The sequence below is a fragment of the Sedimenticola hydrogenitrophicus genome, assembly GCF_029017505.1.
Classification (GTDB): Bacteria; Pseudomonadota; Gammaproteobacteria; order Chromatiales; family Chromatiaceae; genus Sedimenticola; species Sedimenticola hydrogenitrophicus_A.
Genome location: NZ_JAQGEI010000007.1, coordinates 115,122 through 160,257, shown reverse-complemented (window position 1 = coordinate 160,257; position 45,136 = coordinate 115,122). Strand labels below are relative to the sequence as shown.

The following is a 45,136-nucleotide window of genomic DNA, read 5'->3' as shown; positions in this document are numbered from 1 at the left end:
TACTACAACAGTGAGGTAACGATCATGCAAGTCTCCAATGTTCGGATCAGGCGCACACATCCTCCTGTCGCTAGCAAACGCAGGTTCTTCCATAACAATCAAACTGGTGTTTTCACGATACGTCTGAAACACGCGGTATCTGTATTCATTTGTCTCATGATGCTCACCCTGGCTCTGCCACGACCAACTGTGGCGCAGCAGTTAACGATTGTTTCAGACCCTTACCCACCGCTGGGGTATGTCAAGGATGGAGAGATTGTCGGGTTTACGGTGGAGCTTCTCAAGGAACTCCTGTTGCGAACCGGTATTGATGGAACCTTTGCCATGTACCCTTGGGCTCGTGCCTACGAGATGGCCAAGCAGGAGAAGAATGTCCTTATCTATCAGTTGACCTGGACCGAGGAGAGAGACCGCCTGTTTCAGCTGGTTGGCCCTGTGGTTGGAGACACGGATACCCTTTGGAAGTTGAAAAAGAGAGAGGATATTGTCCTTGACAGCCTGGATGATGCAAAACAATACCGGGTGGGCGTCGTCAGGGACTACTTTGTTCACCAGTACCTGCTGGAACACGGCTTTGAAGAAGGCAAAAACCTGGAACCGATACACGATGACGATCTGAACATCAAAAAGCTGGTCTCCGGGCGTATTGATCTGATGTTTCTCGCGGAGTTCATTTTCCGGTATCGTATCAAGGAGTTGGGCTTGAGCAACGACGATTTTGAGAACGCTCTGCCAGTTATATCAAATGAAGGTTATCTGGGTTTCAGTCGGCAGACCTCTCCGAATATTGTGGCACGATTTGAACGCGCCCTGGAGGAGGTCAAGGCCGACGGCACCTATGATGCCATTCGAGAACGTTATGGCTTAAGTGCCACCAAATAAAAACAGAATTAGGGATGAGCGCAGTATTGGAAAGCAGGGCGGGTTCCAGGTCTATTACCAGACGACTAGTAGCGGTGTTGATAGCCGCCGTCGTACTTGTATTCCTTGCCACCATGTCGACGCTCTATATCGGAGCAATACATGAACAGGAAACTGATCTGGCGCGAAAGGCAGACGAATATGCAGAATATCTGATCGGAGCCCTGGCCGTTCCGCTATGGAACTACGACGACAGGACCACACAGGCGATTTCCCAAGCCTTCCTCCAGAACGAACTTGTTGTGGGCCTGATCGTCAGAAATGCCTCCGGGGTCGTGATATTCAATGAGTCTGGTGGTAGTCAGTCGCTGCTCAAGAGAAGCGGCAAGATCGTTTATCGAGGGGTGCAACTGGGAGAGGTTGAACTTGCTGTTACCAAGCGTTTGGCCAGCGAAGCCGGGCGCAAGCTGTTGACTACCTTTGCCACGATTATCCTCGTGGTCTGTATCTCTCTTTCCCTGCTCACCTACCTGTTGGTACGTCTTTTTCTTAGGAAGCCTGTCGTTCTCCTTGAGCAAATGGTACGCCGTTATTCCGCCGGTATTTATGATCAGCAGATACCGCCCCTTCCCTACCGAGAGTTTCAAACCTTCGGTCGCACCCTGGCGCAGATGGGTGAAACCATTCGCTCTCAGATGGAGGAGTTGAGGACACATCGGGATCATCTGGAAGAGATCGTTCGGCAACGAACGGAAGATATGACCATTGCCAAGGAACAGGCGGAAAGTGCGAACCATGCAAAAAGCATTTTCCTGGCTAATATGAGTCATGAACTGCGGACTCCGCTAAACGCTATCCTTGGATTCACTAACATAATGCGTAATGACACGCGGATCCCCGATGACCAGAAGCAAAACCTGCACATCATCAACCATAGCGGAGAACATCTGCTGATCCTGATCAACGACATACTGGATATGGCCAAGATCGAAGCCGGTCGGGTACAGCTGGAGAATGCGCCTTTTGATCTGGGCGCGATGGTACGTGACGTTACCGATATGATGCGCCAGCGCGCCGAAGACAAGGACCTGCAACTGGTGATCGATCAAACATCGCTGTTCCCACGCTACATCGTAGGTGACGAAGCCCGCTTGAGACAAGTGCTGACCAACCTGATAGGCAACGCCATCAAATGTACCGAACAGGGAGGTGTTACCCTGCGTCTTGGCACCAAGAACAACAAGACTACCCACCTGCTGATCGAGGTGGAAGATAGCGGTATCGGTATCATACCTGAAGATCAGCAACGCATTTTTGAGCCCTTCGTGCAATTGGACGCACGGGTTAGCAAGGGCACCGGACTCGGGTTGAGTATCACCCGCCAATTCGTACGGCTGATGGGTGGCAACATCAGCCTGAAGAGTGAGCCCGGCAAAGGCTCCCTGTTCAGGGTCGATCTGCCATTGAGTGAAGCTGAGGAAAGTGCCATCCGCAAACCGAAACAGGCAGAGGTGGGCGAAGTGAAAGGCTTGGAGCCGGGGCAGCCCGAGTACCGCATCCTGATCGTGGAAGACCAGCGAGATAACCAGTTGCTGTTAGGCCAGCTACTGGAGTCTGTCGGATTCCAGGTCAAGATAGCCGAGAACGGCGCGCAGGGGATCCAAACGTTCCAGAGCTGGCATCCGCACTTCATCTGGATGGATCAACGCATGCCAGTGATGGATGGCATGGAAGCGACAAAGTGCATCCGCGCACTACCTGAAGGCAAGGAGGTAAAGATCGTGGCGGTGACTGCCTCGGCATTTACCGACCAACGCAGCGATATGCTCGCAGTCGGGATGGACGACTACGTGCGTAAGCCCTTCCGTGCTGCCGAAATCTACGACTGTCTGACGAAGCACCTGGGTGTAAAATATATTCGTGAGAGTCCACCCGTTTCGCTAGAGCAGAATGGGGCCTTAACACCGGAGATGTTGGATACGCTGCCTGAGGAACTGCGTCGCGATCTCACCGATGCGCTGGAAAGTCTGGAAATTGAGCGTATAGAGTCGGTCATTCACCAGATCTCTTTGCACGATAAGGCGTTAGAGAACAAACTGAGGCAGTTCACCAGATACTTCGATTACCCCGCAATACTGAAAGTACTACGGAAGAACAGATGAGGCATCCAGCATCGACCTGACTGGGCGGCCGATCCGGCGCGGCTACGAAATAAAGGGGCGACCCATTAGCCGACTCCGGTCAATAGCACAATAAACAATTTGGCGTCTTGCGCCATAAGTTAATTGGGTCTACGCGGATTGGTGGGGGTGCCAAAATGGGATTTCATAGCAGTCCAGCCCTATAATCCCAGTGTTTTCTCATTTTTTGAGTGGCAAGAAACGTGTTTCGTCCAAGTAGCCGGGGGAGGGGGGAAGCTTATGGGCGCCCTTAAAAACAGAAATAAAATACTTTCCAGTTATTCCTGCTAACTAAATGCGTAGCTGCGCTATGCTTTTATCACGCAACTGATTATCGGCGTCGACCATGGCCGTTGTGGTTGCGAAAATGGAGCGGAATCTTCTCGGCAAGCATTCCGTTTGTATTCCATTACTGTATTCCGTTACCATGGGTCCTGTATTCATTGACCCAGCGCCTCAGTGTGGTCTCACACACATCCAGTAACCGGCAGGCCTCTGTAACCATGTATCCCTGGTTCAGCACCAGGGAGACGGGTTCATTTTTAAATTTCGGTCGGTAAGGACCGAGGTTATCTATTCATCGAACACCTAGCTTTGGGTGGTATTTTTGCTACCTATATTGCTGTCCGGTTTCATTGGGCAACTACATAATGTCAGCTCGGGAGGGGCTGCTTCGCTCTAAACTTCAGTCAATAGAATTGGGCGACCCTATTTAGGGCGACTTGGTTCGCCAGGCAATTATGCCTCATGCAGGGCACGCGGTATAAATGCAAAAAGGTTAGTCGCCAGCCAAGAATCAAACAAATGGAGGATTTGATGCAGAGACAACATAGAATTCAGTTCCCTCAGACGAAGGCTCATAGTCTGAGTCAAGACGAAGTCTTTTTTTACCTTCAGGAAGCCGAAAATCAGAGAAAAATAAGATTTCACGACTACGATAAAATTTATCAAGTACAAGGCTTGTATGAACAAATATTCTATGATCGTCTGAAATGTACATCTCCGGGCAAGGTGACATCCATACTGCAATCAGCAGTGAAGCAGTCGGATGATAATTTCACTGAACTTCGTGTGCTGGATTTTGGTGCCGGCAACGGCATGATGGGAGAGGAACTTAAGAAGCTTGGCGTCTCCAGGTTGATAGGGGTCGATATTATTCCAGAGGCCTACGATGCTACTGTTCGAGACAGGCCGGGTTTGTATGATGACTATTATGTTACGGATTTTACCAGGCTTGATGACGATTCAAGGGAGAAAATAACCGCGTGGCAATGTAACTGCATGGTAACTGTTGCAGCCCTCGGATTTGGCGACATTCCGCCAAAAGCCTTTATATCGGCATTTAACATCATTGAGAGCGAAGGGTGGATAGCATTCAATATCAAGGAAACATTCTTTGATACCAGTGACAAAACAGAGTTTTCAAAGATGATTCGGGAAATAATATTTTCCAAGTATGTAGATGTATATAACATTGAACGCTACCGACATAGGTTATCAATCGAGGGTGAGCCTCTCTATTATTTCGCGATTGCTGGCAGAAAGAAGGCAGATATCCCTGCAGAATATCTTGAATCAAAAGGCATTATTATGGCCTGACTATTCGTTAAAGGATCGTGAGTCAATCACAGATGATTCGAGGAAATATCATCAGCAATAACGGGTTGCACTCTGTGTTAATCGAAATGTCACCCCCGTTCTTCACGCCGCTTGTTGTATGTGGGGCCTCCTTGCTAGCCTATGCCGAGGATAGTTGACAGGGGAGTGATATGCCAAGCAGGTAAGAACGGGGCACCCATTAAAATAACAGACACCCGAGATGCAGTTGACAACGAATCAATGATGGGTGTTCTGTATTCAGCACAGTTACCGCCCGTATCGGTCGTCAGCCTTCGAGCGCCCGGCGGAGTAAAATTCAGCATCCATCAATTAAAAATGGCGCGGATCTCGCCCTCGTAGCGGTCAACTTCTTCCGTCAGGTCGGCGAATTTCTCGTTGATGCCGGCAATCAGCTGCTCGTCACAGGTTTTGTCCATGTATTGCCACTCGAAAGTACCGCCAGCCAACAGATTGGCGACATAGATAATATCCGTCAGGTTACGCAGGGTTGGCGGTACAGGGCGCGGTTCGTCATGTTCGCGGATGGCCTCGGTGATATTCTCCGGCATGCCCAGGGCATTCAGCAGGGTATACCCGATCTGTTCATGCCACTGGGTGATCAGGTACTTCACCGTCTCCGGACGGCTGCGCAGCTCATCGTACTGCGAGGCCCGATATAGCATATAGAAGCCGCCGATATCGTGGATCATGCCGGCCAGCATGGCTTCATCCGGATTGATGGTGGTGTGGTGTTTGCTGATGACCTGGGCGAAACTGGCGGTACGCAGGGAATGTTCCCAGAGTCGTTGTGAAAAATCCGCAAACACAGACATGGACTTGGCGCAGCGTATCTGACGGGTGGCGATCACCAGGGCGGTATTGCGCACCAGATTGATGCCCAGGCGCATGATGGCCATTTTGACATCAGTTACCGTCGCGCCGCCGGTGCTGTAGGCGGCTGAATTGGCCAGTGCCACCAGGCGTGAGGCGATCAGAGGTTCGGTGCTGAGTATGCCGGTGACCTGTTCGAGCGACCAGTCGGGATCACTGAGTGCCTCCCGCAGCCGTACCACTACATCGAAGCTGGTCGGAAAAATGATCTCCCCGGAGAGTTCCTCGGCAATGTCCTGCAGCATTTGAAAGCGCTGTGTCTTCAGCGCTTCTCCCGTTTTGTCATCCACGTCCATTCTTAATTCCACTCAATTTGCCGGTAGCGGACAGCCTGCAACGAATCGGCTGTGGTTTTACCCTGATAAACTAACGATAACATACTCCCTGTGTGCGGTAATATGTCGAGAAGAACGAGGCGATAAGAATGGGAGGCCTACGATTTAATCGCCGCAGACACGAGCGGCAATTATCCGGGCCGAGGCGACAATAACCGAGCTGAAATAAGTGGGTGACCCCACTATTACGGGAGAATCGATATATGGCACTCTGCAGCGAAGCGGTGATGGCTCTATTCTACGACATCGCCGGTGATCATGCCGACCATGACGATTGGCACACCTACGAACATATGCACGAAAGACTCTCCATTCCCGGCTTTATCCGTGCGACGCGGTGGGTTGCGAAATCGGCAGCGCCGAGATACATGGTGATTTACGAAGTGGCTGATACCGACGTGGCGACTTCTCCTGCATATCTGGAACGGTTGAACCATCCGACACCCTGGACTGCCTCCATGATGAACCGTTTTCGCGGCATGATCCGCGGGTTCTCCACTGTCGCCGCGAGTTCGGGATATGGTCTCGGCCATGCGGCCGTTTCTGTGCGGTTCACACCGGCCCCGGGAGAGGAGTCAAGATTGACCGATCGGCTCGCCCGAGAGGTCCTGCCGGCCATGGCGTCGCGACGCGGGATGGCGGGGGTTCACCTGTTGCGACCGGTTGCGCCGCCGCCGATGACCAACGAACAAGCGATTCGTGGCCCAGATGCGCCCGTGACCTGGCTTTTGCTCGCCACCGGATACGATGCCGAAGCATTGCGCCGGGCGACCGACCACCACCTCGATCCTGAAGCACTCGAACGGTATGGGGCATTGCCGGGAATGGAGTTAGCTCGGTACGCGCTGCATTACACCGTGACTGCGCAGGAAGTGGCGGCTACCGAGCCCAACCCGACACTACCTCCAGATGCACGCTCATCTGACGGCGTACGCCGGTGAGTATTGCATACCAAATCAAACAACGGGGCGCCAAAGATTCAGTTGTTCAATCGCTCTGTTCTCAACTTCCAGGTCACCTGTAAATTACACATGCTGATGAGCCCAGAGGGTTTACAAAAGGCTTGGCTGGAGAAGCTCGGCAAGAAGTGGGCATGATATTCGTCCAATACTGCATACATCTCGAAATAAGTGGGTCTGCTGGATACCCCAGCGATGCTGACCCGACCCGGGTTGGCACCTGAACACTATCTGGAGCATTTACCGGGACACGACATCTATTCTGACACCGGGGGTAGGTCTGCCCCATGAAGATGCTATGGTTACCGTTAGCGGATTGATTTTGGCTAACGGGTACTGACAGGAGCAAACAGATGAACGACGACAAGTTCAATATGGAAATGCGTAAATTCCTGAAAAAAGTGGGGGTCACCTCGCAACGGGAGATTGAGAACGCCGTGAACCAGGCCATGAGCTCGGGCGCAATTACGGGTAATGAAGTCATGAAGGTTAAGATGACCTTGGAAATTGCGGACCTGAAATTGACCTGGGTGGTCGATGGTGAGATTGCCCTGGAATAGTCGAATTAAGGTGGTGCCCGCTATTCAGGCCCGGCGCGGCAATTTGACCTACCTACCAGACCGGGCGAGCGAAATGCCAATAAAATAGGAACGGGACTCCATCGTTTAGGTGACAAACGGGGATAAATGTTTGGTGTCCTCTAATTCCTATCGATAATATTTATTCAATTTTGACAAGAGTGAAGGCTGGGATCGCTATGGAATTTTCCAAACTGGGCAGCAGTGGCCTGTTGGTATCGAGAGTGTGCCTGGGCACTATGACCTGGGGGACCCGGAACAATCAGCAGGAGGCAAATGAGCAGATTGAATACGCCCTGTCACATGGGGTGAATTTTATCGATACCGCGGAGATGTATGGTATCCCCCCCACCGCGCAGACCTATGGCTCCACAGAAACCGTGATAGGTAATTGGATCGCGGCCAATCCTTCCCGGCGCAATGAGTTTATTCTGGCCAGCAAGATTGCCGGTAACGGCCTGAGCTACATCCGCAAGGGCGGGGATATCACCGCCGAGGCGGTTATCTCTTCGGTCGATGGCTCGCTGCAGCGCCTGCAGACAGACCATATCGATCTATACCAGTTGCATTGGCCGAATCGCACTTCCCCCCATTTTGCCAAACATCATCCAGGTAAGCTGTGCTTTACGACGGTGGCTGCAAAGGCCCATTCCGAACAGATGCTGGAGATTCTCCAGGCGCTTGATGAGTGTGTCAAAGCAGGCAAGATCCGCCATTTTGGGCTCTCTGACGATACCCCTTGGGGAATCAACGAGTATATCCGCCTGAGTGAACAGCATGATCTTGTGCGTGTGACCTCAATCCAGAACGAATTCAATCTGCTGCATACCAAGGATTGGCCCTATCTGGTTGAGAATTGCGTACATGCCGATGTGGCATACCTGCCCTGGTCGCCACTGGCGGGCGGTGGGTTGACCGGCAAGTACATTGACGGGGCGCGCCCGGCGGGTTCCCGCTGGAGCCAATTGCAGCGCAACGGCCTGTTTCGTGATACCGAGTCGAGTAACGCGGCGACTAAAGCCTATGTCGAGGTAGCAAGAAAGCATGGCCTGAAACCCGCGCAGATGGCGCTGGCCTGGTGTAACCAGACAGACGGTGTTACCTCCACGATTATCGGCGCCACCTCCATGGATCAACTGCGGGAAGATATGGCCGCTTTCGAACTCTCGTTGAATGAAGCTGTGCTGAAAGATATCGCGTCAGTCCACAGGCAGTACCCGGTACCCTTTTGATCCCGCCAACTGAAATTCGCCTGACCTTGCCCGCCGAATTATCCGTCCTATACTTACGTCTTCCCAGACTGATGTCTCGAGTGGCAGCGGAAGGTGCAAGGAGGATCTATGTTCGTCAAGAGAAACAATCTGCCGACTATGGCCCGGCGAGCGCAGGCAGGTGAAGGTCGGCACATTGGTAATCGCCTCCGCGACAGCGCAGAAAGGTGCGGAGTGTGAAGGGATCAACTTCGATCCACTGGTGATGGCCGATGGTATCGAGCCGACGAATGATCCTATCCTTCGATTTCGTTCGCCAGCATATGCGGTGTCATTCGGTAAACGGATAAACCAAGAATAGGGATATGCGGCCCCATTTCCCATCAAGCCTCTAACCTTCTGATCCCGAGCTGATTTAAGGCACTCCTTCCGCAGGAGTGGGGGACCACTGGCGCTCGCTTTGGCAAGGCCAGTGGTCCGGTTTGGTGGTTCAGGGGTCCATAACCCTAACGGTATGGAGTGTTTTACGGCTGCGCGCAGTCAGTTCGATGGGCTCAGACTGGCAATCGGCTCTTCGTCGGTTGGGTCGTCGAAATCCAGGTCGGCCGTGACGGCTTCTCCCTTCTCCCGCCAGGAGCGTCGCTCCTCTTTGCTCGCCCGTGGGGAAAATAGACCGGTCTGTGCATAGATCAGGCCGATCACAGGTGACATCCAGCAGGCAAATGCGAGCGGAATGTAGAGCAGGTTCTCCACTTGGCCATCGGAGATGCCTAGCGCCAGGGCACTGATCACAAATGCGCCACCGGCATTCCACGGAATCAGGGGAGAGATGAGCGTTCCGCCCTCTTCAATCGCCCGTGACAGATTCAGCGTCGAATATCCCATCCCCCGGTAGACCGGTGCGTACATACGACCCGGAAGTGCAATTGAGAGGTACGGGTCGCCAGCGACCAGGTTGGTGGATATCGAGGTACAAACCGCCGCGGTTTGTACGCCCTTGAAGCTGCGCACCTTGGTCATGATTGCACGGATGATCGTTTCCAGGCAGCCGGTTTTTTCCAGGGCGCCACCGAAGCCGAGTGCGATGAGCACCAGCGAGATGGTCCACATCATCGACTGGATGCCCCCGCGGTTGAGCAGGCTGTCGATGGTGGCGATGCCGGTGTCAATGGAGTAACCGCTGTTGGCATAGGTGAGCAGTTCATGCACCCCGGCGCCTTGCACGATCATCGCGGTCACTGCTCCAGCCAGTACACCCGCGAACAGGGACGGAATCGGTGGCATGCGCTTGACCGCAAGCACGATAACAATAGCCGCCGGCAGTAACAGCCAGGCTGAGATGCTGAAGTTCGCCTCGAGCGCGGCGGTGATTGCATTGATCTTTTCGAACGATGCATTACCCCCATCGATCAGGTTAAAGCCCGCAAACAGATAGATGGCGAAGGCGATCAACATCGCCGGTATTGTCGTCGGCATCATGTTTTTGATATGGGAGAAGACGTCCGTACCGGTGACTGCCGGGGCGAGATTGGTCGTGTCCGACAGTGGCGAGACCTTGTCGCCAAAGAACGCGCCGGAAACGACGGCACCGGCGGTCCAGTAGACTGGAATGTCAAAACCCGCACCGATTCCCATCAGGGCAAGACCCACCGTGCCGACCGTACCCCAGGAGGTACCCAGCGATAGCGAGACGACCGAGCAGAGCAGCATGGCTGCGGCCAGAAAGAGCGTTGGTGATAAGAGTGTAAGTCCGTAGTAGATAAGGGTCGGCACGGTGCCGCTCGCAATCCACACCCCGATAATCATACCGACACATATCAGCACGGATACGGAGGGCAGAGAGACATGGATAACGTGAAAGATGCCCTCTTCGATAGCCTTCCACTTGAAACCCAGCTTGATTCCAACCAGCCCGGTAATCGCCAGGCCGATGGCAAGAGGAATGTGTGGCGTAAAGTCGCCGAAATAGAACAGCTGCACTCCCAGTACCAGTAATGTCAAAACGACGGGGGTGAGCGCTAGTAGTAGGCTTGGCTGTTTGCAGCTTGTCACCTTGGTTGCGTCTGTCATGTCAAACTCCTTCGGTTTGATGTGCGATTAGATACTTCCCGGTCGATTGCTAGAGGTGATTTGGGCAAGATGCAACGTGCCGCGCTTTGTTGATATGTTCTCGATCAGACTCAGATCGATCACACCCATTACTCGATATGCCAATATTCGGTACATAGTTGTCACTCATCCGTATTCTCCTTTGCTGCCGGATATCGCAATAACCCGACCAGAAGGCTGCAATGTCATCATGATCGTGCTCAAGGGGTCGGGATCACGCCTAGTGCTGGATCCGGCTATTATCTTCCAGCCTTCTAGACTTCAGTATCAGCCGTTTTGCCTAGGAAGTGGCTCCAAATAATGTTATTTTTATTGCCTAATATCCTTCAAATACGCTTTTAATAGGTAAAAAGGCTAATGAAGATCGACCGCATAGATCGACACATACTGCGCCAGCTTCAGGAGCACGGGCGTCTGCCCATTGTTGAGTTGGCCAACCGGGTGAATCTCACCAAGACCCCCTGTGCCCAGCGCGTGCGCCGCCTCGAACAAGCCGGCATCATCCGCGGTTATCGTGCCGATCTGGATCCGGAGCAACTCGGCGCCGGCCATGTTCTGGTTGTACTGGTGACACTGGACAAGACGAGTGACGACGCGCTTGAACGCTTTAATGAGGCGGTGCGTCTAATTCCCGAGGTGCAAAGCTGCTATATGGTGGCGGGAAATTTCGACTATTTGCTGAAGGTCAGAACCCACGATATTGCACATTATCGCGCCGTGTTGGGCCACCAGATCGGCAGGCTGCCGAATGTCCATCAAACGCACTCCTTCGTCGCCATGGAAGTTGTGAAAGACGAGGTGACGGTGCCGGTCCCGGCCGACGGCATCATCTAGCCGCGTTTTTTCCTGCTAGGTGTTCCGATTCAGAAAGAATGATGCCCTGTATTTGTTTCCCTGTATTCGATCCTGGATCATATGATCGGCCGCGGTTTCAGCGTCATGCTGGTGAACGAATGTTTGAACGGTGATTCACCGACCTTGGTCAACGCGGCGCGGCCGAGCTTGTAACGATAGTTGTTGGTCACCGGATCGGGGACGGCGTGGGCGACGGAATTGGCCGGGGCTCCGGGGTAGTTAAAGTTGGCCATGGCGACGCCGGGACGCATCTCGTCGCTCACGATGGCCACTGCGGTGAACTGCCCGGTGGTGGTGTTGATGTGACCGTTGCACATGAGCGAAGTGAAAGTGAGATCATTGGCGAGCACACCGACCGGCTGGCCGGTCTGCACGTACACGGTGTCATTGTAGGCCTCGACGAAATCGCCGCTCTCGATGTCCTTGGCGCGTGCATCTTCTGGATTAACGAAGATAAAGGGATAGGGCCAGCGCTGATTGAGATAGGGCTTGCGCAAATCGTCGAAACCGGACTGCCAGGTCTCGTTGACGCGCCCGGTGGTGACCCAGATTTCGCCCTTCTCCTTGCGTGGCTTGACCGCCTCGTAAAAGTCGATCCAGCCCTCGAACCGCCAGGGTGTCTTGAGCAGCATTGCCTTGCCGTTGTGGCTGTCGAAGGCATAAAGCCATTTTCCATGAACGGTATCGCTTTCAAGTGCCTCGATCTTGTTGGCGGGATCGTGCAGGCGTTGGGTGCCGGTGAGTTTGCCATTCACGACGCGGATGGGCGTCTGGATGCCGGTGGTGCCGTATTCGCGCAGCAGATCGTGGGCCTTCCTGCCGCCCCGCCGTGCCTCGGTGACGAGCGGATGATAATTGAGCACGCCCTTGCGGCCGAAGCGCGCGGCCTCCTCAAACACATCATTACCGTCCGCCCACTGGTAACTGCCGTCCTCGCCAAAACCCATGCGCAGGGCGAATTCCTTGATCGCCCACCAGTCGGGATGGGCCTCTCCCGGGGCATCGTAAAGTTTGCTGTAGAGGCGCAAGCGACGTTCCGAGTTGCAACGGGCGACATCGTGTTCACCCCAGGCGGCGGCGGGCAGAACGATATCGGCGAGTTGGGTGTTGAGCGGCTCCACCGGATAAATATCGGAGTCCACCAGCACCATACCGCCGGAGAGTATGCGTTTTTTGAAGGTTTCGACAATGGCCTGGCGTTCCAGCCGGTGGATGTGATGGGCGTTGCCGCGGGTCATACGGTGCAGCCTGTCGCCCAGTTCCTGCGAGGCGAGCATAGCGGGGATCCAGGTGGTGCCAATGACCCAGCAGAATTTGGCCTGGCCGTCGATGACCCAGCGGTCGAGATTGATCGGCTTCTTGCGCCGGCCGGGATATTTTTCGGGACTGAGCCAGCCGGAAGCGCCGTCGGACTTCATCATTCCGCGCTGGTGCCCGCCGCCGCGACTGATGACGCGACCGGGCCGGTTGCCCGAGCCGCAGATCAGGGCCAATGACGCCAACGAGGCGGTATTCATGTAATTATTCGACCAGTAATTGCCCTTTTCCAGCATGAACGAGGTCCGGGGCCGGGTACCGTCCGCCCGCGGTTTGGCCATGATCTCGGCGGCGCGGCGGATGCTGGCGGTGTCGATGCCGGTGATCTTCGCCGCCACATCGAGTTTTGATTCCTCCTGGACGAGGATGAATTGTTTGTACTCCTCCCAGTCGGTCTGAAACTTGTCCCAGGTGGTACGCCATTGCACACCGGTGTTGCGCGTGCCCCGGCCATAGCCCGCGCTAACTTCCCAGTTTTTCATGATCCAGCGATCAATGAATTCCTGATCCTGCCAGCCGTTTTCAATAATGATGCGTGCGATCGCCAGGTGCAGGGCGGTATCGGTACCGGGGATAACCGGCAGCCAAACGCCGCCATTACGTAAGCCGTATTCCACTCCCATGGTGCGATGTGGCGTAATGAAGATCAGCTTTTTGTTGGGTGTTTTACCGCCCATCATCCAGGTGGTAAAGAGGATGGTCTTGGTCTCGTACGGATCGGTGCCGGAGATCACCGCGACATCGCATTCCCCCCAGTCCTCGTAACTGGCGGAGAAGGAATTGATGCCGGCGTCGTCCAGGCCCACGGCGTCCTGCATGGCGCCGGGCTTGTCGTGCTGGGCGTAGGCCGGTGTGCCGATCGACTGGTTGACGAGTTTGGTGATGGCGTAGGTGTTTTCAAAAAATTCGTAGGAATAGGTCTTCATCGCCCAGGCGTGTTCGCCATATTTGTCGATTACCCATTTCGAGATGTCCGCCATCACATTGAGCGCCAGATCCCACGAGACCGGCATCAACGTGCCGCGCACGCGGATTTGCGGATACAGCAGGCGATCGCGTGTCGGGGTTTGCGGATTGAAGCATTTCTGCGCCAGCGTGCCGCCGCGTATGGAGTGATTGCCGTCGATGTTGACCACCTTGGCCGAATGGTCGGGGACGATGACGATGTGGTGCGGCCGGCCCTGGTGACGCACAATATTGTGCTGGCTGGGGCTGACCCACGGCCGCATCACCTGGTAACTGGGGAAATCGACACCGAAGGCGTTTTCGGAAGCCTTTTCTCCGCCCTTCTTGCCGACAGGCCAGCGGTAGGCCTTGTAGCCGCAGGCAATAGTACAATAGGCGCAGGCGGTGGTGAGTACCTCCGCGTCCGCCGGGGGCAGCGGCACAAAATCCTGGGCGAAAACGCCGGCGGTTTCGTTCGGACTTCCGACTACGGGTGGTTCATTGGTTGCCATATCCGGGTCTCCAGATTGATTGTCAGACAGCGCGTTCGAGATTCGCAGCATAGCCGTAGATCAGGCCCAATACTCCCGCGGCGTAAATGTCGTCGCCCTCGGTCTCGAGCACGATCTGGGGCAGGCTTTCCGTGGCGTGCCCGGACACCACCATGCCGTGACGGGTGAGATCGAACGTGGTCAGGTGCATGGGGCAGGCGCCGAGTATCTGGTGTTCTGGCTTGTAGGTGCCTTCCAGCGGTCCGCCCATGTGGGTGCAGATGGTGGTGAAGCAGACGATGTCATGTTCCGGTCCGACGCCGCCCCCGCCCACGGCGCCGAGTTTGATCAACAGACAGTTCACTTCCGGATATGGATACTGCAGCAACACCGGCTTGCCGGTTTCGAGTTGCGACATCTGGCCGATCTTGCGCCGCGGATAATAGGCCAGCCTGGCCCGGTGCTCGGCGCTCTGCGCGAGGGTGTAACCAGGTAACGAGGCCAGCGTCACCAGGGCAACGCTGCCAGCGGCGGTAAACAGGAACTCCCGCCGGGTCAGATCTTTCAGGCCGCAGGCGGAACGTGATGGAATGACGGGCTTATCGATAGCTTTCATTGGGCATCATCCTCCGTAACGGATGGGCCGAGCGGAGCATAGTCGGGCATAGCCGGAACGGCGGTAACGATGGGTTCGTCGCTGCTCAGCGCCTCAAGAAACGCCACCAGATCGGCCTGTTCTTCGGCGCTGATTTGCAACGGCTTGATCAGCGGACTTTTGTTCGGATGTTGGCCGCCGCCCTGGTTGTAGAACGCAACCACCTCTTCCAGGGTTGAGAACCCGCCATTGTGCATGTAGGGCCCCGTATATTTCAGTTCGCGCAGCGAGGGCGTGCGGAACTTGCCCTTGTCGACCGGGTTTTTCGTCACGTAGTAAAGACCATGGTCCACGTCGGCCTTACGATACATATCGAGGGAGGCGCCCTTGGCGTATTGTTCAAAGCGGTGGGTGATCTGCGCCAGGGGATCGCTTTGCACCAGTTCGTGCTCGGGCACGCCCAAGGCGTAAAATTTCTGATCGGAGGCCAGCGGACTGTTGTGGCACTGGATGCAGTTGGCCTTGCCATGGAAAAGCTTCATGCCGCGTAATGCGGATGCCGTGAGGGCCTGTTCGTCGCCCGCGATGTAGCGATCGTAAGGCACGTTTTTCGGGTTGGAAACGAGCGTTCTTTCAAACGCGGCGATGGCCCGCCAGGCGTAGGTGACCCGGGGCTGTTTCAGGCCAAAGACCTGGCGGAACGCCTCGACATATTCGGGAACAAAGCGCAGGCGCATCTCGGCCATGGCCTCGTCGACATTGCCGCCTACCGCGCCGGTCGCGGCGGCATGGGCCTGTCCTTCCAGGCTGACCACACTACCGTCCCAGAAGATTTTATTGTAATAGGCACTGTTCAAAATCGTCTGGGCGTTGCGCCAGTGCCGAGTGCCCGGGTATCCGCGCGAGATTCCTCCACCGTCGCCCCAACCAAGCTGCGGGCTGTGGCAGACAAAACAGGAACTGCGTGTGTTGCCACTGAGGCGTCCGTCAAAAAAGAGTTTGCGCCCCAACTCCACTTTCTCGACCGTCATCGGGTTGTCTGGTGGAACCGGTGGCGGCGGCAAATGGGTGATTGGCGGCAGGCCGTCTACTGTAATCAGATTTTTGTAAGTCACTTCCTCGGCGGGAGCCGTGGGCAATACCACTGCGGGCGCCGGCGCGGGTGTTTCCAGTTGCGGCGGCGGCTCCCCGGAGAGGATCCATCGCACGATCCCGGCCAGCTCGGTGTCCGACAGCCTCGGATGTGGGATCATGGGGACTTCTCCCCAATTGCCCGCGCCGCCGTTTTTGATTTTAGCGGCCAGCGCCTCGGCCGCGCCAGGATCGTCCTGATAACGTTTCGCCACGTCCTTGAAGGCCGGCCCAACCCGGGGTGCATCATAAGCATGGCAACCAAGACAGTCGCTGTTGGTAATATGCCGGTAGCCCGCGGTCAGTTGATTCTGGGTCTGGACGGCACCTGCTACGAAGAAGCTTGCTGCCACCAGGGGCAGAAGGGTTGGCACCTGGCCGGGACGGTTAAGGTGATGAACAGGCATCTCAATTTCTCCCAAACTCGCGTACCTGGTATTCCGGTAGTCGTTCTGGCCGGGTCACAGTGACCGAGTCTCCACTCAGAGCTTGCAGGAAGGCGAGCAAGTCGTTTTTTTCCGCCGCTGTCAGGCCCAACGGTTTCAACAGGGAATCCTTGTTCGGGACGTCTCCGCCGCCAGCGTTATAAAAATCGATCACCTCTGCCAGGGTCTCGAATACGCCGTTGTGCATGTAGGGCGCGGTGTATTTCAGATCGCGCAACGGCGCGGTGCGAAACTTGCCCAGATCGGCCTTCTCCTTGGTGACCACGTAGTAACCGATATCGCGACGGTAGGCCATATAGTTCGGTACGCCGAAGGTCGAAAAATGGCGTAGCATGGTGATGGATCGCAACGGCGATTTCAGGATCTCCGGATGCTCCGGCACGCCGGTGACGTGGAGTCCAGCATCGCTGAGCAGCGCGCCATTGTGGCACTGTATACAGTTCGCCTTGCCTTGAAACAATTCAAGGCCGCGCCGCGCGCTTTCACTCAGGACACCGGTCTCGCCGGCAACATAGCGATCAAAGGGAACGTTGCGCGAACGGATGGTCTTCAGAAATTCGCCCACGACCGCATAGACTCGCGGGCCGTAAGGACTGGCATCGCCAAAGATCTCCTGCCATTGTGCCAGGTATTCAGGCACCTGTTTGAGCCGTTCCTGCATCATCCGGCTGTCCACGTTCATGGTATGCGCCTCGGTGATCATATCGCGCACCAGCGTCGCCGGGTCCGATCCGTCCAGGCGTCCGTCCCACATGAAGCGGGCCTGCAAAGTGGCGTTGATCAGCGTGGGGCTATTGCGAAAATAGAGTGAGCCAGGGTAGCCCGGTGCCAGCGGCTGGCCGTCGCCGAAACCCTGGTCCGGGACATGGCAGGTCGCGCAGGAAACGGTCGCATCCCCCGAAAGACGCGTATCGAAAAACAACTGCCGGCCGAGTTCCGCCCGTGCCGTGTCGATGGCGGGTGTCTCGGGCAGGGGTGCCAGCGGTTCGCCAACATGTTCCGACTCACGATAAGCGGGGATCCTGGCCGGATCGGCGTAGGCGATCGCTCCCATCTCGGGCAGTATTACTTCTACTGGGGCAGTCGCTTCCGCGCCGTTCGTCTTCTGCGCCAGGATCCATGCGACCATGTTGCCGATCTGATCATTGGTCAGGGTCGGGTGCGGAGCCATGGGGATCTCGCCCCAACTACCGGCCCCGCCCAGGCGGATTTTGTCGACGAGAATGGCCGGCGCGTCAGGATCGTCCCCATAACGATTGGCTATGTCACGATACGCGGGCCCCACCAGCTTTGTCTCAAGTTTGTGGCAGGCCACGCAGTCGTTCTGTGTAATCAGCGTCGCTCCCGCTTCCAGGTCAGCGGTGGGCGGGACACTTCCGCTGCCCGCGGAAGTGTCGGCCGGCCTGTCGCCAACGGCGGCGTTTGTGGCACTCTCCACAGATTCCACTTCGCATCCCGTGGCCACGGCGAGAAGGCCCAAGCATAACACCAACGGTACACCGCCCTGTACATATCGGCGGCAAATTGATGAGCATTTCTTTTTCAAAGGAATACCCCTTCTCTTAAATGGTAATAACTCAAGTTTCGGAATTCAGTTCCAGATGCCCTGAACGACGCCTTGTGAACCCCGAAACTTAAGTAATAAATATAGGATATTCAGGCGAACAATGATGGGAGTCCTGCATTCCTTTTTTGCAACTGGCGGATGCCGCGCTCCCGGAAGCTGTCCGGACAACAAAACCGCTGTCAGTGCTCTATAGTTATTTGCGTCCGTATGCTTTGTATCACTTAACCGGCGAGGCGCACATGATTGAAGTGGCAGGCATTGATCACCTGGTCTTGCGCACGACAAAACTGAACCAGATGCTGGATTTTTATACCCGGGTCCTGGGCTGCCGCATCGAGCGGCAATCATCCGCTGAAACCGGGCTTACCCAATTGCGGGCGGGGTTTTCGCTGATCGATATCGTGGATGTGAATGGCCGACTCGGCCGTCTCGGCGGTGCGGCACCGACCGCGCAAGGCAATAATCTTGATCATTTCTGCCTGCAGATAAAATCCATTCCCGAGGACGAGCTCGTCAAACACCTGGAAGGCTTTGGTATAGAGGTCGGCGAGTTTGCGGAACGATACGGTGCACAGGGTTTGGGTCGCTCTATCTATATCAAGGATCCGGAAGGGAACACGGTGGAGCTGCGAAACCGGATGGCCTCACCAGCCGCGTGAGTAGCCTCCACAACACCGGAGGGCAAGATGAAAGAAATTCTTCCTGATGTGTGGGAAACCGAGGTGGAGCGTCCATTTCCGGGTCTCACCACCCATGCCTACCTGGTAATCCGGGATAGCGGAAACGTGTTGTTTTACAACACCGGCCATACCCAGGAACTGGACCGGATGGAGCAGCTGGGTGGGGTAACGTACTAGTTTCTGAGCCATAGGGATGAATTGGGCGAATCGCTGAAGGCGATTCGCCAACGCTTCGGCACCAAGCTCGGTGGCCATGTGCGTGAGCAAGAGGAGTTTGCCCGTATCTGCGCTCCGGATATCCTGTTTGATCAGCGTGAAGTGCAACTGGGCAACATCGAGGTCATTCCCACCCCGGGACACACGCCTGGAAGCACCTGTTTTCTGGTGCACTCAGCCCAAGGTCAACGTTACCTGTTCACTGGCGACACACTCTATACTTGGCGATGACGGCACCTGGAGGCCGGGGCTCCTCGCCGGCTCCGACAAGGATGCACTCGCCGAAAGCCTCAGGCTCCTGCGGGAGCTAAAACCCGATGTGGCATTTTCCAGTGCCTTTGGCGGAGAGTACGGCCATCAGGATGTTTCGGCGGATTGGCCGGAGCGGGTACAACAGGCGCTGGACCAGTTACGCGGGTAGCGCCTGAATCCCAGTGAGGAAACTCCGGTCGGCAAGCGGCGATTTTCGGAGTTCAAAAGACGTCGTTCAGGGCGGGCCACCCCCTTTCCAGGACACGCTGTGAATACATCCCTGTACGCTCGGCGTCGGCATGGCATCCTCGGCTTCGTAAACGGTACATCCCTGTACCACTCCTCCTGCCTCTGACGGTCCCGGCAAGGGGGTGGCCCGCCCGCTGTCTGGAACTGAACTCCGAAATTTGAGTTAACGGTATTCAGGCCGGGGACAACTGGTACTCACAGCTGTCCGCGCCGTGATGGGTGCAACCGACCTTGTCCACCCGATAGCCGGGCAGGGTGTCCGCGCTGTCGAGCAGGCCTTGCATGGTCCCGGCCAGGAACTCGCAGCATTCCGGTCTGTGCGCCGCGTGTTTCATGTTCCTGGTATATCCACTGACCCGAACCCCTTCGCTGTACTTTGATATGTTCACCAGGGGAGACAGGGCGGGAACGAGCAGCAGATCAATGGCGAAGCGCAGCTCGCTCACCGCGCCATTCACCTTGAGGTTCTTGTACAGGTGGCTGCCGAATCCCTCGCCCAGTTCCCGCATCCGCAGCCCGCGTTCAGCTTCGGGAATGGCGCTGTTGATTTCCACCAGCCTTCCGGAGATGTTCGGGTAACGGCTGAGGAGGGAGAAGATCAGCATCCGATCGCGGATGTCGGCATCACCAGCTTCCGAATTTTTATCTTTATAGCGGGTAGCGGGGCCATCGGCTGGTGCCTCCCCCGGCGCCGGGCTGCCGGTTGTATCGGCTGTTCCGCCACTCAGCAGTTTTGCCACGCCATTCAGTGACTCCAGCGGCGGGCGCAGTTGCTCTTCATTCAACAGCGGACCATTGACCTCCAGGATCAGATTGCGACCACCCTCGGGGCGTATTTCAAAGCTTTGCCTGTCGATGCCCAGCCCCAGTTTACGCAGACAACTCATCACCCGGGCGAGGGCACCTGCCGTGTCTTCCAGTTGCAGTACTATTTCATAACTCATTTATTGGCTCTGTGGCCATTTTTCACGGCCACTCCTCCTTCGTCCTGGTTGTTATCAGAATGGGAACGGGAACAGCGCACGCCACCTATAACCACCAACGGGGGGGCGTGTCAAGAGTTCAACGATGGCCGAATGCAGGAGGGCAGGCCCTTTTACTTGCCGCGCTGATCTGCCGATACCCGCCGGCAGGCCGTCAGCGCGGCGCAATCCGCCCACCGGACAGGTGCGCGGTGAGGAAGGCATCGAGACCGTTGACATAGGTCGCTCCGCTCATGAGGAACCCCGTGTTGTGATCACCCCACAGTTGCAAAAAGGTCCGGGGATGTCGGGCCGCGGCATAGAGCGACCGGCCGTGCCGATAGGGGATGATCTCGTCGTCAGGGCTGTGTATCACCTGCACGGGACACCGCACCTCGGACAGATAGTCCCGCGTGGTGTACTTCAGGCGGGCAAGCCAGCGTGCTGGCAGCCACCAGTACAAATCGGCGGCCATGTCCGGGACCGAGACAAAGGCGGACTCCAGGATAAGCGCCCCCGGTTGCTCGCGCGCGGCGAGCCAGGCCGCCAGCGCACCCCCCAGCGAGCGGCCGAACAGCACAATCCGATCCGGCGATTCACCCCGGGTGTCGACCAGATAGTCCCAGGCCACCAGGGCATCCTGGTGTGTTCCCGCTTCGCTGGGCGTTCCCTCGCTCTGGCCGTAGCCACGGTAATCGAAAATCAGGATGCTGAGTCCCAGTTGATGAAAGATGCGCAGCGAGTCCAGCCGGTGGGAGATATTGCCCGCGTTGCCGTGGAAGAACAGCAGGGTCCCCCGTGCGCCCTCGGCCGGGATGTACCAGCCATGCAGGGCTACTCCGTCGGCGGTCACCAGCCGTACCTCTTCATAGGGCAGGCCGATATCCCGGGGGCTGGCGGCCAGCTCCCGTGAGGGGATGCCGGGCAGGTAGAGCAGACTGGACTGGCCGAGATAGACGATCAGCAGCAAGATGGCATAGGCGCCGGCCGCCGTCAGTAGCAGACTCCACATGGGGCTGTATTTCCTGAAATGGTCCATACGAGCAGCATAGTGGAATCCTGCGCCTGCGTGTTGCGTGGGTCCTTAGATCGGGATCTGCTACTATAGGTTGTGAAGGCGCAATCGAAAGCTGTTGTTGGAATAGGGGAGACGTGGATAATTCCATGAATAGTAGCGGGCCAGGTAAACAGCACTATTTGGCTGCCATCAATAACATGGTAACGGACCTGCCCCTGCTGCCGTCGGTGGTCTCGCAACTGCTGATCCTGAGCCCGGATGATGACCGGTTTCTCGACGAGGTCTACCACCTGGCCCGGCAGGACCCGACGTTCTCCATCCGCCTGGTGCAGTATGCCGCCAGGACCTGCCTGTCCAGTCGGATGGCGGAGAAATTCAGTCTCAAACATGCCATAGCGCGACTCGGTTCCCGACAGATCGCGGGGATCGTCGCCAGCCTGTCGCTGATGGATTCCTTTGAACCGAACAGTCAGAGTGACCGTAATCTCTGGGTCCATTCGGTTCAGGTGGCGGTGATCGCCAGAAAACTGATTGAAGTGATGCCCGATCTGCACCTGGACAGTGAAATCATCTATCTGGGTGCGCTGCTGCATGATATCGGACGCTTCGTCATCTTTCAGGCGGTTCCGCAAGGGCCAGCCCGGATTGATGAAAATCACTGGACGACCCCGGCCGAGTTGCTGGATGCCGAGATCAATATCTGCGGTGTCGATCATGTCCGGGTCGGTGCCGAGGCCTGTGCACGTTGGGAAATCCCCAAGGCGATCAGTGATATCGTCGCCAATCATCACAACTATCACCTGCCCCTCGATACCCTGGACGAGCGGCTGCTCTGCACCCGTGTCGGGGTCACCCAGATCGCCGATTTTTATAGTGTCTCGCTGATGAATCAACCGGTAGAAGAGGTGGTTGAAGCCGGGGCGGATGAGATGGAGCCGGCGGAGAACGGCGAGGAGCGACTCACCGAAGCGCTGGCAGAGGAACTGGATGAGATCATCTCCGCCAACGGTTCCGTGCTGCCGGAAAAGTACCGAGCCATCATACCCCATACACTGATCATGCAGCGCCAGCAGATTGTTAGCGAAACCGGAAAGATACTCGATGCGCTGGGACTTCCGGAGGAGACGGGCGACAGTATGATGCAGCATGACTGAAGTGAAAACGCTTGGCCTTTTTCTGATCACCGCAGTGGCGGAAATCGTGGGTTGTTATCTGCCGTACCTGTGGCTTAACCAGGGCCGGTCCGCCTGGTTGCTGGTGCCTGCCGCATTCAGTCTCGCGGCATTCGCCTGGTTGCTCACCCTGCATCCGACCGCCGCCGGTCGGGTCTATGCGGCCTATGGCGGGGTTTATGTATTTGTCGCCATCCTCTGGCTCTGGGCCGTTGATGGCGTTCAGCCGACGCCCTGGGACCTGATCGGCTCCGCCGTGGCATTGACGGGCATGGGGATCATCATGTTTGCCCCGCGCTATGGTTGAGGGGATGGTCGGGACCGGCCCGCGCTCGGGACAGGCAGGCAGCGGATGATTCAATACCCAGCGGAGAATAATGATGCCCAGCTTTCGACCCGCCGCCTTTGCGCTACTGCTCTCCCTGCTGCTGAGCGGCTGTGCCGGTCTCTGGCGCGATTACGAAAAGCCCCAGGTCAATATCACCACTTTCGCCCTGGCGCCGGAATCCACCGGTCAGGCGCCGGTGTTCGATATTGGCATTCAGGTGATCAATCCCAACCGGACCGCGTTGTCGCTAAAGGGCATGAGCTATTCCCTCGAGGTCGAGGGACACCGGATTCTCAGCGGCGCCACTGCCGATCTGCCCGGCGTGCCCGGTTACGGCATGGCGAACTTTACGATTCAAGCCAGCCCCAATCTGTTCGGCAGCGTGCGTCTGTTCGGTGACCTGTTCTCACGTCAGCGCGCCAGTCTCGATTACCGCTTCAAGGCGCGACTCGATGTCGGCGGCTTGATGCCCTTCGTCCATCTGGAGGAGTCCGGCCGTTTCAGCCTGCCCGATACCGATCGTTGATCGCCAGTGGGCGGGTCCTAAGCACCCGAGCCAGTAACACCGACCCACACCCCGCCTGCCTGTCGCGGACCGGGGGGGCGACGGCAAACGACCACTGGACGTGGGCAAAAAGGGTGTTTATTCTTCCTACCCTTCATCATCATCATCGCACTGACCACACCCTGGAGGACTAGGATGCTCTATCGGATCCTGATGACCGTGCTCATCGCCGCCACCCTGGCTGCTTGCGCCCCCACTATCGGCAACAAGGCCTCGCTCTCCGAGGTTAGTTTCACGGTGGGCGAGACCCACAAGAGCCAGGTGGCGGACACCTTGGGGCTGCCCGCCAACATGAGCCGCTCCGAGGCCACCGGCCGCGAGTTCTGGGGCTACCGGGAGGAGGCCGAGCTGATGGGTATCACCTACGCCGTGCCGACCGGGGCCGGCACCGTCTCCACCTTCCAGGCCAGCACCGGCGAGGACGGGCAGTACGAGTTCAAGGATGCCGCCGTGGTCTACGTCTTCGACGACCAGGGGATACTGCTCGACGTGCGCACCCCCAACAAGACTGTCCAGGCCAAACAGTGACCGGCACAACCACCGAGAAGAGAGACTGGAAAATGAGAAAGACCCTTTTGGCAATCGCCGCACTTGCCCTGCTGCTCAGCGGCTGCGTCGGCATGGAAACCAAGCCCATGGAGGCCCCGGACATCGAGGGCTTCAAGGCCGGCCGCTCGGCGATGGCCTTCGTCTATCCGGAAAAACGCCTCAGCTACCAGGAGGAGGTCTACAAGGTCTTCTACATCGAGACCCGCGGCATCACCTCCGAGTTCGCCGGCATGTGGGATATCGACCGGGACCTCAGCCATGACTTCGCCCGGGGATTCCAGGGTCGCAGCATCGACACCACCCCCGTCGACGCGTTGCTGACGCCGGAACAACAAAAGGCTCTCCAGGGTCAGATGGCCGCCTACCAGGCCACCGACCCGGACCGGGGCGTCGCCCCCTTCAGTGTCCCGCAGGAACTGCGCCAGGCCCTACTCGATCAGGGCATCGACTACCTGATCTCGGCGCGAGGACTGAACATCAACATCACCGCCTATTCGTTGACCGGCCTCTCCCTGGTGTACTTCCCCTACGCCCTCACGGTGACCGATCTGCGCACCAACCAGTCGCTGTTCAGCTCCATCGAGTCGCTGAACACCAGTTACGATTTCGAGGACTCCGCCAGGGAGATCGAGCAGAACGGTCTGAAGGGACTGCGCGAACTGCTCGACACCAGCACCAAGACCTCCTTCGGCGACAAGTTCCTGCCCAAGACCCTGGGACTGGTGAAAGACGACCAGGGCTGAACGGGCGGGCCGCATACCCGGGATCACTGGTTGGGGAGCAGAGGCTCCCCGGCCTTCCGCTTGGCCTCGATCTCGGCGATGGACTGGCGGATGGCCACCGCCCGTTCGGCGGTGATCGGGTGGCTGCGCAGGATGGAATCGCGGTTGCTGTGCAGGTCCTCGCTGGCCATCCGTTGCCAGAAGCCGTCCAGCCCGTCCAGGCTGAAGCCGGCCCGCGCCAGGATGTAGAGGCCCAGATAGTCGGCCTCCCCTTCGAACTCCTTGCTGTAGGTGTTCGCCCCCAGGCGTGCGAACAGGCCCGAGGTGTTAATGCCGTAGGCCGCGGCGACCAGGTCGAAGATGCTGGCCGAGCGGGCGTTCTCGATTTTAGCCTCGATGTGGTTCAGGGCGTTGTGGGCGATCTCGTGGGCCAGCACCAGGGCGACCTCCTCGTCGCGCTCGGCAAAGCGCAGCAGCCCCGAGGTGATGTAGACGCGATCGCCATCGGCATAGGCGTTGATGGCGTTGTGCATCAGCACGTTGAGGGGGTAACCGCAGGCCTCATCGGGCAGTACGCGCAGAGTCTCGCTGTGGCCCTCACGCAGCACCTCCAGGGCCAGCTCCCGCGCCTCGCCCCCCTCCCGCGACCTGGCTACCAGACGCGCGAAATCGGTCGGCGCCCCGGGACCGCCGAGGGTCGTCCTGCCGTCGACGCTGAGCAGAATGTCCCCGCTCCGCAGACCGGCCCTGGCTGCGGCCGACCCCTCCTGCACGAAGGTCACCTTCAGCGCCTGGTCCAGCCCGAACAGCTCCGTCGCCGCCAGCCGGTACTCTCCCGACCAGGCCTCGATGTTGTCCGCATAGAGGCCGAGGCTGGAGGCTTGGTCCTCTTTGCAGAACGGCAATGCCGCCTTGAGCAGCGGACTGCCCAGGCGCTCGATCTGCTTCTGGTACTCGAAGATGCGCTCCACCTGCAGCCGGCTCTGGTAGGCCTTCTCCTCGGCGGTGCGCTGTTGGGCGACCTCGCCCTGTTTCAGAGTAGGCGAGACGCAGCCGGCAAGCGTCCACAGGAGGAGAGAAACGGCGGCAGGGATATTTTTCTTCATGATTATATGGGTTCTGCACTGACGCAGCCTTGGGCAAGACCACTGAGAAAGGCGCATTTTCCCTGCGCCCAAATCCGGAGTCAACCGCCGGGCCTGCAGGCGACCGAGCGACACGGCAGGGTCTCGCCTCCCTAGGAGGATGCCGTTTAGATTGGCCCTCCCCTGATCTCAGGGTGGGTTGGGGCTGTACCGGATGGTCCCGGCAGTGGAATCCACCACGGAGCACCGAAGCTTCGGTGCACAGTGGCATCTGCCACACCCGTTGTACCCGCCATCGCGGATTGCGCTGTTTCGCAGGTTGTTGCAGGATAAGGCATGATCCTCTCCTACCTGTTGTTGTTCAGCTCCGCCTTTCTGGCCGCCACCATATTTCCGTTCTATTCCGAAGCGATCCTGTTTGCCCTGTTGCGGGATGGGGGAGATGCGGCCACGCTGGTGGCGATCGCCACGCTGGGTAATACCCTTGGCGCGGTGGTCAACTGGCTGCTGGGTTGGTATCTGCTGCATTTTCAGGATCGCCGCTGGTTCTATTTCAATCAGAACCAGATCGACAAGGCACAGCGCTGGTTTCAGCGTTACGGTATCTGGAGCCTGCTGTTGGCATGGACGCCGGTCGTGGGTGACGCCCTGACCCTGATCGCCGGTACCATGAAAGTGCGTCTGTGGCCGTTCCTGCTGCTGGTGGGCACCGGCAAGGCGCTGCGCTATATTTCGGTGGTCTATCTGACCGCCTGGGCGTCGCTCTGAAGGTGCCCGTTGAAGGGATGGCGCGACCACAGGAGATGCCGTGATTGATACGCAAGGGAACAGGGACGCGAACCCGGACCGGCCGGCCGCCGCGCGACCGGGCGGGGAGCACGGCTCCGCCCCGCATCGGCCGCGCAACCGCTTCGACCGCATGGAGTGGGCCGGCGCCTTTGGCGACCTGGGTACCCTGATCCCCTTTGTCGTCGCCTATATCAGCGTGGCCAAGGTTGATCCACTGGGCGTGCTGTTTGCGTTTGGCGTGGTGCTGATGATCTGCGGCGCCTATTACCGGACACCGTTTCCGGTGCAGCCGATGAAGGCGATCGGCGCGGTGGTGGCGACCCAGGGGGCCCATATCGCCGTGACCGTACCGGCCATCTTTGCCGCCGGACTGGTCACCGGCCTGATCTGGTTGTTGCTGGGGCTCAGCGGCACCGCCGAGCGAATCGGCCGGCTGGTCAGCCGCCCCGTGCTCATGGGCATCATCCTCGGGCTGGGCATGAGCTTTATGCTGGAAGGGGTGAAGTTGATGGCCGCCCACTGGTACATCGCGGCGGCCGGATTGACCGGAACCATTCTGCTGTTGAGCAGCCGGAGGGTCCCCGCCATGCTGGCACTGCTGGTGTTCGGGCTGCTGTGCGGTGTGCTGCTCAATCCCGGCACGCTCGATGCCCTGGCGACGGTGTCCATGGAGTTTCGCCTGCCGGCTTTTGCATTGTCCGAGCTCACCTGGGCCGATCTGTTGACCGGTACCCTGTTCCTGGCGCTGCCCCAGCTACCGCTCACCCTGGGCAATGCGCTGCTGGCGATCCGCGAGGAGAACAACCGGCTGTTTCCGGACCGGCCGGTAAGCGACCGGGGGGTGGCGGTCTCCACCGGGCTGATGAATCTGTTTGGCTCGGCAGTGGGTGGGGTGCCCATGTGTCACGGGGCCGGCGGCATGGCCGGGCACGTGGCGTTCGGCGCCCGCACCGGTGGCGCGCCGATCATACTCGGCATCATCCTGCTGCTGGGCGCGCTGTTTTTCAGCAGTTCGGTGGAGCTGCTGCTGGGCCTGCTGCCGACCGCCATACTCGGGGTGATCCTGTTCATCACCGGTTCGCAACTGGCACTCGGTAGCGGCCGGCTTGACCCGCGGAAAGCGGAGCGGTTCATCACCCTGATCACCGCCGCCAGCGCCATCTGGAATGTCGGACTGGCGTTTCTGCTGGGGATGCTGGTGACCTGGATCCATCGGCGGGGCTGGTTGAGGCTCTGAGAGGCCGGTGGGCAAGGTGACTGCGACAATACTGAGGTTTTCCACAATTCTGTTGCCGCGGTAAACCGTTACAATGGCCGGTGCAAGCTCACAGGAGGAGATAATGAAAATGAATAAAAACAGAAGCCTGGGTGTCCTTTGTCTGGTGGCCCTGTCGTTTCCCGCCGCCGCCGACGAGGCATCCCGCACGGTCAATATCCAGCGCCTCACCCTGGAGACGGCCCGGGAGATCGCCCAGGGCGCCATCGATGCCTGCCGCAAGGAGGGGATCCAGATCGGGGTCACGGTGGTCGACCGTGACGGTGTCATTCAGGCGATGTCGCGGGATACCATCGCCGCGCCCATCACCGTGGAGATCAGCCGGCAGAAGGCCTTCACCGCGGCCAATTTCAATGCCGCCACTTCCCAGCTGGTGTCCCGTGCCAATACCCCGATCGGTCGGGTGCGGGGGCTGGTGATGTCCGCCGGCGGTCTGCCGATCCAGGCCGGCGGCATGCTGCTGGGCGCGGTGGGGGTGAGTGGCGCGCCTTCCGGCGAGACCGACGAGGCCTGCGCCCAGGCCGGAATCGACCGGGTCCAGGATGATCTCGAAATGGCCATGTAACCGGCCAGGTTGCAGCCACGCCCGGTTTCCGTGCCGACCATGGACCGCTGCCGGGGTGTGGCGCCCTGCCCATCCCGCGAGCGGAGTGTATGCCCGTTTTGTCCGCTTCCGGTTGTGGATCGGATGAAGCGTCCTGTGCGAGAATTTACCCAAAGCAGCGGAGTGGGTAGGGGGAGACGAGGCCCCCTGCCTGTTGTGGAACCCAACATTACCGTCCCAGGAGATCAAGCCGATGATTACATCGATTATCCTACTGAACGTGGTGCGTACCCGGATCAATGAGATCGCCGAGGAGCTGGCCGAGATGCAGGAGGTGTCCGAGGTCTATTCGGTAACCGGCAACTATGATCTGGTGGCCATCGTGCGCGTCGCGCAAAACGACGATCTGGCCCGCTTGGTGACCGAGCAACTGGTCAAGATCGACGGCATCGAGAAGACCGACACCATGCTGGCATTCAAGGCCTACTCGCGGCACGACCTGGAAGCGATGTTTGCGATCTGATTTTCAACACAAATCCTGTTCATATTACGGCCTGCCGATGGGCTAAGCTTAGGGCGAGCCGTACTGCTTGAGTCGCGGCCGGATCGAGGAGCAACAGGAGATGAGTGAACCCGTACGCGCCGCCGATAGCCCCTTCGCCGTGGAAGTGGAGCAGGGCAAGACCTATTTCTGGTGTGCCTGTGGCCGGAGCGCAACCCAACCATTCTGCGACGGTTCCCACAAGGTCACCGAGTTCCGCCCGATCAAATACGAAGCCACGGAGTCCGGGACGGTCTACTTCTGCGGCTGCAAGGGGTCTGGTCACAAACCCCTGTGCGACGGCAGCCACAAGCAGCGTTGAATGCCAGGGTGATCCACCGGCTCAACCGGGGGACTGGTCTGGGTTGACCTATGCATGGGTCGAGCGCCTTAGGATGACAGATGGCAAATGGACTCTCGCCAAGACGCCAAGGAAAACCGATTGCTGCGTTTCATCTTTGCGCTCTTGGCGTCTTGGCGAGAGTAATGAACCTTTACCGTTCCGGTACCGGGAAGGTGCCGGGGTGTTCGTCTTACCCGCATTGTGGCTCACCGCTTTTTCTGCCAGCAACGACACCCTGCGGGACCGGCTACATGCGGTGCGCCCGATAGACAATGCCATTGGCCTCCTGCAGTTCGCGCACATAGTCAATAATGTTGGCCACCTCTTTTTGTGACACCTCCGGCCGTGGGGGCATGTCGCCGAAGGGCCAGTGATGCTGTTTCACCCCGTTCTTCACCGCGCGAAAAAACGCCTCGTCGGCGTGGTGGCCGGGGTTGTAGACATCATTCACCAGCGGCGGGCCGGCTTGGCTGCCCGCTCCGTTCTCGCCATGGCAACTGCTGCAGCTGTTGTTGTAGGCAACCTTCCCCTTGCTGGCCAACCGGGACAACTCAGGCACCTTGATGTCGGCCGTGGACGGCGCTGAAGATGAGCCGGTGAACTTTCCCACCGCAACCGCAATGCCACCCAGCAGGGCGGAAGAGATGACGACGATCTGGATGATTTCGGTAGTTCTCATGTGGTCCTCGATTGGCTATGGCCATTGAACAGAAAGTGGTTGTAAACAGGGTCGGGCTGCGTGGATGAACCGGCACGCTAGCCCAGGTTGTTGAACCAGGTCAGGTTCTGCAGCAACCAGATCGACATGCGGTTCAGGTAACCGGTCACCATGGCAATGCCCATAATGATCAGGATGACGCCGGCGATCCGGTGGATAAGCGGGCCGTGCCGCCGGAAGCGCTTGGCGTGATGCAGAAACTGGTCGGTAAACAGGGCGGCGAGAATGAACGGAACGCCGAGTCCAATAGAGTAGATGGCCAGCAGGGTGGTGCCGCTGCCGATCAGCCCCGAGGTGGCGCTGACGGTCAGGATGGCGCCCAGGATCGGGCCGATACAGGGTGTCCAACCGAAGGCGAAGGCAAGGCCCAGCAGGTAGGAGGAGAGGGCCTTGCCGCCGGGCAGCGCGCTGTGGATGCGAAGCTCCCGCTGCAACAGGTTGAGCTTCACGATGCCGGTCATGAACAGGCCGAAGACGATCACGATAATGCCGCCGACAATGTTCATCTCGTAGCGGTAGCTGATCAGCAGCCGGCCGAGGGCCGTCGCACTGGCGCCGAAGGCGATGAAGACGGTGGAGAAACCGAGCACGAAGCAGAGACTCAGGCCGAGAATGATCAGGGTCTCTTTTGACGATGGACCGTAGGTGCGTAGTTCCTCCAGCGACTGGCCGCCGATGTAGGAGAGATAACCAGGCACCAGGGGCAGCACGCAGGGCGAGAGGAAAGAGATCAGTCCGGCGCCAAAGGCGGAGAGGATGCTGATACCGGAGAGTTCGATCATAGTGATGCCTGATGGGTCTGGTTAAGGTTCATGGAAATACCGATTGCGCCCGTCTAGCGGATGCCCGCATTTGACTGTTCCCGGCGAATGTAGGCGACAATGTGCTCGGTCTGCTCCGGTGTGATATCGGCAACCGCCGGCATGTCGCCGAAACCCCAGTGGTGCTGACGCACTCCGTCCCGTACCGCCATGTGGAAGGCGAAATCGGCGTGGTGCTGCGGCCGATACACATCGTTGACCAGCGGCGGGCCCTGATCCGTACCGGCCCCGCTGGTGCCGTGGCAGGCCTGGCAATAAGCGGAGAACAGCTGCGCTCCCTGTGCCGGCTCGCCTTTAAAGTCGGGGGGCGGCAGGTGCAGGGCGGCACGCCGTTCCGCCGGGTCCGGTGCCTCGCAGCCGGCAAGCAGCAGCAGGGCGGCAAGGGCAAGGTACTTTTTCATGTTCAGGCTCGGTGTTGCTGGGTGCTGTGCTGATCAGGCAGCGGGCAACCGCGGCGCATTAAGCGGTTGCCTGAACCACAAGGGATCGGTCGCTGCTGATCACGGATTCGCCGACGGCCTGTCCGGAGCGGACAGGGACGGCAACCGGTGGTTGGCCGGTGGTCTGTCAGGCGGAGTGGAGTGGGGGTCTTAGCAGACGGTCGGGCAGGGGTGTCGGTGTTTCCGGCGTAGCTGCTTCCACATAGCTGTCGCTGGGGCTGGCCTCAAGGGTCAACGTCCGCTCGCTGCAGATCTGCGAGCCGAAGGAGGAATCACACTGCTGTTGGCAGCACTCCTCGTCCTCTCCCGGCATGGCATGCTGCATGTCGCAGTCATCGCCCTGGCAATCCATGCTGTGACTGCCGTCTACCGCGGATTCCAGCGCCGACGCCGCATAACTGAGCGTTAATGGCAGCAGGGCCAAAAACATTATCAGCGTCAGCAATGCAAGGCGATGGGGGCGTAGTCTCATCGGGTGCGGCGATCTCTTTCGGCTACCAGGTAGATGATGTCGGTTCAATGGTACTTGATATATATACTCTTTTACAGAGACGTAGTTTGGAAAAAAGTTCCATTGGGAGTGTGGTTAATCCACGCCGGCACCGGATCGGTCCTCGTGGCGGGGGTGCCACCACGGTTTCGTGACCCCGGTGTAGGGTGAGAAGTGGTACAAGGATGTACCGTTCACGGACCTGAGGATGGTATAAGCGTCAGCGCATCCACCACCGTCATCGGTGGATGCGCCTACCGGCTTATCCACCCTACGTTCTCGGACAGTCGATCGGGCGGGGCTCGGATATTGACGGGAGCGCCGTAATTTCAGCTAACCCCGGTCTGCGGCAGAAATGTCCCGGGTTCTCGGCAGTATGACCTCGGCGATCAGGCCGCCGCCCTCCCGGTTTCTCAGGCTCAGGGTACCGCCGTGGGCCTGGGCGATGTTCTTGGCGATCGAGAGTCCCAGGCCGGTGCCGCCGCTAGCCTTGCTGCGGGAGTCGTCCACCCGGGTAAAAGGTTCGAATACCCGTCCGAGATCGGATTCGGGAATCCCTATGCCGTTATCCGCAATGGTGATCTTCAGGGATTCAACAGAATCCTCCACCTCGATATCCGCCCGGCCGCCGTACTTCACGGCGTTGTCCACCAGGTTGGTGATCAGGCGTCGCATGGAGACCGGGTGGCAGTGGAAGGAGCGGGCGGCCCGACCGTGAAGTGTGATGCGGGCGCCGGACTCCTCGCCATCGATCTGCAGTATCTCCAGTAGGTCGTTGATATCCATCGCCTGTTTCTCGCTGCGCCCGGTCTGGTCGCGCATGAAGTCGAGAATGCCCTGGACCAGCAGCTCCATCTCCTCCAGGTCGCGTTCGAATTTGGCCTGCAGGTTGGCATCGTCGAGCAGCCCCGAGCGCAGGCGCAGGCGGGTGATCGGCGTCTTCAGGTCGTGGGAAATGGCGGCCAGGAAGCGGGAACGTTCATCCACGAACTGGCGGATCTGCCGTTGCATGGCATTGAAGGCGCGCAGTGTGCCGCGCACTTCATCGGGGCCCTCCTCCGCCAGCGGCGGGCGCTGCAGATCCTCTCCCAGGGCCCGAGCCGACTCCGCCAGATAGGCCAGTGGCCGGATGATCCAGCGCACCGCCAGCAGGGCCACCAGGCCCAGGATCAGCAGCACCAGGCCGAGCGCCACGGTGACGCGCAGTGGCCAGGCGGTGGGCCCCTCCGGCAACTGTTCGCCAAAACTGACCCATTGGCCATCCCTTAGCCGCACCTGGATCAGGTGTCTCCCCTGGCTGGGGAGGATCAGCCCCGCTTCGGCCAGGTGCTGATGCATCATCTCCTGCATGCGGGGATTCATCCCCATGCCCATGGGCAACTCGCGCGACGGGTTGAATTGGCCATCCGCCTGTGTACCGGCCAGGGCGAAACGTGTCTCCCGCTCCTCCTCCAGGTAGTAGCGCAGGGCGGTCAGGAAGATGGCGCTGTCGCCGCTCGCGTGGTTGTCTCCCCGTTCCACGGGGGGCAGGGTCAGGCTGATGCGGGTGCCGGGCGCATCCAGGGCCGCTGCCGTCTCCAGGCGCTGTGCGGGTGACATCGGATCGAGGATCTTGACAATGCCGGCGAGGCGCTGGGCGCTGTGTATCCCCACGGCCCGCTGGATCACGTTGCCCCGGTCACTGGTCAGGACCAGGGCGGTGATCAGCTCGGCCAGCACCAGCCCGAACAGCAGCAGGATCACCAGCCGGCTGAACAGGGTGCGCGGGTAGGTCGGCCAGTTCATCCTGAAAACCCCATTCCAACCGCCAAGGACGCCAAGAAAATAACGGTTTGATTTATTTCGATCCCCCACTCCTCGAATTGTGCCTGAGGTGTCGGAGTCAAACCGGGCTCGGTCCGGTGAATCGACGCACGACAGGAGGCTGGTTTGACTCCGACACCTGTGGATTCAGGTAAGCCATTGAATCTCTTTGCGCGCTTTGCGTGCTTCGCGGTTGGTTCGAGGAGTTCGGGGCCGTATGACCGTGAAAATGGCCTCTCCTGCAGATTAATCATGCCTGTTCCACCTTGGCGGAAAGGACATAGCCCTCGCCACGCACGGTCTTGATCAGTTGCGGCTCCCGGGCATCCTCGCGCAGGCGTTTGCGCAGGCGGCTGATCTGGATATCGACCGTACGCTCATCCGGTGTCCAGTCGCGCCCCTCCAGCAGGCCCATCAGTTGGTCGCGCGAGAGTACGCGGCGTGGCCGGTCGAGGAAGATGCGCAGCAGTTTGTACTCGGCCCCGCTGAGGGAGACGATGACGCCGTCCTCCGCCACCAGGTGGCGCGCCGCGGTATCCAGGGTCCAGCCGGAAAAGCGGATCTTTTCGCCGCTCTCCGGGCGGCTCTCCAGGAGGCTGCGGGCGCGCCACAGGACCGCCTTGATGCGCGCCTGAAGCTCGCGGGGATTGAACGGCTTGGGCAGGTAGTCGTCCGCGCCCATCTCCAGCCCGAGAATCCGGTCCATCTCCTCGCCCCGGGCCGTCAGCATGATGATGGGCACATTCGACTTGCTGCGCAGGTTACGGCACAGGATCAGGCCGTCCTCGCCCGGCAGCATCACATCCAGTACCACCAGATTGATCCGGTTGCGTTCCAGTTGCTGCCACATCTGATGGCCGTCCCGGGCCGCCGACACCCGGTACCCGCTCTTGGTGAGATAGGTGGCCAACAGCTCGCGGATCTCCGGATCGTCATCAACTATCAGTATGTGGTCAATCGTCGTCATCTTGTCTGACTCGGTGGTGTTATGCCAGTTATAAACGGGCCTGTGACGTTTTAATGTATCAAAGTGTAACAGTTTGGAGGGTTGAAACAGTTCGCTACCTTTTCGGTCCGATGTCGCAACACTGCGCTACACTACTATGGTTTACTCATGACCAAGAGAGAGCGGTCGCTCGATCAGCAACAACCGATAAGGAGATTGAAATGAGAACGAATCCAAAAGCACTGGTGCTGGCTGTTGGTCTTGGCTTGGGTCTCGCTGTGACCGGTGTATTGCTGGCGCAGAACCCCTACGGCTACCAGGGTGGCCCCGGCATGTATGGACAGCCCGGGATGATGTATCAGGGCCAAAATCCCCAGGGGGGATACGGCATGATGCAGCCCGGTTATACCAATCCTAATATGATGCAGCCAGGCTATGGCGCGCCGAACCAGCAAGGCGGTCCCGGTATGATGCAAGGCCCGGGCATGATGGGCGGTCCCGGTATGATGCAGGGTCCCGGCACGATGGGTGGTCCCGGTATGATGCAGGGCCCCGGCACGATGGGTGGTCCCGGCATGATGCAGGGCCCCGGCACGATGGGTGGTCCCGGCATGATGCAAGGTCCCGGCACGATGGGTGGTCCCGGCACGATGGGTGGTCCCGGTATGATGCAGGGTCCCGGCACGATACGTGGTCCCGGCATGATGCAGGGCCCCGGCATGATGCAGGGTCCCGGCATCATGGGTCGTCCCGGCATGATGGGTCGTCCCGGCATGATGGGTCCCGGCATGATGGGTCCCGGCATGATGGGTCCCGGCATGATGGGGCAGCAGGGAGTGAATCCGGCGGAGCGTCTGGCAACGGTAAAAGCCGAGCTGGGCATCACAGCGGATCAGGAAGCAGCCTGGAACAGCTATGCCGAGGCGCTGCAGTCCCATGTTGCCCAGGGCCAGGCGATGCACCAGACCATGTGGTCGGGCCAGGGGTATGATCCGGCCGCGCACAACGCTCAGCATCGGGCCATGTGGGAGTCACGGCAGCAGGTCGCTAACGCGCTGCAGAACCTGCACTCCGTGCTTACCCCCCAGCAGCAGCAGCAGGCCCGGACACTGTTGGGCCAGGGCGGTTGTCGCTGAAATGGAATCGGGGCGGGAGATGACGCCGGCCCGAATGGCACGTACTTAAGCCAAGAACCACCGTCATCCCGGCGCAGGCCGGAGTAGTGGTGCAGGGATGCACCGTTTACGGACCTAAGGATGGCATCCAGACTGCTTAATGGTGGCGGTGCTCCTGGATTCCGGCCTGCGCCGGAGAAGTGGTGCAGGGACGCACCGGTTACGGACCTAAGGATGGAATGACGAAAATCCTGCAATTCGCCTTAAGTAAGTGCAATTCAGCGCCGGTCCCTTTTACCAGGTTTGTTTACGCAACGTTTGTGCGGGACATGAGCCCCGTGCGTATGGGTAAAGGGACTGTAGCCGTCGGGATAGTGTGTTTTCCCTTTTCCGTGTTGGCCCCGTGCCGGGATGATTCAATCAGGGCCTTTTCGAGATACAACTCACAACAACATACTGAGGAGCAGCACCATGTACGGATTTTCAACTCATCTGACAGGCAATCTGGAGGAGATCGAACAGCAGTTGACCGAGGCGCTAAAGGTCGAAGGGTTCGGAATACTCACGGAGATCGATGTCCAGGCCACCCTGAAGAACAAGCTGGGTGTGGATAGGGCGCCCTACCGGATCCTTGGCGCCTGTAATCCGCCTCTGGCCCACCAGGCGCTGGAGGCCGATCCCGATATCGGGCTGTTGCTGCCCTGCAATGTGGTGATTCGCGAGGAGCCGGACGGCTCGGTCTGTGTCGCCTTCATGGACCCTCGGGCGGTGTTGGGCCTGGTGCAGGGGGAGGGGGTCGAGGAACTGGCGGACGAGGTGCGTTCCCGGCTGCTGCGGGTGCGTGAACAGCTGGGCGGTACCCTGACCGGCTGAGCGGTTGTTGCTGCGGCCGGGCAGGTATGCCCGGCTTAGGACCCGCGCAAGAATAAGTCCCGGTATTCGGTCGCCCCTGGACCCCGCTGGCAGCATTACGCTTGTTGGCAACGCACGCCCTCGGTATTACGGAATTATTCTTGCGCGGGCTCTTGGCGGGGACTGGTGATGAATGATTTCAGGATCATGGCCTTGATCCCGACTGACGATGCAAGGAGATGGTAATGACAGACCAGCTGGAATCCGAGGAGCGGTTGCAATCTGTTGATCCGGTCTGTGGTATGCGGGTGTCGCAACCCGCCGAGCATCGTTATCGCTTTGAAGGGATCGAATACCACTTCTGCAGCGCCCACTGCGTAGAAAAGTTCACCGCCGATCCGGCTGCCTACCTGGAACCGGGGGAGCAGCAATCCGATGTCACGCCACCTGCCGCGGCGGCCGGCTCCACCTACACCTGCCCCATGCACCCCGAGATTGTCCAGGACCACCCGGGCAGCTGCCCCAAGTGCGGCATGGCGCTGGAGCCCATCACCCCGGTGGCGATCGCGCGTACCGAATACACCTGTCCCATGCACCCCGAGATCGTCCAGGACCACCCGGGCAGCTGCCCCAAGTGCGGTATGGCGCTGGAGCCGCGCACCGTGGCGCCCGAGGAGCGGAACGAAGAGCTGATCGACATGAGCCGCCGCTTCCGGGTCGGCGCGTTGCTGTCGTTGCCGCTGTTCCTGCTGGCGATGATTGCCGACCTGGCGCCCAGCTGGCTGCCGGCCGGGGTGTCGATACGCGGGGTCCAGTGGGTCGAGTTTATCCTCGCCACCCCGGTGGTGCTGTGGGGCGGCAAGCCGCTGCTGATCCGTGGCTGGCAGTCCGTGGTGAGCTGGAACCTCAATATGTTCACCCTGATCGGCCTGGGCGTGTCGGTGGCCTGGTTCTACAGCGTGGTGGCGCTGCTGTTGCCCGGGCTGTTCCCGCTCAACATGCGGCATGCCGACGGCAGCGTGCCGGTTTACTTCGAGGCCGCCGCCGTGATCACCGCCCTGGTCCTGCTGGGCCAGGTGCTGGAACTGCGCGCACGCAGCCAGACCAACGCGGCGATCCGGCTGTTGCTCGGCCTTGCCCCCAATACCGCCCGTATCGTGCGCGCGGACGGTGCCGAGGAGGATATCACACTGGATCGGGTAGTGCCGGGAGACATCCTGCGCATCCGCCCGGGTGACAAGGTGCCGGTGGACGGCGTGGTGACCGAGGGACACAGCGCGGTGGACGAGGCGATGGTCACCGGCGAGCCGATACCGGTGGAGAAGCAGCCGGGCGAGCCGCTGATCGGGGCCACGCTGAACGGTACCGGCAGCCTGTTGATGCGGGCCGAGAGGGTCGGGTCGGACACCCTGCTGGCGCAGATCGTGCGCATGGTTAGCGAGGCCCAGCGCTCGCGGGCGCCGATCCAGAAACTGGCCGATATCGTGGCCGGTTATTTCGTCCCGGTGGTGGTGCTGATCGCCGTGGTGACCATGATTGTCTGGGGCCTGTACGGACCGGAGCCGCGCCTGGCCCACGCCATGATCAATGCCGTGGCGGTGCTGATCATCGCCTGCCCCTGTGCGCTGGGCCTGGCGACTCCGATGTCGATCATGGTGGGCACCGGCAAGGGGGCGACCCTGGGCGTGCTGATCAAGAACGCCGAGGCGCTGGAGATCATGGAGCGGGTGGACACCCTGGTGGTGGACAAGACCGGTACCCTCACCGAGGGGCGGCCGCGGCTGGTCTCGGTGCAGGCGCGCGCGCCCTTTGACGAACAGCAGCTCCTGCGGCTGGCCGCCAGCCTGGAGCGGGGCAGTGAACATCCGCTGGCCGAGGCGATCGTGCGCGGCGCCGAGGAGCGGGGAGTGACGCTGGCTGCCACCGAACGGTTCGACTCCATTACCGGGCGCGGGGTCACCGGCTTTATCGATGGCAAGGCGGTGGCGCTGGGCAATCTCAAACTGTTTGAAGCCTTGTCGATCGATCCCGGGACGCTGCCGGGCGAGGCGGAGGCGGGGCGGGCCCAGGGGCAGACCGTGATGTTGGTCGCCATCGAAGGGCAGGCGGCCGGTCTGATCGGCGTCGCCGACCCGATCAAGGCCTCCACGCCCCAGGCGATCCGCGACCTGCATGCCGAGGGGGTAACCGTGGTGATGTTGACCGGTGACAACCGCACCACGGCGGCATCGGTGGCGGAACAACTCGGTATCGACCGGGTGGAGGCGGAGGTGTTGCCGGATCAGAAGGCGGCGATAGTCAAGAAGCTGCAGGCGGAGGGCCACACCGTGGCGATGGCCGGTGACGGTATCAACGATGCCCCGGCCCTGGCCCAGGCCCATGTCGGCATCGCCATGGGCACGGGGACCGATGTGGCGATGGAGAGCGCCGGGGTGACCCTGGTGAAGGGCGACCTGCGCGGTATCGTGCGCGCCCGGCGGCTGAGCCGGGCCACCATGCGCAACATCCGCCAGAACCTGTTTTTCGCCTTCGTCTATAACTCGCTCGGCGTGCCGGTGGCCGCCGGGGTGCTGTACCCCCTGTTTGGCCTGCTGCTGTCGCCGATGATCGCGGCCGCCGCCATGAGCCTGAGTTCGGTCTCGGTGATCGGCAATGCGCTCAGGCTGAGACATCTGGTTGATTAACGAGGAGTATTTTATGATGGGCAACGGTTATGGCATGGGCTTCGGCGGCATCTTCATGTGGCTGTTCTGGCTGCTGGTGATCGTCGGGGTGGTGTGGCTGGTCAAGTCCTTCGTCGCCGGTAACGGCGGCGCGTCCGGGAAGGGGAAATCGGCCCTGGAGATTCTCCAGGAGCGCTACGCCCGGGGCGAGATCGACCAGCAGGAGTTCGAGCAGAAACGCCGGGATCTGGAGCAGTAAGCCGCTACAGGAATAAGCTTGGTAGGGCGGGCACGCTTTTTGTGCCCACGCGGAAGGCTCTGCCCCCTTGCCCGGGATCAATTTTCTGCCGGTCGCCGACGACTATAATTGGCCGCTTGTACAAAGTCGGAGATCCTATGAACAGCTTTCAAACCCTGAAGATATTTGCCACGGCGCTGCTGGTTGCGGTACTGGCCGGACCGGTTATCCAGCGGCTGCTGCCGGGCTGGGCCGCGCTGGCCGGCGAGGTGGGATCGGGTGGTGCCTGGTTCGCCTCGATCATGTATCACATCGTCTACGGCATCATCATCGGTGTCGGCGCGGCGCTGGCGGCGACGCTGTTGGGTCGGTTCGACCGGGTGCTGACCTTGCCGGGTGCGGTTATCGCGGCGCTGGCCAGTGTGCTGCTGTTCGACGCCGGGTACGTGCTGTTGAAGCCGCAGGTGGGAGCGTTTGCCTGGCTGGCACTGGCGCTTGTGCTGATCAGTTTTACCGCCCACGCCGTGATGAGTTTCATCCCCGTCGGTCGCAACAGCGGCGAAGCCAACCGGGAATCCGATTGAGAGATAGCTACTGCCGGTATCGGGGCGCTGGCGGCAACCCCGATACCGGTTCCACTATTTGTCGCCGAGCGCCCGGATGGTCTGCATGAAATCCTCGGCGAACGCTTCGCCATCCAGCTTGGCGAAGTCGAGCTGATACTTGCCGTTGACGATCAGTGAGGGGACGCCGGTCAACTCCGCCTGGTCGAACAGGCGCTTGGAGCGTTCGATCAGGGTCGACACCGCCGCACTGCCCATCGCCTGTTCCAACGCCTCTTTGGTTACGCCTTTGTCCCCGAACAGGGCAGCCACCTCATCCAGTGTGGGATAGCGCTTTTCGTTGCGCATGTCGGCGTAGAGCTGGAACACCCGGTCGTAGTGGGAGTCCCGGATCCCCAGGGTCTCCATGGCGTAATAGATTCGCGCCTCGATCTCCCAGCGCTGATTCGGCGCCGCCGGGATGGTGATGAACTGGATGTCCTGGTTGTTCTGCCGGAACGCCTTGACCAGCGGTTCCAGGCTGTAGCAATGGGGACAGCCGAACCAGAAGAATTCCACCACATAGGGTTCCGTGGCACCCAGTTCGGCGCTCGGCAGCGGCGCCTTGAGCAGCTTGTATTTGTCCTGGGCGATGTCTACCTCGGTCGTCGCCTGGCCGCTCTGTTTGCCGGGTTCGGGCTTGGGGATCTGAGAACCATCGTCGCAGCCCAGCAGGGCCATGGTCAGCGTCAGTGCCAGACTGGCGAGTAGAAACTTTTTCATTATTTTTCCAATGGATAGGTGAAGTAGGGATCGGCCTTGGCAGATAGCTCAAGCCGGGAAGAATAGCCGCACCCCCCGCAGACTTCAACCTGTGCCGTGGTGGGCGCGGTTGGCGACCGCCCGGGATGGGACGGCCTTCACGCCATCCGCTCCCCTGTGTAATACTCACGGCTGCTTCATAATGCGATGAGGCGTTTCAACCGAGTGGCAATAGATCCCCGGCTATAGCGCTGATGAGAGGAGCTGGACCCGTTGAGTTATCGAATCGATTCCACTGTACGGACACTCACCCCACCCAAGACCCTGCTGCTCGACTGGCATGCCACGCTGGTGGATTCGCTGGATGCCATGTATCGGGCCATCGATGACCTGCTGCCGCAGTTTGAAGAGCTGGGGCTGCTAGGCCGCCTGGCCCCGGAGGAGCTGAGCAAAACCCAGGACGACATCAAGCTGGTGCGTTTCGTGCGCATCTTCCGCCGCCTGCACCCGAAGATCCGTGCCGAGCACCGGGTCTCCCGTACCGATATCTTCGACGCCCTGTTCGGCCCCAACCCGGAGGCGATCGCCATCGCCCACAAGGCGTTCAACGAGTGCTACCGGGATCACTTCGGCGAAGTGAAGCCGTTCGAGCCGAAGATGCGCGAGCGGCTGTTGTTGCTGCGCCGGCTGGGCATCCGGTTGGGGGTGCCGACCAACCGCAGTCGGGAATTCCTCGGGCAGGAGATGCGCGGCCTGGAGGGGGGTAGCTGGGTGCAGCTGTTCGACACCACCGTGTGCGGTGATGAGGTGGCCCACCACAAGCCGGCCCCGGATGTGTTGCTCAAGGCGGTGGCCAACCTGAAAGCCGAGCCGGGCCCGGACGTCTGGTACCTGGGGGACAGCCGCACCGACACCATCGCCGCCAAGGAGGCGGGCATCACCAGTATCTTCTACAACGGCGCAATGTGGGACTGGGACTGGCTGGAACGGATCTTCCCCTGTACCGAGCAGCATCCGCACAAACCGGATGCGGTGGTGGATGACCTGGATTCGCTGCTGGATCTGCTCTACAAACTGGAGCCGAAGAACATGACCCCGGAGCGGGCTGCCATCTGGGAGACCCGGCCGGAACGGCTGCCGCCACGCCGCCAGCCGCCGCCGCGCATCGAACCGGACTGGCACCCGGCGGTGGTCGATCTCACCGCCCCGGTGCTGTTGCTGTTCGATTGGCACGCCACCCTGGTGGACACACTGGATGCCATGTATCACGCGGTGGATGACATGCTGCCGGAGCTGGACGCGCTGGGGCTTTCGGAGCGCCTGGTGAATCCCGCCCATAGCAAGACCCCGGAGGACGCCAGGCTGGTGGAGCACGTGCGCGACTATCATCAGCTGCATCCCAAGATCAAGGCCGACCGCAAGATCTCCCGCACCGACATCTTCGAGGTGCTGTTCGGCGGTGACGAGGAGGCCAAGCAGATCGCCCATGCCGCCTTCAACCGCCACTACCGCAATCACTTCGGTGCGGTCTATCCGTTCGAGCCCGGGGTCAAGGATATGCTGGTGGGGCTGCGTGCCCTGGATATGCAACTGGGGGTGCTGACCAACCGCGACCGCGAGTTCTTCGAGCACGAGCTGGCGGCTGTGGAGGGGACCGGCTGGACCGAACTGTTCGACACCACGGTATGCGGGGATGACACGGCGCTACGCAAGCCCCATGCCGAGCCGATACTCAAGGCGCTGGATAATCTCCACCTGCTGCCGGGGCCGGAGATCTGGTATATCGGCGACAGCACCACCGACACCATCGCCGCCAAGCGGGCCGGGGTCACCAGCGTGTTTTTCAATGGCGCCCAGTGGGATCAGCAGTGGCTGGACAAGATTTTTCCCGGTACCCCGCAGCATCCGCACAAGCCGGATGTGGTGGTGAACGACTTCGGCGAGTTCTGGGCGCTCACCCTGGCCTGTCGCGCGGCGCGGCCGCGCAAAGGGTGGAGCATCTGATCGCGCGGATCAGTTCTCCGGTTCGCCATGGATATCAACCGTTTTCACTGCCCGGCCTGCGGACAACGGATCGAATCCTGGCTGGCCCGCCGGCCCGAGTTCCAGTGCGTTAACTGCGGCCAGCGGTTCCGCTCCAACTACCGCCGCTCGCTGAAACGCAGCGCGCTGTTCGGGCTGTTGTTGTGGTTGGGTGGCTCCACCCTGGGTGCGTTGCTGATCGATCCCTGGCAGCTGGTACTGGTATTCGCTGTCGAATTCGGTGGCCTGCTGGCTTTCGGCGCCGCCTTCCTGTTACACCGCTGCTCCATTCGTATTCGCCGGATCGAACATCGTGGCGAGGGCGCCGCTCCTGCCGGTGAATAACCCGCCCGGTGAGCGGCCCGTCCTGTAGGAGGCCCGCCCTCGGGCCGATTGGCGGCGTAGCCGCGATGGCCACATTATTTTAGATTCCGACCCCACTGAAATCGCTGCCGGGCTTGAGCCCGAAGTGCTCTTCCAGCGCCAACTCCCGGATCAGTCCATCCACCGCCGGTCGGCCATGGCTACGCTGTACCTCGCCCAGGATCATGCGTACCGCATGGCGGTTGTAGCCGCTGCCGAACTGCAGCTGCACCTGTATCAGCTCTCTTGCCCGCTGGATATTCATGCCGTTTCTCGCCTGCTGTGTTGGATGGAGCGCGGATACGAATCCGGGCCAATATCGGGACTATATACCACCGGGTTGAAACGGGGTTGCTGTCGATCGTTAAGCCGGCCTGCCGCGCAGGTTCGCGAGTGGGATAGAAGACGGAACCGGCCAGGGTGCGGACCCGGCGTAGGGGCAACCCCCCGTGGTCGCCCGCCCTTCCCGGGCGTCCGTGAACCAGGCAGGCACGGGGGCCTGCCCCTACGATTTGGCGGGTCGGGTTACCCCGACCCATCGAGAGGGACAGGCCTGCGGTTCTGCAATAAAGCACATAAAATTTGCGTAAATAGATCATAAAAGCAAAAAAAAATTGCATTTATCCCGGCCGCTGCCTATTCTTTCTGGCACTTCACACCCTATCCGATGCCGGACACCCCTGAGATTATGGACAGGCAGCGACAAGACGCCACTGACATGGAGAGTGTAAACGGGCCGCGATCCCTTGAGCAGCTCTCCAGACTGTTGGCCGACCTGAAGTCGGGCACCGCCGAGCTGAAGGTCGGCAAGCGGGCGCTGGATGTGCTGGACGGGATGATCACCTACCCCAAACAGTCGGCCATCTCCTCCATCTCGCACCTGGCGAAGACCTTCGATGTCAATCCGTCCACCCTGACCCGGCTGGCCAAATCCCTCGGCTACAAGGGCTTTGCCGAGCTGCAGAAGGTGTTCCGCGACTACACCGCCGGTACGGAAAATTTCTACAGCCGCCGGGCGGGGCAGCTGTTTCAGCAGGAGCAGAGCCGGCACGAGGGGCTACATCTGGCGACCCAGATCGCCAACGAGGAGACCCACAATATCGCCAGCATGCTGGATAACCTGAAGACCGAAACCCTGGACGGGGTGGTGGAGCTGCTGATCCGCTCCCCGCGCATCCGCACCCACGGGCTGCGCCAATCCTATCCGATCGCCAACTACCTCTCCTACGGCCTGGGCCTGATCCGCAACAATGTCTCGGTGCTGAGCATTGCCGAGCACGGTATTGTCCATGGGCTGGCGCAGCTGGAGCCGGGAGACCTGCTGTTCACCATCGGCTGTGCCCCCTATACCCGCAGTACGGTCAGCGCCTCGCGGATCGCCCGCGAGCAGGGGATCGAGGTGGTGACCATCACCGACAACCACGCCTCGCCGCTGGTGGCCACGGCCCGCTACACCCTGATCTCGCCCACCACCGGCTCGTTCTTCAGCAACAGTATGAGTGCCTCCCTGGTGCTGGTCGAGGTGCTGCTCTCGCTGCTGGCGCGACGCCTCGGCGACAAGGCGCTGGATTCACTCATGCGTTATGAAAAACTGATTGGCAAGATGCAATTCGAGATATGAACAGACCACCCGAAAACCTGCCCGAAAATTTGATAGTGACCTGTGACGACGGCATCGGCGAGCTGCGCCTCAACCGTCCCGAACGGCTGAACGCGGTCAACGAGGCGCTCTATGCCGAGCTGCTGCAGCAGTTGCAGCGGCTGGAACAGATGCCGGAGATCCGCGTGATCCTGCTCACCGGCGCGGGGCGCGCCTTCTGTGTCGGGGCCGACATGAAGGCCCACGGCGCGGCCACCCGCAGCCCCTATCAGCGCCGTCAGTACCTGAACGCCGAGCAGCAGGTGTGCCGGGCCATCCGCGAGGCCGCCAAGCCGGTGGTGGCGGCGGTCAACGGCTACGCCCTGGGGGCCGGCGCCGAGATGGCCATCGCCTCTGACTT

At 59.7% G+C, this 45,136-nt stretch carries 47 protein-coding genes (1 of these 47 running past the window's edge); 29 read left to right on the top strand and 18 right to left on the bottom strand.

Going from position 1 to position 45,136, the window contains the following annotated elements:
- Both O9K64_RS06255 and O9K64_RS06250 read left to right on the top strand, forming a co-directional pair.
- The coding region (locus O9K64_RS06255) for a substrate-binding periplasmic protein (protein WP_275097211.1) at positions 1-882 on the top strand (882 nt) is incomplete at its 5' end.
- Positions 883-896: 14 nt separating this feature from the next.
- A complete protein-coding gene (locus O9K64_RS06250; RefSeq protein WP_275097210.1) occupies positions 897-3,023 on the top strand; it encodes an ATP-binding protein in 2,127 nt (708 codons plus the stop codon).
- A gap of 427 nt (positions 3,024-3,450) precedes the next feature.
- Here O9K64_RS06250 and O9K64_RS23765 read toward each other — a convergent pair whose 3' ends face one another.
- Positions 3,451-3,618: a transposase gene (locus O9K64_RS23765; RefSeq protein ID WP_420493156.1), complete on the bottom strand. Its 168-nt coding sequence runs from the start codon at positions 3,616-3,618 to the stop codon at positions 3,451-3,453.
- Between the two features lie 239 nt (positions 3,619-3,857).
- Between O9K64_RS23765 and O9K64_RS06240 the strand changes: the two genes are divergently transcribed.
- Positions 3,858-4,640 carry a class I SAM-dependent DNA methyltransferase gene (locus O9K64_RS06240; protein WP_275097209.1) on the top strand — a complete coding sequence of 261 codons (783 nt, stop codon included), beginning with the start codon at positions 3,858-3,860 and terminating at the stop codon, positions 4,638-4,640.
- Positions 4,641-4,966: 326 nt separating this feature from the next.
- Here the strand turns inward: O9K64_RS06240 and O9K64_RS06235 are convergent, their stop codons facing one another.
- Positions 4,967-5,827 carry an HDOD domain-containing protein gene (locus O9K64_RS06235; RefSeq protein ID WP_275097208.1) on the bottom strand — a complete coding sequence of 287 codons (861 nt, stop codon included), beginning with the start codon at positions 5,825-5,827 and terminating at the stop codon, positions 4,967-4,969.
- Between the two features lie 242 nt (positions 5,828-6,069).
- Here O9K64_RS06235 and O9K64_RS06230 point away from each other — a divergent pair, with 242 nt between their 5' ends.
- The 3 genes from O9K64_RS06230 (at position 6,070) to O9K64_RS06220 (ending at position 8,635) form a co-directional block, all read left to right on the top strand.
- A complete protein-coding gene (locus O9K64_RS06230; protein WP_275097207.1) occupies positions 6,070-6,807 on the top strand; it encodes a hypothetical protein in 738 nt (245 codons plus the stop codon).
- 371 nt (positions 6,808-7,178) lie between these two features.
- Positions 7,179-7,385 carry a DUF6494 family protein gene (locus tag O9K64_RS06225; RefSeq protein WP_275097206.1) on the top strand — a complete coding sequence of 69 codons (207 nt, stop codon included), beginning with the start codon at positions 7,179-7,181 and terminating at the stop codon, positions 7,383-7,385.
- Between the two features lie 197 nt (positions 7,386-7,582).
- Positions 7,583-8,635 carry an aldo/keto reductase gene (locus tag O9K64_RS06220; protein WP_275097205.1) on the top strand — a complete coding sequence of 351 codons (1,053 nt, stop codon included), beginning with the start codon at positions 7,583-7,585 and terminating at the stop codon, positions 8,633-8,635.
- Between the two features lie 519 nt (positions 8,636-9,154).
- Here the strand turns inward: O9K64_RS06220 and nhaC are convergent.
- The gene (gene nhaC, locus O9K64_RS06210) at positions 9,155-10,684 is read right to left on the bottom strand and encodes a Na+/H+ antiporter NhaC (protein ID WP_275097204.1); all 1,530 of its coding nucleotides are present in this window, start codon (positions 10,682-10,684) and stop codon (positions 9,155-9,157) included.
- A 396-nt stretch (positions 10,685-11,080) separates the two neighbouring features.
- Between nhaC and O9K64_RS06205 the strand changes: the two genes are divergently transcribed.
- Positions 11,081-11,557, top strand: a complete 477-nt coding sequence (locus O9K64_RS06205; protein WP_305793057.1) for an Lrp/AsnC family transcriptional regulator — start codon at positions 11,081-11,083, stop codon at positions 11,555-11,557.
- 77 nt (positions 11,558-11,634) lie between these two features.
- On the opposite strand, the gene O9K64_RS06200 is transcribed toward O9K64_RS06205, so the two are convergent.
- From O9K64_RS06200 to O9K64_RS06185, 4 genes are read right to left on the bottom strand one after another with little or no spacing between them, the layout of a single operon-like run.
- On the bottom strand, positions 11,635-14,352 hold the full coding sequence (locus tag O9K64_RS06200; RefSeq protein ID WP_275097203.1) for an arsenate reductase (azurin) large subunit: 2,718 nt from the start codon (positions 14,350-14,352) through the stop codon (positions 11,635-11,637).
- Positions 14,353-14,374: 22 nt separating this feature from the next.
- A complete protein-coding gene (locus O9K64_RS06195; protein WP_275097202.1) occupies positions 14,375-14,947 on the bottom strand; it encodes an arsenate reductase (azurin) small subunit in 573 nt (190 codons plus the stop codon).
- A complete protein-coding gene (locus tag O9K64_RS06190) occupies positions 14,944-16,464 on the bottom strand; it encodes a cytochrome c peroxidase (RefSeq protein ID WP_275097201.1) in 1,521 nt (506 codons plus the stop codon). The genes O9K64_RS06195 and O9K64_RS06190 overlap by 4 nt, the downstream gene beginning before the upstream one ends.
- A gap of 1 nt (position 16,465) precedes the next feature.
- Complete coding sequence (locus tag O9K64_RS06185; RefSeq protein WP_275097200.1) at positions 16,466-17,950, bottom strand: cytochrome c peroxidase; 1,485 nt, start codon at positions 17,948-17,950, stop codon at positions 16,466-16,468.
- A gap of 245 nt (positions 17,951-18,195) precedes the next feature.
- Here O9K64_RS06185 and O9K64_RS06180 point away from each other — a divergent pair, with 245 nt between their 5' ends.
- Genes O9K64_RS06180 through O9K64_RS06170 form a run of 3 tightly spaced genes read left to right on the top strand, consistent with a single transcriptional unit; the run spans position 18,196 to position 19,197 of the window.
- Positions 18,196-18,729: a VOC family protein gene (locus tag O9K64_RS06180; RefSeq protein WP_335342243.1), complete on the top strand. Its 534-nt coding sequence runs from the start codon at positions 18,196-18,198 to the stop codon at positions 18,727-18,729.
- A 27-nt stretch (positions 18,730-18,756) separates the two neighbouring features.
- Positions 18,757-18,927, top strand: a complete 171-nt coding sequence (locus O9K64_RS06175) for a hypothetical protein (RefSeq protein WP_275097199.1) — start codon at positions 18,757-18,759, stop codon at positions 18,925-18,927.
- A gap of 21 nt (positions 18,928-18,948) precedes the next feature.
- Positions 18,949-19,197 (top strand): MBL fold metallo-hydrolase, encoded by a 249-nt coding sequence (locus tag O9K64_RS06170; RefSeq protein ID WP_275097198.1) that lies wholly within the window; start codon positions 18,949-18,951, stop codon positions 19,195-19,197.
- A 443-nt stretch (positions 19,198-19,640) separates the two neighbouring features.
- Here O9K64_RS06170 and O9K64_RS06165 read toward each other — a convergent pair whose 3' ends face one another.
- Together O9K64_RS06165 and O9K64_RS06160 are read right to left on the bottom strand one after the other, a co-directional pair.
- Positions 19,641-20,411, bottom strand: coding sequence for a hypothetical protein (locus O9K64_RS06165; protein WP_275097197.1), 771 nt, complete (start codon positions 20,409-20,411; stop codon positions 19,641-19,643).
- A gap of 193 nt (positions 20,412-20,604) precedes the next feature.
- Positions 20,605-21,441, bottom strand: coding sequence for an alpha/beta hydrolase (locus tag O9K64_RS06160; RefSeq protein WP_275097196.1), 837 nt, complete (start codon positions 21,439-21,441; stop codon positions 20,605-20,607).
- A gap of 152 nt (positions 21,442-21,593) precedes the next feature.
- Between O9K64_RS06160 and O9K64_RS06155 the strand changes: the two genes are divergently transcribed.
- From O9K64_RS06155 to O9K64_RS06135, 5 genes are all read left to right on the top strand, one after another.
- Complete coding sequence (locus O9K64_RS06155) at positions 21,594-22,601, top strand: HDOD domain-containing protein (protein ID WP_275097195.1); 1,008 nt, start codon at positions 21,594-21,596, stop codon at positions 22,599-22,601.
- Entirely contained in the window at positions 22,594-22,926 is a 333-nt protein-coding gene (locus tag O9K64_RS06150; RefSeq protein ID WP_275097194.1) for a YnfA family protein, read from the top strand. The genes O9K64_RS06155 and O9K64_RS06150 overlap by 8 nt, the downstream gene beginning before the upstream one ends.
- 73 nt (positions 22,927-22,999) lie before the next feature.
- The gene (locus O9K64_RS06145) at positions 23,000-23,473 is read left to right on the top strand and encodes an LEA type 2 family protein (RefSeq protein ID WP_275097193.1); all 474 of its coding nucleotides are present in this window, start codon (positions 23,000-23,002) and stop codon (positions 23,471-23,473) included.
- A 174-nt stretch (positions 23,474-23,647) separates the two neighbouring features.
- Positions 23,648-24,040, top strand: a complete 393-nt coding sequence (locus O9K64_RS06140) for a hypothetical protein (protein ID WP_275097192.1) — start codon at positions 23,648-23,650, stop codon at positions 24,038-24,040.
- 32 nt (positions 24,041-24,072) lie between these two features.
- Positions 24,073-24,804, top strand: coding sequence for a hypothetical protein (locus O9K64_RS06135; RefSeq protein ID WP_275097191.1), 732 nt, complete (start codon positions 24,073-24,075; stop codon positions 24,802-24,804).
- A gap of 23 nt (positions 24,805-24,827) precedes the next feature.
- Here the strand turns inward: O9K64_RS06135 and O9K64_RS06130 are convergent, their stop codons facing one another.
- Positions 24,828-25,889, bottom strand: coding sequence for a M48 family metallopeptidase (locus O9K64_RS06130; protein WP_275097190.1), 1,062 nt, complete (start codon positions 25,887-25,889; stop codon positions 24,828-24,830).
- Between the two features lie 315 nt (positions 25,890-26,204).
- On the opposite strand from O9K64_RS06130, the gene O9K64_RS06125 reads away from it, so the two are divergent.
- The 5 genes from O9K64_RS06125 to O9K64_RS06105 all read left to right on the top strand — a co-directional run bounded on the left by O9K64_RS06125 (position 26,205) and on the right by O9K64_RS06105 (position 29,340).
- Positions 26,205-26,636: a YqaA family protein gene (locus O9K64_RS06125; RefSeq protein WP_305793055.1), complete on the top strand. Its 432-nt coding sequence runs from the start codon at positions 26,205-26,207 to the stop codon at positions 26,634-26,636.
- Between the two features lie 40 nt (positions 26,637-26,676).
- On the top strand, positions 26,677-27,894 hold the full coding sequence (locus O9K64_RS06120; RefSeq protein ID WP_275097189.1) for a putative sulfate/molybdate transporter: 1,218 nt from the start codon (positions 26,677-26,679) through the stop codon (positions 27,892-27,894).
- Positions 27,895-28,003: 109 nt separating this feature from the next.
- Positions 28,004-28,498 carry a GlcG/HbpS family heme-binding protein gene (locus tag O9K64_RS06115; protein WP_275097188.1) on the top strand — a complete coding sequence of 165 codons (495 nt, stop codon included), beginning with the start codon at positions 28,004-28,006 and terminating at the stop codon, positions 28,496-28,498.
- 232 nt (positions 28,499-28,730) lie between these two features.
- Positions 28,731-29,000: an Lrp/AsnC family transcriptional regulator gene (locus O9K64_RS06110; RefSeq protein ID WP_275097187.1), complete on the top strand. Its 270-nt coding sequence runs from the start codon at positions 28,731-28,733 to the stop codon at positions 28,998-29,000.
- Positions 29,001-29,100: 100 nt separating this feature from the next.
- Positions 29,101-29,340, top strand: a complete 240-nt coding sequence (locus tag O9K64_RS06105) for a CDGSH iron-sulfur domain-containing protein (RefSeq protein WP_260294539.1) — start codon at positions 29,101-29,103, stop codon at positions 29,338-29,340.
- A 268-nt stretch (positions 29,341-29,608) separates the two neighbouring features.
- Here O9K64_RS06105 and O9K64_RS06100 read toward each other — a convergent pair whose 3' ends face one another.
- The 6 genes from O9K64_RS06100 to O9K64_RS06075 all read right to left on the bottom strand — a co-directional run bounded on the left by O9K64_RS06100 (position 29,609) and on the right by O9K64_RS06075 (position 34,600).
- Positions 29,609-30,040, bottom strand: coding sequence for a c-type cytochrome (locus tag O9K64_RS06100; protein ID WP_275097186.1), 432 nt, complete (start codon positions 30,038-30,040; stop codon positions 29,609-29,611).
- Positions 30,041-30,117: 77 nt separating this feature from the next.
- Positions 30,118-30,861 (bottom strand): cytochrome c biogenesis CcdA family protein, encoded by a 744-nt coding sequence (locus tag O9K64_RS06095; protein ID WP_275097185.1) that lies wholly within the window; start codon positions 30,859-30,861, stop codon positions 30,118-30,120.
- A gap of 53 nt (positions 30,862-30,914) precedes the next feature.
- Positions 30,915-31,301 carry a c-type cytochrome gene (locus O9K64_RS06090; RefSeq protein WP_275097184.1) on the bottom strand — a complete coding sequence of 129 codons (387 nt, stop codon included), beginning with the start codon at positions 31,299-31,301 and terminating at the stop codon, positions 30,915-30,917.
- A 166-nt stretch (positions 31,302-31,467) separates the two neighbouring features.
- Positions 31,468-31,812, bottom strand: a complete 345-nt coding sequence (locus tag O9K64_RS06085; RefSeq protein WP_275097183.1) for a hypothetical protein — start codon at positions 31,810-31,812, stop codon at positions 31,468-31,470.
- A gap of 351 nt (positions 31,813-32,163) precedes the next feature.
- Complete coding sequence (locus O9K64_RS06080) at positions 32,164-33,615, bottom strand: ATP-binding protein (RefSeq protein WP_275097182.1); 1,452 nt, start codon at positions 33,613-33,615, stop codon at positions 32,164-32,166.
- A 268-nt stretch (positions 33,616-33,883) separates the two neighbouring features.
- The gene (locus tag O9K64_RS06075; protein ID WP_275097181.1) at positions 33,884-34,600 is read right to left on the bottom strand and encodes a response regulator; all 717 of its coding nucleotides are present in this window, start codon (positions 34,598-34,600) and stop codon (positions 33,884-33,886) included.
- 200 nt (positions 34,601-34,800) lie between these two features.
- Between O9K64_RS06075 and O9K64_RS06070 the strand changes: the two genes are divergently transcribed.
- The 5 genes from O9K64_RS06070 to O9K64_RS06050 all read left to right on the top strand — a co-directional run bounded on the left by O9K64_RS06070 (position 34,801) and on the right by O9K64_RS06050 (position 40,031).
- Positions 34,801-35,715, top strand: a complete 915-nt coding sequence (locus O9K64_RS06070; RefSeq protein WP_275097180.1) for a Spy/CpxP family protein refolding chaperone — start codon at positions 34,801-34,803, stop codon at positions 35,713-35,715.
- A gap of 450 nt (positions 35,716-36,165) precedes the next feature.
- The gene (locus O9K64_RS06065; RefSeq protein WP_275097179.1) at positions 36,166-36,567 is read left to right on the top strand and encodes a DUF302 domain-containing protein; all 402 of its coding nucleotides are present in this window, start codon (positions 36,166-36,168) and stop codon (positions 36,565-36,567) included.
- A gap of 224 nt (positions 36,568-36,791) precedes the next feature.
- Entirely contained in the window at positions 36,792-39,230 is a 2,439-nt protein-coding gene (locus O9K64_RS06060; protein WP_275097178.1) for a heavy metal translocating P-type ATPase, read from the top strand.
- A gap of 13 nt (positions 39,231-39,243) precedes the next feature.
- The gene (locus O9K64_RS06055; protein WP_275097177.1) at positions 39,244-39,468 is read left to right on the top strand and encodes an SHOCT domain-containing protein; all 225 of its coding nucleotides are present in this window, start codon (positions 39,244-39,246) and stop codon (positions 39,466-39,468) included.
- 137 nt (positions 39,469-39,605) lie between these two features.
- Positions 39,606-40,031, top strand: a complete 426-nt coding sequence (locus O9K64_RS06050) for a hypothetical protein (RefSeq protein ID WP_275097176.1) — start codon at positions 39,606-39,608, stop codon at positions 40,029-40,031.
- Between the two features lie 54 nt (positions 40,032-40,085).
- Here the strand turns inward: O9K64_RS06050 and O9K64_RS06045 are convergent, their stop codons facing one another.
- Positions 40,086-40,772 carry a thiol:disulfide interchange protein DsbA/DsbL gene (locus O9K64_RS06045; RefSeq protein WP_275097175.1) on the bottom strand — a complete coding sequence of 229 codons (687 nt, stop codon included), beginning with the start codon at positions 40,770-40,772 and terminating at the stop codon, positions 40,086-40,088.
- A 252-nt stretch (positions 40,773-41,024) separates the two neighbouring features.
- On the opposite strand from O9K64_RS06045, the gene O9K64_RS06040 reads away from it, so the two are divergent.
- Positions 41,025-42,755, top strand: a complete 1,731-nt coding sequence (locus O9K64_RS06040) for an HAD family hydrolase (RefSeq protein ID WP_275097174.1) — start codon at positions 41,025-41,027, stop codon at positions 42,753-42,755.
- Positions 42,756-42,782: 27 nt separating this feature from the next.
- Positions 42,783-43,118: a hypothetical protein gene (locus O9K64_RS06035; RefSeq protein WP_275097173.1), complete on the top strand. Its 336-nt coding sequence runs from the start codon at positions 42,783-42,785 to the stop codon at positions 43,116-43,118.
- Between the two features lie 79 nt (positions 43,119-43,197).
- Here O9K64_RS06035 and O9K64_RS06030 read toward each other — a convergent pair whose 3' ends face one another.
- A complete protein-coding gene (locus tag O9K64_RS06030; RefSeq protein ID WP_275097172.1) occupies positions 43,198-43,401 on the bottom strand; it encodes a hypothetical protein in 204 nt (67 codons plus the stop codon).
- A gap of 423 nt (positions 43,402-43,824) precedes the next feature.
- On the opposite strand from O9K64_RS06030, the gene O9K64_RS06025 reads away from it, so the two are divergent.
- A complete protein-coding gene (locus O9K64_RS06025) occupies positions 43,825-44,757 on the top strand; it encodes a MurR/RpiR family transcriptional regulator (protein WP_275097171.1) in 933 nt (310 codons plus the stop codon).
- Positions 44,754-45,136 carry the 5' end (the start) of an enoyl-CoA hydratase/isomerase family protein gene (locus tag O9K64_RS06020; protein WP_275097170.1) on the top strand. 421 nt of this gene lie beyond the right edge of the window, so 383 of the gene's 804 nt are visible here — the first part of the coding sequence; it begins with the start codon at positions 44,754-44,756; its stop codon lies off the right edge, out of view. Before O9K64_RS06025 ends, O9K64_RS06020 begins: the two co-directional genes overlap by 4 nt.

Bases quoted from the DNA above. Each gene is read 5' to 3' on its own strand.
- O9K64_RS06160 (WP_275097196.1), bottom strand. From the start codon at position 21,441: ATGTGGAGTCTGCTACTGACGGCGGCCGGCGCCTATGCCATCTTGCTG.
- O9K64_RS06240 (WP_275097209.1), top strand. From the start codon at position 3,858: ATGCAGAGACAACATAGAATTCAGTTCCCTCAGACGAAGGCTCATAGT.
- O9K64_RS06100 (WP_275097186.1), bottom strand. From the start codon at position 30,040: ATGAGAACTACCGAAATCATCCAGATCGTCGTCATCTCTTCCGCCCTG.
- O9K64_RS06090 (WP_275097184.1), bottom strand. From the start codon at position 31,301: ATGAAAAAGTACCTTGCCCTTGCCGCCCTGCTGCTGCTTGCCGGCTGC.
- O9K64_RS06085 (WP_275097183.1), bottom strand. From the start codon at position 31,812: ATGAGACTACGCCCCCATCGCCTTGCATTGCTGACGCTGATAATGTTT.
- O9K64_RS06065 (WP_275097179.1), top strand. From the start codon at position 36,166: ATGTACGGATTTTCAACTCATCTGACAGGCAATCTGGAGGAGATCGAA.
- O9K64_RS06025 (WP_275097171.1), top strand. From the start codon at position 43,825: ATGGACAGGCAGCGACAAGACGCCACTGACATGGAGAGTGTAAACGGG.
- O9K64_RS06080 (WP_275097182.1), bottom strand. From the start codon at position 33,615: ATGAACTGGCCGACCTACCCGCGCACCCTGTTCAGCCGGCTGGTGATC.
- O9K64_RS06220 (WP_275097205.1), top strand. From the start codon at position 7,583: ATGGAATTTTCCAAACTGGGCAGCAGTGGCCTGTTGGTATCGAGAGTG.
- O9K64_RS06105 (WP_260294539.1), top strand. From the start codon at position 29,101: ATGAGTGAACCCGTACGCGCCGCCGATAGCCCCTTCGCCGTGGAAGTG.
- O9K64_RS06030 (WP_275097172.1), bottom strand. From the start codon at position 43,401: ATGAATATCCAGCGGGCAAGAGAGCTGATACAGGTGCAGCTGCAGTTC.
- O9K64_RS06150 (WP_275097194.1), top strand. From the start codon at position 22,594: ATGACTGAAGTGAAAACGCTTGGCCTTTTTCTGATCACCGCAGTGGCG.
- O9K64_RS06235 (WP_275097208.1), bottom strand. From the start codon at position 5,827: ATGGACGTGGATGACAAAACGGGAGAAGCGCTGAAGACACAGCGCTTT.
- O9K64_RS06205 (WP_305793057.1), top strand. From the start codon at position 11,081: ATGAAGATCGACCGCATAGATCGACACATACTGCGCCAGCTTCAGGAG.
- O9K64_RS06140 (WP_275097192.1), top strand. From the start codon at position 23,648: ATGCTCTATCGGATCCTGATGACCGTGCTCATCGCCGCCACCCTGGCT.
- O9K64_RS06190 (WP_275097201.1), bottom strand. From the start codon at position 16,464: ATGCCTGTTCATCACCTTAACCGTCCCGGCCAGGTGCCAACCCTTCTG.
- O9K64_RS06165 (WP_275097197.1), bottom strand. From the start codon at position 20,411: ATGAGTTATGAAATAGTACTGCAACTGGAAGACACGGCAGGTGCCCTC.
- O9K64_RS06035 (WP_275097173.1), top strand. From the start codon at position 42,783: ATGGATATCAACCGTTTTCACTGCCCGGCCTGCGGACAACGGATCGAA.
- O9K64_RS06135 (WP_275097191.1), top strand. From the start codon at position 24,073: ATGAGAAAGACCCTTTTGGCAATCGCCGCACTTGCCCTGCTGCTCAGC.
- O9K64_RS06095 (WP_275097185.1), bottom strand. From the start codon at position 30,861: ATGATCGAACTCTCCGGTATCAGCATCCTCTCCGCCTTTGGCGCCGGA.
- O9K64_RS06050 (WP_275097176.1), top strand. From the start codon at position 39,606: ATGAACAGCTTTCAAACCCTGAAGATATTTGCCACGGCGCTGCTGGTT.
- O9K64_RS06200 (WP_275097203.1), bottom strand. From the start codon at position 14,352: ATGGCAACCAATGAACCACCCGTAGTCGGAAGTCCGAACGAAACCGCC.
- O9K64_RS06130 (WP_275097190.1), bottom strand. From the start codon at position 25,889: ATGAAGAAAAATATCCCTGCCGCCGTTTCTCTCCTCCTGTGGACGCTT.
- O9K64_RS06060 (WP_275097178.1), top strand. From the start codon at position 36,792: ATGACAGACCAGCTGGAATCCGAGGAGCGGTTGCAATCTGTTGATCCG.
- O9K64_RS06070 (WP_275097180.1), top strand. From the start codon at position 34,801: ATGAGAACGAATCCAAAAGCACTGGTGCTGGCTGTTGGTCTTGGCTTG.
- O9K64_RS06045 (WP_275097175.1), bottom strand. From the start codon at position 40,772: ATGAAAAAGTTTCTACTCGCCAGTCTGGCACTGACGCTGACCATGGCC.
- O9K64_RS06195 (WP_275097202.1), bottom strand. From the start codon at position 14,947: ATGAAAGCTATCGATAAGCCCGTCATTCCATCACGTTCCGCCTGCGGC.
- O9K64_RS06155 (WP_275097195.1), top strand. From the start codon at position 21,594: ATGAATAGTAGCGGGCCAGGTAAACAGCACTATTTGGCTGCCATCAAT.
- nhaC (WP_275097204.1), bottom strand. From the start codon at position 10,684: ATGACAGACGCAACCAAGGTGACAAGCTGCAAACAGCCAAGCCTACTA.
- O9K64_RS06125 (WP_305793055.1), top strand. From the start codon at position 26,205: ATGATCCTCTCCTACCTGTTGTTGTTCAGCTCCGCCTTTCTGGCCGCC.
- O9K64_RS06250 (WP_275097210.1), top strand. From the start codon at position 897: ATGAGCGCAGTATTGGAAAGCAGGGCGGGTTCCAGGTCTATTACCAGA.
- O9K64_RS06110 (WP_275097187.1), top strand. From the start codon at position 28,731: ATGATTACATCGATTATCCTACTGAACGTGGTGCGTACCCGGATCAAT.
- O9K64_RS06230 (WP_275097207.1), top strand. From the start codon at position 6,070: ATGGCACTCTGCAGCGAAGCGGTGATGGCTCTATTCTACGACATCGCC.
- O9K64_RS06225 (WP_275097206.1), top strand. From the start codon at position 7,179: ATGAACGACGACAAGTTCAATATGGAAATGCGTAAATTCCTGAAAAAA.
- O9K64_RS06145 (WP_275097193.1), top strand. From the start codon at position 23,000: ATGCCCAGCTTTCGACCCGCCGCCTTTGCGCTACTGCTCTCCCTGCTG.
- O9K64_RS06055 (WP_275097177.1), top strand. From the start codon at position 39,244: ATGATGGGCAACGGTTATGGCATGGGCTTCGGCGGCATCTTCATGTGG.
- O9K64_RS06075 (WP_275097181.1), bottom strand. From the start codon at position 34,600: ATGACGACGATTGACCACATACTGATAGTTGATGACGATCCGGAGATC.
- O9K64_RS06175 (WP_275097199.1), top strand. From the start codon at position 18,757: ATGAAAGAAATTCTTCCTGATGTGTGGGAAACCGAGGTGGAGCGTCCA.
- O9K64_RS06115 (WP_275097188.1), top strand. From the start codon at position 28,004: ATGAATAAAAACAGAAGCCTGGGTGTCCTTTGTCTGGTGGCCCTGTCG.